Source organism: Streptomyces sp. NPDC048411 (genome assembly GCF_040704695.1).
Taxonomy (GTDB): Bacteria; Actinomycetota; Actinomycetes; order Streptomycetales; family Streptomycetaceae; genus Streptomyces.
On record NZ_JBEZKL010000004.1, the window covers coordinates 115,344 to 164,932 of the forward strand.

At 70.5% G+C, this 49,589-nt stretch carries 48 protein-coding genes and 1 pseudogene (1 of these 49 only partly in view); 31 read left to right on the forward strand and 18 right to left on the reverse strand.

Going from position 1 to position 49,589, the window contains the following annotated elements; translation table 11 throughout:
* The 3 genes from AB0915_RS02925 to AB0915_RS02935 all read left to right on the forward strand — a co-directional run.
* Window positions 1-165 carry the final stretch of an ABC transporter permease gene (locus tag AB0915_RS02925; RefSeq protein WP_366689390.1) on the forward strand. It extends 510 nt beyond the left edge of the window, so only the last 165 of its 675 coding nucleotides appear in the window; its start codon lies beyond the left edge, outside the window; it ends in the stop codon at window positions 163-165.
* A gap of 59 nt (window positions 166-224) precedes the next feature.
* Window positions 225-1,202: an ABC transporter substrate-binding protein gene (locus AB0915_RS02930; protein ID WP_366133539.1), complete on the forward strand. Its 978-nt coding sequence runs from the start codon at window positions 225-227 to the stop codon at window positions 1,200-1,202.
* Between the two features lie 106 nt (window positions 1,203-1,308).
* Window positions 1,309-2,313, forward strand: coding sequence for a hypothetical protein (locus AB0915_RS02935; protein ID WP_366689391.1), 1,005 nt, complete (start codon window positions 1,309-1,311; stop codon window positions 2,311-2,313).
* A gap of 30 nt (window positions 2,314-2,343) precedes the next feature.
* Here the strand turns inward: AB0915_RS02935 and AB0915_RS02940 are convergent, their stop codons facing one another.
* Both AB0915_RS02940 and AB0915_RS02945 read right to left on the reverse strand, forming a co-directional pair.
* Entirely contained in the window at window positions 2,344-3,486 is a 1,143-nt protein-coding gene (locus AB0915_RS02940; protein WP_366133541.1) for an NADH-quinone oxidoreductase subunit D, read from the reverse strand.
* Between the two features lie 115 nt (window positions 3,487-3,601).
* On the reverse strand, window positions 3,602-4,612 hold the full coding sequence (locus AB0915_RS02945; protein WP_366689392.1) for an SAM-dependent methyltransferase: 1,011 nt from the start codon (window positions 4,610-4,612) through the stop codon (window positions 3,602-3,604).
* 96 nt (window positions 4,613-4,708) lie between these two features.
* Between AB0915_RS02945 and AB0915_RS02950 the strand changes: the two genes are divergently transcribed.
* Window positions 4,709-5,908, forward strand: coding sequence for a sensor histidine kinase (locus AB0915_RS02950; RefSeq protein WP_366689393.1), 1,200 nt, complete (start codon window positions 4,709-4,711; stop codon window positions 5,906-5,908).
* Window positions 5,909-5,951: 43 nt separating this feature from the next.
* Window positions 5,952-6,629 (forward strand): response regulator transcription factor, encoded by a 678-nt coding sequence (locus tag AB0915_RS02955; protein ID WP_366689394.1) that lies wholly within the window; start codon window positions 5,952-5,954, stop codon window positions 6,627-6,629.
* A gap of 134 nt (window positions 6,630-6,763) precedes the next feature.
* On the opposite strand, the gene AB0915_RS02960 is transcribed toward AB0915_RS02955, so the two are convergent.
* Entirely contained in the window at window positions 6,764-7,876 is a 1,113-nt protein-coding gene (locus AB0915_RS02960) for a DUF5937 family protein (RefSeq protein WP_366689395.1), read from the reverse strand.
* A gap of 104 nt (window positions 7,877-7,980) precedes the next feature.
* Between AB0915_RS02960 and AB0915_RS02965 the strand changes: the two genes are divergently transcribed.
* Window positions 7,981-8,247, forward strand: coding sequence for a hypothetical protein (locus tag AB0915_RS02965; RefSeq protein ID WP_366689396.1), 267 nt, complete (start codon window positions 7,981-7,983; stop codon window positions 8,245-8,247).
* 99 nt (window positions 8,248-8,346) lie between these two features.
* Here the strand turns inward: AB0915_RS02965 and AB0915_RS02970 are convergent, their stop codons facing one another.
* Window positions 8,347-9,546, reverse strand: coding sequence for a beta-eliminating lyase-related protein (locus tag AB0915_RS02970; protein WP_366689397.1), 1,200 nt, complete (start codon window positions 9,544-9,546; stop codon window positions 8,347-8,349).
* Between the two features lie 181 nt (window positions 9,547-9,727).
* Here AB0915_RS02970 and AB0915_RS02975 point away from each other — a divergent pair, with 181 nt between their 5' ends.
* The 10 genes from AB0915_RS02975 to AB0915_RS03020 all read left to right on the forward strand — a co-directional run bounded on the left by AB0915_RS02975 (window position 9,728) and on the right by AB0915_RS03020 (window position 17,835).
* Entirely contained in the window at window positions 9,728-10,687 is a 960-nt protein-coding gene (locus tag AB0915_RS02975; RefSeq protein ID WP_366689398.1) for a DUF2520 domain-containing protein, read from the forward strand.
* Complete coding sequence (gene panC, locus AB0915_RS02980) at window positions 10,684-11,697, forward strand: pantoate--beta-alanine ligase (protein ID WP_366689399.1); 1,014 nt, start codon at window positions 10,684-10,686, stop codon at window positions 11,695-11,697. Before AB0915_RS02975 ends, panC begins: the two co-directional genes overlap by 4 nt.
* Complete coding sequence (locus tag AB0915_RS02985; protein ID WP_366689400.1) at window positions 11,694-13,445, forward strand: L-aspartate oxidase; 1,752 nt, start codon at window positions 11,694-11,696, stop codon at window positions 13,443-13,445. Before panC ends, AB0915_RS02985 begins: the two co-directional genes overlap by 4 nt.
* A 2-nt stretch (window positions 13,446-13,447) precedes the next feature.
* Window positions 13,448-14,491 carry a carboxylating nicotinate-nucleotide diphosphorylase gene (gene nadC, locus AB0915_RS02990; RefSeq protein WP_366689401.1) on the forward strand — a complete coding sequence of 348 codons (1,044 nt, stop codon included), beginning with the start codon at window positions 13,448-13,450 and terminating at the stop codon, window positions 14,489-14,491.
* On the forward strand, window positions 14,491-15,288 hold the full coding sequence (locus AB0915_RS02995) for a type III pantothenate kinase (RefSeq protein WP_366689402.1): 798 nt from the start codon (window positions 14,491-14,493) through the stop codon (window positions 15,286-15,288). The genes nadC and AB0915_RS02995 overlap by 1 nt, the downstream gene beginning before the upstream one ends.
* 138 nt (window positions 15,289-15,426) lie before the next feature.
* Window positions 15,427-16,008: a hypothetical protein gene (locus tag AB0915_RS03000; protein WP_366689436.1), complete on the forward strand. Its 582-nt coding sequence runs from the start codon at window positions 15,427-15,429 to the stop codon at window positions 16,006-16,008.
* Between the two features lie 61 nt (window positions 16,009-16,069).
* Complete coding sequence (locus tag AB0915_RS03005) at window positions 16,070-16,249, forward strand: hypothetical protein (RefSeq protein WP_366689403.1); 180 nt, start codon at window positions 16,070-16,072, stop codon at window positions 16,247-16,249.
* Between the two features lie 122 nt (window positions 16,250-16,371).
* Window positions 16,372-16,788: a BlaI/MecI/CopY family transcriptional regulator gene (locus AB0915_RS03010; protein ID WP_366689404.1), complete on the forward strand. Its 417-nt coding sequence runs from the start codon at window positions 16,372-16,374 to the stop codon at window positions 16,786-16,788.
* 57 nt (window positions 16,789-16,845) lie between these two features.
* Window positions 16,846-17,355, forward strand: coding sequence for an amino-acid N-acetyltransferase (locus AB0915_RS03015; RefSeq protein ID WP_366689437.1), 510 nt, complete (start codon window positions 16,846-16,848; stop codon window positions 17,353-17,355).
* A 144-nt stretch (window positions 17,356-17,499) separates the two neighbouring features.
* Complete coding sequence (locus AB0915_RS03020; RefSeq protein ID WP_366689405.1) at window positions 17,500-17,835, forward strand: Lsr2 family protein; 336 nt, start codon at window positions 17,500-17,502, stop codon at window positions 17,833-17,835.
* Here AB0915_RS03020 and AB0915_RS03025 read toward each other — a convergent pair.
* Window positions 17,814-18,452: an SCO3374 family protein gene (locus tag AB0915_RS03025; RefSeq protein WP_366689406.1), complete on the reverse strand. Its 639-nt coding sequence runs from the start codon at window positions 18,450-18,452 to the stop codon at window positions 17,814-17,816. The two genes, AB0915_RS03020 and AB0915_RS03025, sit on opposite strands and share 22 nt — an antisense overlap.
* Window positions 18,453-18,882: 430 nt before the next feature.
* Between AB0915_RS03025 and AB0915_RS03030 the strand changes: the two genes are divergently transcribed.
* Together AB0915_RS03030 and AB0915_RS03035 are read left to right on the forward strand one after the other, a co-directional pair.
* Window positions 18,883-21,411, forward strand: a complete 2,529-nt coding sequence (locus tag AB0915_RS03030; RefSeq protein ID WP_358858754.1) for an ATP-dependent Clp protease ATP-binding subunit — start codon at window positions 18,883-18,885, stop codon at window positions 21,409-21,411.
* Window positions 21,412-22,137: 726 nt separating this feature from the next.
* Window positions 22,138-22,839 carry a M23 family metallopeptidase gene (locus AB0915_RS03035; protein ID WP_366689407.1) on the forward strand — a complete coding sequence of 234 codons (702 nt, stop codon included), beginning with the start codon at window positions 22,138-22,140 and terminating at the stop codon, window positions 22,837-22,839.
* Between the two features lie 122 nt (window positions 22,840-22,961).
* Here AB0915_RS03035 and AB0915_RS03040 read toward each other — a convergent pair whose 3' ends face one another.
* A complete protein-coding gene (locus tag AB0915_RS03040; RefSeq protein WP_366689408.1) occupies window positions 22,962-23,546 on the reverse strand; it encodes a TetR/AcrR family transcriptional regulator in 585 nt (194 codons plus the stop codon).
* Between the two features lie 124 nt (window positions 23,547-23,670).
* Here AB0915_RS03040 and AB0915_RS03045 point away from each other — a divergent pair, with 124 nt between their 5' ends.
* A complete protein-coding gene (locus tag AB0915_RS03045; protein ID WP_366689409.1) occupies window positions 23,671-25,317 on the forward strand; it encodes an MDR family MFS transporter in 1,647 nt (548 codons plus the stop codon).
* A 73-nt stretch (window positions 25,318-25,390) separates the two neighbouring features.
* Here AB0915_RS03045 and cseC read toward each other — a convergent pair whose 3' ends face one another.
* From cseC to AB0915_RS03080, 7 genes are all read right to left on the reverse strand, one after another.
* Entirely contained in the window at window positions 25,391-26,770 is a 1,380-nt protein-coding gene (gene cseC / locus AB0915_RS03050; RefSeq protein WP_366689410.1) for a two-component system sensor histidine kinase CseC, read from the reverse strand.
* Window positions 26,767-27,471, reverse strand: coding sequence for a two-component system response regulator CseB (gene cseB, locus AB0915_RS03055; protein WP_366689411.1), 705 nt, complete (start codon window positions 27,469-27,471; stop codon window positions 26,767-26,769). The genes cseC and cseB overlap by 4 nt, the downstream gene beginning before the upstream one ends.
* Before the next feature lie 9 nt (window positions 27,472-27,480).
* Entirely contained in the window at window positions 27,481-28,101 is a 621-nt protein-coding gene (locus tag AB0915_RS03060) for a hypothetical protein (protein WP_366689438.1), read from the reverse strand.
* A gap of 116 nt (window positions 28,102-28,217) precedes the next feature.
* Window positions 28,218-28,868 carry a SigE family RNA polymerase sigma factor gene (locus AB0915_RS03065; RefSeq protein ID WP_366689412.1) on the reverse strand — a complete coding sequence of 217 codons (651 nt, stop codon included), beginning with the start codon at window positions 28,866-28,868 and terminating at the stop codon, window positions 28,218-28,220.
* Window positions 28,869-29,211: 343 nt separating this feature from the next.
* A complete protein-coding gene (locus AB0915_RS03070; RefSeq protein ID WP_366689413.1) occupies window positions 29,212-30,114 on the reverse strand; it encodes an A/G-specific adenine glycosylase in 903 nt (300 codons plus the stop codon).
* A gap of 169 nt (window positions 30,115-30,283) precedes the next feature.
* Window positions 30,284-30,667, reverse strand: coding sequence for a phosphatase PAP2 family protein (locus AB0915_RS03075; RefSeq protein WP_366689439.1), 384 nt, complete (start codon window positions 30,665-30,667; stop codon window positions 30,284-30,286).
* Window positions 30,577-30,927: a hypothetical protein gene (locus AB0915_RS03080; protein ID WP_366689414.1), complete on the reverse strand. Its 351-nt coding sequence runs from the start codon at window positions 30,925-30,927 to the stop codon at window positions 30,577-30,579. The genes AB0915_RS03075 and AB0915_RS03080 overlap by 91 nt, the downstream gene beginning before the upstream one ends.
* A gap of 176 nt (window positions 30,928-31,103) precedes the next feature.
* Here AB0915_RS03080 and AB0915_RS03085 point away from each other — a divergent pair, with 176 nt between their 5' ends.
* Window positions 31,104-31,922 (forward strand): hypothetical protein, encoded by an 819-nt coding sequence (locus AB0915_RS03085; protein WP_366689415.1) that lies wholly within the window; start codon window positions 31,104-31,106, stop codon window positions 31,920-31,922.
* A gap of 232 nt (window positions 31,923-32,154) precedes the next feature.
* On the opposite strand, the gene disA is transcribed toward AB0915_RS03085, so the two are convergent.
* Entirely contained in the window at window positions 32,155-33,279 is a 1,125-nt protein-coding gene (disA, locus tag AB0915_RS03090; RefSeq protein WP_266984410.1) for a DNA integrity scanning diadenylate cyclase DisA, read from the reverse strand.
* A gap of 80 nt (window positions 33,280-33,359) precedes the next feature.
* Complete coding sequence (gene radA / locus AB0915_RS03095) at window positions 33,360-34,772, reverse strand: DNA repair protein RadA (protein ID WP_366689416.1); 1,413 nt, start codon at window positions 34,770-34,772, stop codon at window positions 33,360-33,362.
* A 195-nt stretch (window positions 34,773-34,967) separates the two neighbouring features.
* Between radA and AB0915_RS03100 the strand changes: the two genes are divergently transcribed.
* Window positions 34,968-36,767, forward strand: a complete 1,800-nt coding sequence (locus tag AB0915_RS03100) for a hypothetical protein (RefSeq protein ID WP_366689417.1) — start codon at window positions 34,968-34,970, stop codon at window positions 36,765-36,767.
* 24 nt (window positions 36,768-36,791) lie between these two features.
* Here AB0915_RS03100 and AB0915_RS03105 read toward each other — a convergent pair whose 3' ends face one another.
* A complete protein-coding gene (locus AB0915_RS03105; RefSeq protein WP_366689418.1) occupies window positions 36,792-37,673 on the reverse strand; it encodes a hypothetical protein in 882 nt (293 codons plus the stop codon).
* A gap of 40 nt (window positions 37,674-37,713) precedes the next feature.
* Here AB0915_RS03105 and AB0915_RS03110 point away from each other — a divergent pair, with 40 nt between their 5' ends.
* The 4 genes from AB0915_RS03110 (at window position 37,714) to ilvD (ending at window position 42,364) form a co-directional block, all read left to right on the forward strand.
* Window positions 37,714-38,664 (forward strand): Ppx/GppA phosphatase family protein, encoded by a 951-nt coding sequence (locus AB0915_RS03110; protein WP_366689419.1) that lies wholly within the window; start codon window positions 37,714-37,716, stop codon window positions 38,662-38,664.
* A gap of 125 nt (window positions 38,665-38,789) precedes the next feature.
* A complete protein-coding gene (locus tag AB0915_RS03115; protein ID WP_366689420.1) occupies window positions 38,790-39,617 on the forward strand; it encodes a sugar phosphate isomerase/epimerase in 828 nt (275 codons plus the stop codon).
* Window positions 39,614-40,276 (forward strand): TetR family transcriptional regulator, encoded by a 663-nt coding sequence (locus AB0915_RS03120; RefSeq protein ID WP_366689421.1) that lies wholly within the window; start codon window positions 39,614-39,616, stop codon window positions 40,274-40,276. The genes AB0915_RS03115 and AB0915_RS03120 overlap by 4 nt, the downstream gene beginning before the upstream one ends.
* A gap of 237 nt (window positions 40,277-40,513) precedes the next feature.
* A complete protein-coding gene (gene ilvD, locus AB0915_RS03125; protein WP_366689422.1) occupies window positions 40,514-42,364 on the forward strand; it encodes a dihydroxy-acid dehydratase in 1,851 nt (616 codons plus the stop codon).
* A gap of 48 nt (window positions 42,365-42,412) precedes the next feature.
* Here the strand turns inward: ilvD and AB0915_RS03130 are convergent, their stop codons facing one another.
* Window positions 42,413-44,608, reverse strand: a complete 2,196-nt coding sequence (locus AB0915_RS03130; RefSeq protein WP_366689423.1) for a serine/threonine-protein kinase — start codon at window positions 44,606-44,608, stop codon at window positions 42,413-42,415.
* 129 nt (window positions 44,609-44,737) lie between these two features.
* Here AB0915_RS03130 and AB0915_RS03135 point away from each other — a divergent pair, with 129 nt between their 5' ends.
* The 6 genes from AB0915_RS03135 to proC all read left to right on the forward strand — a co-directional run bounded on the left by AB0915_RS03135 (window position 44,738) and on the right by proC (window position 48,656).
* Window positions 44,738-45,064, forward strand: coding sequence for an SH3 domain-containing protein (locus AB0915_RS03135; RefSeq protein WP_366689424.1), 327 nt, complete (start codon window positions 44,738-44,740; stop codon window positions 45,062-45,064).
* 45 nt (window positions 45,065-45,109) lie between these two features.
* Window positions 45,110-45,634: a hypothetical protein gene (locus tag AB0915_RS03140; protein WP_366689425.1), complete on the forward strand. Its 525-nt coding sequence runs from the start codon at window positions 45,110-45,112 to the stop codon at window positions 45,632-45,634.
* Between the two features lie 88 nt (window positions 45,635-45,722).
* Window positions 45,723-46,151, forward strand: a complete 429-nt coding sequence (locus AB0915_RS03145; RefSeq protein WP_366689426.1) for a hypothetical protein — start codon at window positions 45,723-45,725, stop codon at window positions 46,149-46,151.
* Between the two features lie 33 nt (window positions 46,152-46,184).
* Window positions 46,185-46,952 (forward strand): ABC transporter ATP-binding protein, encoded by a 768-nt coding sequence (locus AB0915_RS03150; protein WP_366689427.1) that lies wholly within the window; start codon window positions 46,185-46,187, stop codon window positions 46,950-46,952.
* Window positions 46,949-47,770 carry an ABC transporter permease gene (locus AB0915_RS03155; protein WP_366689428.1) on the forward strand — a complete coding sequence of 274 codons (822 nt, stop codon included), beginning with the start codon at window positions 46,949-46,951 and terminating at the stop codon, window positions 47,768-47,770. Before AB0915_RS03150 ends, AB0915_RS03155 begins: the two co-directional genes overlap by 4 nt.
* Before the next feature lie 76 nt (window positions 47,771-47,846).
* Window positions 47,847-48,656, forward strand: coding sequence for a pyrroline-5-carboxylate reductase (gene proC / locus AB0915_RS03160; protein ID WP_366689429.1), 810 nt, complete (start codon window positions 47,847-47,849; stop codon window positions 48,654-48,656).
* 3 nt (window positions 48,657-48,659) lie between these two features.
* On the opposite strand, the pseudogene AB0915_RS03165 reads toward proC, so the two are convergent.
* Window positions 48,660-48,830: pseudogene (locus AB0915_RS03165) on the reverse strand (cysteine hydrolase); the annotation flags it as partial.
* Window positions 48,831-49,589: the final 759 nt, after the last annotated feature.

Sequence of the window (49,589 nt, forward strand, 5' to 3'; positions counted from 1 at the left end):
CAGGGCGGGCTCGGCCGCATCATCACCGCCGGCTTCAACACGTACAACACACCGCAGGTGGTTGCCGGAGCGCTGCTCGTCGCCGTGCTCGCCCTGGCGGTGGAGGCCGTGCTGGTGGGGCTGGACCGGGCCCTGTCGCCGCTCCGCCGCCGCCGGACCGCCTGACCCATCCGATTGCCCGACACGACTTGTAATCAGCCCTGTTGCTGTGGACGGAGAACATCATGAGCAAGACCTCGCGCATAGCGGGCGCGGTCATCGGCATGGTCGCGCTGGCCGGCTCGCTCGCCGCCTGCGGCGGCGACAGCCTGGAGAAGGACAAGGGTGGCTCCGCCGCGTCCGGTGACTCGGGGAAGAAGGGCTCGCTCGTCGTCGGCGCCGCGGCCTTCACCGAGTCCAAGGTGCTCGCCGAGCTGTACGCGCAGATCCTCGGCGACACCGGATACAGCACCTCGGTCACCACGGTGAAGAACCGGGAACTGTACGAGCCGTCCCTGGAGAAGGGCGAGATCGACGTCGTACCCGAATACGCGGCGACGATCGCCGAATTCCTCAACGCCAAGGCGAACGGCGCGAAGACGGCCGAGAAGAATCCGGTCGCCTCCGGTGACGCGGCGGCCACCACCGCCGCGCTGGAGAAGCTCGCCGCCCCGCGCGGACTGAAGGTGCTCCCGTACGGCGAAGCGGTCGACCAGAACGCGTTCGCGGTGACCAAGGAATTCGCCGACAAGAACAAGCTCAAGTCCCTTTCGGATCTGGGTGCGTCCAAGCTGAAGGTGAAGATCGCGGCGGGTGACGAGTGCGAGGTGCGGCCCTTCTGCGCACCGGGTCTGAAGAAGACGTACGGCATTGATGTCACCGGTATCGACCCGAAGGGAGTCGGCACCCCGCAGTCCAAGCAGGCCGTCAAGGACGGCAAGGACCAGCTGGTCCTCACGACCACCACGGACGCGGTGCTGGACAGCTTCAACCTGGTGTTCCTGGAGGACGACAAGAAGCTCCAGAATGCGGACAACGTCATTCCGGTTCTCAACGCCAAGGACGCCGGAGCGCAGGACATTGCCGATGCGCTCGGCAAGCTCACCAAGACGCTCACCACCGAGGACCTCGCGGAACTGAACCGCAAGGTCGACGCCGAGCGTGCCAAGCCGGCCGATGTGGCCAAGGACTATCTGCAGTCGAAAGGTCTGATCAAGAAGTAGGAAGGGACCGCTTCGGGGGCCGTCGGGCAACCCGTCAGGTAACCGCCGTGGAACAGATCGCCGGGCGGCCTCCCAAGCGACCCGTACACACGGTAAATTTCAGGCCATGCCACGTGGACGTCATCGCCATTCGCCACCTCTGCACAGAATCCTTCCGCCTTCGGTCGTCGCCGGAGCGTCGGTCGTCTGTGCTGCAGGCGCCTGGCTCCTCGCCGAGCCCCTGGTCCTGCGCGGACTGGTCGCCGTCGCTGCGGCCGCCGCCGTCACCGGTGCGTATCTGATGCGCTCCTGGGACCAGGAGGCCGGCCGTCGCGTCGCGGAACTGATGCGTGCCCGCGCAAACGACGAATGGAAGACCGAGGAGCGCGTCGCGGAGCTCGAGGCCGACCTGGAGGAGTCGCGGGCCCTGCGTGTCCGGCTGGAGACGAAGCTGCGCCGCAAGCGTGTGGAGCTCGCCGGTCTGCGCGGCGAGCACGCCGCACTGCTGCGCCGTTACGCCAACGCCGAGACCGAGCGGGCCAGCGCGCTGGAGGGACGCAGGCAACTCGCGCTCGAAGCGGCCGCCTCGCCCCAGGAACTGCCCACCGGCCGCTCCACGCCGACACCGGCCGCGTATGCGCGCGCCGCCCAGGCCCTGCAGGACCTCACCCGCAATGCCGCGCTTCAGGAGGCCCGCCGCACCGCCGAGCGGGCCAGGAAGCGCGATCTCGCGGAGCGCGCCCTAGAGGCGGAGGAGCGCAAGGGGAAGCACGTGGCGGCCGCTGTCGAGCAGCACCGCCGCCCGTCGGCCGCCCTGCCTCAGGCCCGCCCGTCCACCGCGCTCCCCGCGCCGCGCGCCGTCCCGGCAGCCAGTGCGGTCGTTCCGTACGCCGCGTCCCGCCGCCATCCGGTGCCGCAGGGCAGCTTCGACTTCTTCGGTACGCAGAAGGCGCGCGCCGCGATCGAGTCCGTGCAGAACGAGGACCTCGCGGATGTGGTCGGCGAGGAGGCGCTGGCAGCGCACCGCACGGGGACGGCGCAGAACCGCGCCGTCGGCAAGGTCATCGACCTGACCGCGCACGACGAGACGGAGCAACTGGACGTCGTGGAGCTGCGCAGCGCGATCTCGTAGGCCCTGTCCTGCCGCCGGTCGTCGGCGCAGCTACTTGTCGATGTCGCCGACGACGAAGAACAGCGAGCCCAGGATCGCGACCATGTCGGCGACCAGTGTGCCCGGCAGCAGTTCGGTGAGCGCCTGGATGTTGTTGTACGAGGCGGAGCGGAGCTTCAGCCGGTACGGGGTCTTCTCGCCCTTGGACACCAGGTAGTACCCGTTGATCCCGAGCGGGTTCTCGGTCCAGGCGTAGGTGTGGCCCTCAGGGGCCTTCAGCACCTTGGGCAGCCGCTGGTTGATCGGACCGGGCGCCAGCCCGGCCATCCGGTCCAGGCAGGCGTCCGCCAGGTCCAGCGAGTTGTGGGTCTGTTCCAGCAGGCACTCGAACCGGGCCAGACAGTCGCCCTCGGTGCGGGTGACGACCTTGAGGGTGTCCTGCAGCTCCCCGTACGCCAGATACGGCTCGTCGCGCCGCAGATCGAAGTCGACCCCGGAGGCGCGGGCGATCGGCCCGGACACCCCGTACGCGTGCACGGTCTCGGCGGACAGCACACCGACACCGCGGGTACGGCCCCGGAAGATCTCGTTGCCGAGCACCAGCCGGTCGTACACGTCCATCCGTGAGCGGACCGAAGCGACGGCGTCCCGGGCGCGGCCGAGCCAGCCCGCCGGAAGGTCCTCCTTGAGACCGCCGACCCGGTTGAACATGTAGTGCATCCGGCCGCCGGAGACCTCCTCCATCACGGCCTGGAGCTCCTCGCGTTCCCGGAAGGCGTAGAACACCGGGGTGATGCCGCCCAGTTCGAGCGGGTACGAGCCGAGGAACATCAGGTGGTTCAGCACCCGGTTCAGCTCGGCGAGCAGCGTCCGCGTCCAGACCGCGCGCTCCGGGACCTCCATGCCGAGCATCCGCTCGACAGCCATCACGACACCCAGCTCGTTGGAGAAGGCCGACAGCCAGTCGTGACGGTTGGCGAGCATCACGATCTGCCGGTAGTCGCGCGCCTCGAAGAGCTTCTCCGCACCGCGGTGCATATAGCCGATGACCGGCTCGGCGTGCTGGATCCGCTCGCCGTTGAGAACGATCCGCAGACGGAGCACGCCATGTGTCGAGGGGTGCTGCGGCCCGATGTTGAGCACCATGTCGGTGCTCTCCGCCGCGCCACCGATGCCGACCGTCGTCTCCGTCATACGGCCAGTATTCCCTGCGCGCCGCCCCGCGCGCTTTGGGCCCCGGGCTTTCCGGCCCGTCCGCCCGGGACCCCGGGCCGCGTTGCCTCCGGGGCGCCGCCGCGGAGCCCGCTCGTCAAACACCGGAGGGGCTCGACAGGCTGGTGGCCCCGACCCGTTGCATCAGCCACTCGAAATCGCCCAGCCCGCCCCGTGCGGTCAGCTCGGCCGCCTCGCCCGCCGACGCCAGCGCCCGCACATACGCCGCCGGGTCGGTCGAGGCGAGTGCGAGCGGCGGCCGCTCCCCGCTGACCCCCAGCCCCCGCAACGCCTCCCGCTGATCCACCACCTCCGGCTCCGTGCCGCCCCTCGCACCCGCCGCCGCGCACGCGTCCAGCGCCACATGCGAGGTCAGGTCGCAGCTGCCGTCCGGCACCGGCCGCACCTCGCGCCCGGCCCGGAAACCGGTCAGCGTGCCGAACGGCGGCCGGGCCTCCCGTACGTGGGCGTAGTCGACCGCCACCGCGAGCCCTTCGGACAGGGTGGCGACCGCCCGCGCCCACGCCTCGTCGCGCGGCCGCCCGATCTCCGCGCGGCTGCCGGGACCGGCCGACGGCCACCAGCGGCGCAGCCACTCGGCGTCCGCTCCGGTCACCGGTGCGCCCAGCCGTTCCGTGCCGTCCACCGTCCGGACAAGCACATACCGGTCGACGCCGTCCGCGTCGGTCTCCGTGACCGGCGTCGGCACGTTGTCCAGCCACTCGTTGGCGAACAGCAGCCCCCGCACCCCCTGCGGCGGCTCGGCGCACCACTCGATCCGGGGGTCAAGCCCCGGCGGCCGGGCGGCGATCTCCACCGCGTACGCCCGTACCGCGAGCCCCGCCGGAGCGATGCCCGGCAGCGCCGCCAGCACCCCCGTCAGCAGCTCGCCCCGCCCGGCCCCGAGGTCGACCAGATCGACCCGGTCCGTGCCCAGCTCCCGCGCCGTCCCGGCCAGCAGTCTGGCCACGGCGGCGGCGAACAGCGGTGAGGCATGTACGGAGGTACGGAAATGCCCGGCAGGCCCCTCGGGGCTGCGGTAGAACCCCCCGTCCCCGTACAAAGCGGCCTGTGCCGCCTCCTGCCACCCACGCCACTCATCCGTCACGGAGCCAAGTCTCCACCCTGGGGAGTATGGTCCCGGGAACCGGATCGGCCCTTCGGCTGACCCAGTCACCCGTCGGCCTTCCCTACGCTGGGTCACGTGCAGCGCCTCTACGACTTCATCCGCAGACACCCGACGGGCGTCGACATCTTCTGGGCTGTCGTCCTCCTCGGTCTCTCCGGCCTGTCCGTGGTGGCCGACTCGGGCCGCGGATCGGAGCGGCTCCCCGCCGTGCCGGTCATCATCGGCCTCTGCCTGGTCGTCGCGCTGCGCCGCAGGGCACCGGAGAAGATGCTGCTGCTCGCCGTCGCGATGGGCGTCGCGCAGCTGGCGTTCGGTGTCAGACCGAGCGTCGCGAACTTCGCCATGCTGGTGATCATCTTCACCGTGGCCACGATCGGTGAACGCTGGGCGTCCCGGCTCGCGCTGGTGTGCAGTCTCTCCGCGGCCGCTCTCTCACAGCTGCGCTGGCCGAACGAGATGCGGGGCGGCTGGGCGCAGGAGGTCTTCGTCGCCGTCGTCATGACGGTGCCGTTCGTGCTCGCCTGGGTGCTCGGCGACTCGATGCGGACCCGGCGGGCGTACTTCGACCAGCTGGAGGAGCGCGCTGCCCGGCTGGAGCGGGAGCGCGAGGCGCAGTCGAAGGTCGCGGTGGCCGCCGAGCGGGCCCGTATCGCCCGCGAACTGCACGATGTCGTCGCACACAACGTCTCCGTCATGGTGGTGCAGGCCGACGGTGCGGCGTACGTGATGGACGCGGCGCCCGACCAGGCCCGGCAGGCCCTGGAGACGATCTCCAGCACCGGCAGGCAGGCCCTTGCCGAGATGCGCCGGCTGCTCGGCGTGCTGCGGACCGGCGACGCCCGGGAGAGCGGGGAGTACGTTCCGCAGCCCGACGTCGAGCAGATCGAGGAACTGATCGAGCAGGTCAGGCAGACCGGCCTGGCAGTGGACTTCAAGATCGAGGGCACCCCGCGCCCGCTCCCCAGCGGGGTCGAGCTGACCGCGTACCGCATCGTGCAGGAGGCTCTGACCAACACCCGTAAGCATGGGGGCCCGGACGCCGGTGCGAGTGTGCGGCTGGTCTACTTCGACGACGGGCTCGGGCTGCTGGTCGAGGACGACGGCCGGGGCGCCGCGCACGAACTGTACGAGGACGGCGGCGCCGACGGCGCGGGCCACGGGATGATCGGCATGCGGGAGCGGGTCGGCATGGTCGGCGGCACGCTCGACGCCGGGCCGCGCCCCGGCGGCGGTTTCCGGATCAGCGCGCTGCTGCCGCTCAAGCCCGCCCACTAGCCGGCTGACCCTTGCCGGACAGGAACAGGAGACAAGGACCCTCATGGCGATCCGCGTGATGCTCGTTGACGACCAGGTGCTGCTGCGCACCGGTTTCCGGATGGTGCTCGCAGCCCAGCCGGACATGGAGGTCGTCGCCGAGGCCGGCGACGGCGCGGAGGCGATCGAGAACCTTCGTTCCACCGCCGTGGATGTGGTGCTGATGGACGTCCGCATGCCGAGGCTGGACGGTGTCGAGGCGACCCGGCGCATCTGTGGCATGCCCGATGCGCCCAAGGTGCTCATCCTGACCACCTTCGACCTCGACGAGTACGCCTTCTCCGGACTGAAGGCGGGGGCCAGCGGCTTCATGCTCAAGGACGTGCCGCCGGGTGAGCTGCTCGCCGCGATCCGGTCGGTGCACAGCGGAGACGCGGTCGTCGCCCCGTCCACCACGCGGCGACTGCTCGACCGCTTCTCGCCCCTGCTGCCGAGCAGCGGCAGCGAACCGCAGCACAAGGACGTCGGCAAGCTCACCGAACGCGAACGCGAGGTGATGCTGCTGGTGGCGCAGGGCCTGTCGAACGGCGAGATCGCGGCACGCCTGGTGCTGTCCGAGGCGACGGTGAAGACGCACGTCGGCCGCATCCTCACCAAGCTGAACCTGCGCGACCGGGTGCAGGTCGTCGTCCTCGCGTACGAGACGGGGCTGGTGCGGGCCGGCGGGGGCGGGGCGGGCTGACCGGCATCGCGGCCTCTCCGCGGGACCGTCCGGGCTCACAGCCTGTCGGGCGACCTCTGACCAGGCGGACGAAGGTCACCCGACAGGCTCTCAGGCGCAGGCGGCTGGACCGGGCCCACGGCGCCCGGTGCCGCTCACCGCAGCACACCCTCCAGGAAGTCGCTGCCGAGCCGGGCCACCACGGTCAGGTCCAGCTGGTGCAGTACGTAGCGGCCGCGGCGGCGCGTGGTGACCAGGCCGGCCTTCTTCAGTACCGAAAGATGCCGGGAGACCTCGGGCGCCGTGATGTTGTGCGAGTCGGCGAGTTCACCGGTGGTGTACGGGGAACGGGCGAGGTTGCGGCACAGGCGCATCCGCAGGGGGTGGGCCAGCGCCTCCATCCGCAGCTGCAGGAGCTCGACCGAGGCGGGGGACGGCAGCTCCGGGCGGTGCACCGGGTAGTGGATCACCGGGCGCCAGCCGGGTGCGTGCAGCACCATCAGATGCGGCCAGCCGAAGCTGGACGGGATGAGGGTCAGCCCGGCGCCGATGGACGGGTCGGTCGCGGTGGTCGAACCCTCGGTCATCTTGTCGACGCTGATCCGGCTGCCGCTCTCGTCGAGCGAGAGCGCTGCGGACACCGCGCCCAGCGCCTCGCCGACGCCCTTGCGTCGCAGCAGATCCGTCTTGTGCCGGGCGTCGGCGACCAGCTGGACCTGGACTCGGCGCCAGGTGTCCGCGAAGAACGCCTCGTCGCAGTCCTCGAAGAGGCGCCGGACCCAGCGGCGTACGGGGGCGGGGTTGGCCAGCAACTGCTGGGTGAACTCCACCTGCCGCGGACCGCGCGCCGCCGCCATGTCCAGGGCGCGGGCGCGCATGCCCGGGTCGCTGAGCGGGGAGGGGGCGCCGATCCCGTACAGGCTGGCGCAGGTGAACTCCAGGGCGGAGGCGACGAACCGCTCATCGTCCAGCCGGTCGAGGATGTCGAGGTCCTCGGCGAGCGTCGCCCCGGTCCTGCCGTCACCGCCGCGGACCCCGGCGAACGCCATGAAGACGTCCGAGAACGTGTTCCGCCACAGGAACTCGGCCTCGTGCAGACGGTCGGCCAGGTCCGGCTCCAGCGCACTGCCGGTCGCCGTCGCCCAGCCGTGCAGGCCGGGGTGGTGCCCCGGCTCGGAGAGCGCATGCAGCGCGAGCCCCAACTCGGCGAGGGGCGAGGTCTCGAAGACGATGCGTTCGGACGGCAGTCCCGCGATGTCGATGTTCACGCTCACCCCTCCATAGTGCGGGGTGCGGCGAGAGCGTCACGCGCCATTTGACGGTGGTCGTCAATCGACGGGCCGGACCTGCCGGAGCGGCTCAGGCTGAGGTCATGGACGCGATGCAGCAACACATGATCGACAGCTACCGCGCAGCTCAGCACGGGGAAGAGCCGCCGCCACTGCCTGGCCGGCACGACTGGGAGGTCGTGCGGCAGGCCCGCGACGCCCGCCGCTTCGAAGCGGTGATCGAAGGCCGCCCGGCGTACCGCCGCTGGAGAACGGCCCTCCGAGAACGCCTCACCCGCCGCCCGCCGGGCACCGTCGGCCGGTCCGGCAGCCCCGCCCGGCCCGTCGGTCCCGGCCCGTCCGGCGTGTGAGGACGGAACGGGTCCTCGGACGACCGGGGCGCCCGCTGACCGGGCCGGTGGCCCTGGCGCCACCGGCCGCCCCGTCCGGCGGTCGAGGACGGACAGGCCCTAGGCCAGTCGCCGCACGAACTCCCCCACCGCCTCCCGCACATCCCGTTTCGTCCACTCCAGCCCCGCCTCCGCCACCGTGACCTCCGTGTACGAGATCCCGGGCGGCCCCGCGGTGGCCGGGTGCCACCTGCGGAAGAGCGCCACGCCCGTCTCCTCCGCCTGCCGCACTGCCGCCTCCGTCAGGGCATCCGCCGGATACGGCAGCCACACCTGGAACTGCTGCGTGTGAGGCGGTTCCGGATGCACCCGGAACCACGGCACCGCGGACTCCGCGAACCCGTCGGTCAGCGCCCCGGCCACCACCTTCGCCTGCGCCACGTACGAAGCCAGTTTCGGCAGCTCCCGTTCCAGGCCGATCAGCGCGGCCAGTGCCGCCGGGAACTGCTGGAAGAGCTGCCCGCCGTACCGGTGGCGCCAGGTGCGCGCCTCCTCGATCAGGGACTCGGGACCGGCGAGCGCCGCGCCCGACAGCCCGCCGAGGCTTTTGTAGAACGACACGTACACGCTGTCCGCCAGCGCCGCGATCTCCGGCAGGTCGCGCCCGAACCGGGGGGCGCACTCCCACAGCCTCGCGCCGTCTATGTGCACCACCGCATCACGTTCGCGCGCGGCCGCCACCACGGCCTCCAGCTCCTCCCACTCCGGCAGGACGAAACCGGCGTCGCGCAGCGGCAGCTCCAGCATCAGCGTGCCGAACGGTTCGGCGAAGTCGCGGATCTCCTCCGCGGTGGGCAGCCGCGGCGCGGACGTCGGGTGGACGGTACGCAGCCCGCTCACCGCCCCCAGCGCGCCGCGCTCGTGCACCTCGGGGTGGGCGAGCGGGTGCAGCGCCACGGTCGGATTGCCGGTGCGCCCCGCCCAGCAGCGCAGGGCTACCTGCTGTGCCATCGTCCCGGTCGGGAAGAACGCCGCCGCCTCCATGCCCAGCAGCCCGGCGATCCGCGTCTCCAGCTGGGCGACGACGCCGTCGCCGTAGATGTCCACGGGCTGGTCCGGGTCGGAGACGGACGCGGCGTGCGCGGCGAGGTCGGCCAGTTGTTCTCCGAGGGTGCGGTCGACCTGCGGCCGCGCCAGGGCCCGCTCGGCCCGCCGCCAGGCGCCGATCCGGCGAAGGCGCTCCGCCTGTTCGTCGTCCGGGGAGCCATCCCGTACCTCGTCGCGTACCTGCACCTGCACCTGCTCATCCGTGTCTGCCATGGGACGATCATCACGCAGAGCGCCGCCCCCGCCCATACCATTTCGCGGCCCCTGCCCCGCCGGCGATCCATGTGCTCGTCCACAGCCTGTGGACGGCCGGGAGTCCGGACGAAACGCTGGCGTAGCATGCAAAGAAATCGTCCGGTACCCCCCGCGGACTGGAACGGAAGGCCATCGCCGCGTGAACGCAACAACACCCAGGGAGCCCCTCGACGCGAGGGACCGCCCCGCCCGCCTCACCGTCGGCGTCGTGGGCGCGGGCCGTGTCGGCCCCGCCCTCGCCGCATCCCTGCAGCTCGCCGGACACCGTCCGGTCGCCGTCTCGGGTGTCTCCGACGCGTCCGTGCGCCGCGCCGCCACGCTTCTGCCCCATGTGCCCCTCGTGCAGCCCGCAGAGGTGCTCGCCCGCGCCGAGCTGGTGCTGCTGACCGTCCCCGACGACGCCCTGCCCGGCCTGGTCGAGGGCCTCGCCGAGACGGGCGCGGTCCGCCCGGGACAGCTGATCGTCCACACGTCGGGGCGCTACGGGACCCGGGTCCTGGACCCCGCGCTGCGGGCCGGCGCCCTGCCGCTCGCCCTGCACCCGGCGATGACGTTCACCGGCACCGCTGTCGACGTACAGCGGCTGGCCGGCTGCTCCTTCGGAGTCACCGCCCCCGAGGAGCTGCGGCTCGCCGCCGAGGCCTTGGTCATCGAGATGGGCGGCGAACCGGAATGGATCGCGGAGGAGTCCCGGCCGCTCTATCACGCGGCGCTCGCCCTCGGCGCGAACCACCTGGTCACTCTGGTCGCCCAGTCGATGGAGCTGCTGCGCACGGCAGGGGTCGCGGCCCCCGACCGGATGCTCGGCCCGCTCCTCGGCGCCGCACTCGACAACGCGCTGCGCTCCGGTGACAACGCGCTGACCGGCCCGGTGGCCCGCGGGGACGCAGGCACGGTCGCCGCGCACATCGGCGAGCTGCGCAGGCACGCCCCGCAGACCGTGGCCGGTTACCTCGCCATGGCCCGTGCCACCGCCGACCGGGCGCTCGCGCACGGCCTGCTCAAGCCGGAACTGGCGGAGGACCTGCTCGGCGTCCTGTCCGACGGCGGGACCGGTGCGGGCGGCGCGGGCAGCACAGGACCGGGAGGGATCCGATGAATACGACCGGAGCGACCACGCTGCTGCGTACGGCGGCCGAGCTCGACGCGTTCGGCGCACGCACGGGGCCGCGGGCCCTCGTCATGACGATGGGCGCCCTGCACGAGGGCCACGCCACCCTGATCCGTGCCGCACGCACCGCCGCGGGCCCGGACGGCCAGGTCGTCGTCACCGTCTTCGTCAACCCGCTGCAGTTCGGTGAGGCGGCGGACCTCGACCGCTACCCCCGTACCCTCGATGCCGATCTCGCCGTCGCGGGCGCGGCCGGCGCCGACGGCGTCTTCGCCCCGTCCGTCGAGGAGGTCTACCCCGGCGGCGAACCGCAGGTCAGGATCGACGCGGGCGCGATGGGCGAGCGTCTGGAAGGTGCGTCCCGCCCCGGACACTTCGACGGGATGCTGACCGTCGTCGCCAAGATGCTGCACCTCACCCGCCCCGATGCGGCGTTCTTCGGACAGAAGGACGCCCAGCAGCTGGCGCTGATCCGCCGCATGGTGCGCGATCTGAACTTCCCGGTGGAGATCGTCGGCGTGGAGACGGTCCGCGAGCCCGACGGCCTCGCGCTCTCCAGCCGCAACCGTTTCCTCGACGCCGAGGAGCGCCGCACGGCCCTCGCTCTCTCCCGGGCCCTGTTCGCCGCCCGGGACCGGCTGGCCGCCCAGCAGGCGCTGCAGGCCCGCGCCCAGACCACTACGGCGACGACGGGCCGGGCCGCGGCGCTCACCCGCCTCGGCGAGGTCCGCGCGGCCGCCGACACCCAGGCGGTGGCCTGGGCCCGGCCCGGCGACGGACCCGCGGCGGTGCGCGCAGCCGCACGCACGATCCTCGACGACGCGGCCGCCGCGCAGCCCCCGCTCGCACTGGACTATCTGGCGCTGGTGGACCCCGCTGACTTCACCGAGATCCCCGATGACCGGACCACCGGTGACGCGATCCTCGCCGTTGCCGCACGGGTGGGTGCCACCCGACTCATCGACAACATCCCGCTGACCTTCGGAGCCGACACGTGACCGGAATACGGCTGACCGCCCCCGCCCCCGGCTGGGCCATCGACGCGGATGTCGTGGTGGTCGGCTCCGGCGTCGCCGGCCTCACCACCGCGCTGCGCTGCGCGGCCGCTGGCCTCGCCACCGTCGTCGTCACCAAGGCCCGCCTCGACGACGGCTCCACCCGCTGGGCGCAGGGCGGCATCGCTGCGGCGCTCGGCGAGGGCGACACCCCCGAACAGCACCTGGCCGACACCCTGGTCGCGGGCGCGGGCCTGTGCGACGAGTCCGCGGTGCGGACCCTGGTCACCGAGGGCCCCGACGCCGTACGCCGCCTGATCGAGACCGGCGCGCACTTCGACACCACCGACACCGGCGACATCGCGCTCACCCGCGAGGGCGGCCACCACCGCCGCCGTATCGCCCACGCGGGCGGGGACGCGACGGGTGCAGAGATCTCCCGCACCCTGGTCGAGGCGGTCCGCTCCGCCGCCCTCCACACCGTGGAGAACGCCCTGGTGCTGGACCTGCTGACGGACGCCGAAGGGCGTACCGCGGGCGTCACCCTGCACGTTATGGGCGAGGGCCAGCACGACGGCGTCGGCGCGGTCCACGCCCCCGCGGTGGTCCTTGCCACCGGCGGCATGGGCCAGGTCTTCTCCGCCACCACCAACCCGCCGGTCTCCACCGGCGACGGTGTCGCGCTCGCCCTGCGGGCCGGCGCGGAGGTCTCCGACCTCGAGTTCGTCCAGTTCCACCCGACGGTCCTCTTCCTCGGCGCGGACTCCGAGGGCCAGCAGCCCCTCGTATCGGAAGCGGTACGGGGCGAGGGCGCCCATCTCGTCGACGCGTCCGGTACGCGGTTCATGGTCGGACAGCACGAACTGGCGGAGCTGGCCCCCCGCGACATCGTCGCCAAGGCCATCACCCGCCAGATGCAGCTGCACGGCACGGACCACATGTATCTCGACGCCCGCCACTTCGGCGCCGAGATGTGGGAGCACCGGTTCCCCACGATCCTGGCGGCCTGCCGCGCCAACGGCATCGACCCGATCACCGAACCCGTCCCGGTGGCGCCCGCCGCGCACTACGCCTCCGGCGGCATCCGCACCGACCTGCGCGGCCGGACGACGGTCCCGGGCCTGTACGCGTGCGGAGAGGTCGCCTGCACGGGCGTGCACGGCGCGAACCGGCTGGCGTCCAACTCGCTCCTGGAGGGGCTGGTCTTCGCCGAGCGCATCGCTGCGGACATCGTCGCGAACGGTCCGCGCACCGCGCAGGCACCGGCCTCCGTGATGCCGGCCGCCGGACTCCCCGCCCCCTCCCCGCTCCTTGCCTCCGAGGTGCGGCCGCAGATCCAGCGGATCATGACCCAGGGCGCCGGAGTCCTCCGTTCCGCAGCCAGCCTCGCCACCGCCGCCGACGAACTGGAGGCCCTGCACCGCAGCGCCGCCGTCGACGCCGAGGCGGCCGAGCCCAAGGTCGCGGTGCCCGGCGTCGAGGCATGGGAGGCCACCAACCTCCTCCTCGTCTCACGCGTCCTGGTCGCTGCCGCCCGGGAGCGCGAGGAGACCCGCGGCTGCCACTGGCGCGAGGACCGGCCCGAGCGCGACGACGAGATCTGGCGCCGCCACCTCGTCGTCCGGCTCACCCCCGACCGGCAGCTGGTCCTGGCCCGTACGGAGTCCGAGGCATTCCCGCCCGTACGCGCGACGGGCGCGCCAGACTGCGCAACAGCACCCACGAACCACCCCACTCCCAAGGAGCCGTAACCGTGAGCACGCCCGAAGAGAATCCGCGCCCCACACCCGTGGACGTACCGCTGATCCAGATCGGCGCGCCCGCACCGGCCGCGGGCGGCTGCGGGGACGCCTGCGGTTGTGGCGGGGAGGATGGCTATGAGCTGGACCCTCTGGAGTGCGGTCTCGACCCCGACCTCGCCCAGCTGCTCGCCGACGCGGGCCTCGACCCGGTCCAGGTCGAGGACGTCGCGCACGTCGCCATCGAGGAGGACCTCGACGGCGGTGTGGACGTCACAACCGTCGCCACGGTCTCCGAGGAGGCCATGGCCACCGGTGACTTCACCGCCCGCGAGGCCGGTGTCGTCTCAGGTCTGCGCGTCGCCGAGGCCGTCCTCTCCATCGTCTGCACGGCCGAGTTCGAGGTCGAGCGCCATGTCGAGGACGGCGACCGTGTCGCCCCCGGCCAGAAGCTGCTGACCGTCACCACACGCACCCGTGACCTGCTCACCGGCGAGCGCAGCGCGCTCAACCTGCTCTGCAGGCTGTCGGGCATCGCGACCGCGACCCGCGCCTGGGCCGATGTGCTCGAAGGCACGAAGACGAAGGTCCGCGACACCCGCAAGACCACCCCGGGGCTGCGCGCCCTGGAGAAGTACGCGGTGCGCTGCGGCGGCGGCGTCAACCACCGGATGTCGCTCTCCGACGCCGCGCTGGTCAAGGACAACCACGTCATCGCGGCGGGTGGCGTCGCCGAGGCGTTCAAGCGGGTGCGGGACGAGTTCCCGGACGTACCGATCGAGGTCGAGGTCGACACCCTGGACCAGGTCCGCGAGGTCCTGGAGGCGGGAGCCGACCTGATCCTGCTGGACAACTTCACCCCGTCCCAGACCGAGGAGGCCGTCGCGCTCGTCGGCGGCCGCGCGGTCCTGGAGTCCTCCGGCCGGCTCACCCTCGACACCGCCGGTGCCTACGCCGCCACAGGCGTCGACTACCTGGCCGTGGGCGCGCTCACCCACTCCTCGCCGATCCTCGACATCGGCCTGGACTTCCGCGACACCGACGGGGCCGGCGTCTGATGCTGCTCACCATCGACGTCGGCAACACCCACACCGTCCTGGGCCTGTTCGACGGTGAGGAGATCGTCGAGCACTGGCGGATCTCCACCGACGCCCGCCGCACCGCGGACGAGCTCGCGGTGCTGCTCAACGGCCTGATGGGTATGCACCCGTTGCTCGGCGAGGAGCTGGGCGACGGCATCGAGGGCATCGCGATCTGCTCCACGGTCCCGGCCGTCCTGCACGAGCTGCGCGAGGTCACCCGCCGCTACTACGGCGACGTGCCCGCCGTGCTCGTCGAGCCGGGCATCAAGACGGGCGTCCCGATCCTGATGGACAACCCGAAGGAGGTCGGCGCGGACCGCATCATCAACGCGGTCGCGGCCGTCGACCTCTACGGCGGCCCGGCGATCGTCGTCGACTTCGGCACGGCGACCACCTTCGACGCGGTCTCCGCCCGGGGCGAGTACGCGGGCGGGGTCATCGCCCCCGGCATCGAGATCTCGGTCGAGGCGCTCGGCGTGAAGGGCGCCCAGCTCCGCAAGATCGAGCTGGCCCGGCCGCGCAGCGTGATCGGCAAGAACACGGTCGAGGCCATGCAGGCGGGGATCGTGTACGGCTTCGCGGGCCAGGTCGACGGCGTCGTCGAGCGCATGAAGAACGAGCTGGCGGCCGACCCGGACGACGTCACCGTCATCGCGACCGGCGGCCTTGCTCCGATGGTGTTGGGGGAGTCCTCCGTCATCGACGAGCACGAGCCCTGGCTCACGCTCATCGGGCTGCGACTGGTGTACGAGCGCAACATCGCCCGGATGTAGGTCACGCGCCGGGTACCTGCGGGAACGGCGCGGCGGCGCGGAGGCCGCCGCCGCGCCGCCGTCGCCCAGCTAAACGGATTTTGTCCATTTAGCACGTATTGTCGCGTTATGCCCACGCCTTACGGATCACGCGGCGGTATGGCGTTCAGCGCGGACGAGCTGCGTGTGCTCCGACGCGCCCTCGCCAACGCCCTCCGCCCCGCGCCCCTGCCCGACGAGGACGTCCAGGACTGCCTGCGGCTCGCGAGTTCCCTGGACGAGGCGGTCGGGGAGGCGGGACGGCTGCGTGCGTTCCTCCTCGCCGACCTCGTCCGCTACCGCGACGCCCTCCCAGGCTCGGTCACCAGCTATCTGGAGCTGCTCCAGGATGCCCTGGCCGTCGGATACGACCCCCGCCCGGAGGATCTGGCCGCCCTGCGCACCCAACGGGGCAGACCGGTTGCCGCGGCGCTCCTGGAGCGCTGCCACGTGCTCGCCGAGCGGTCGGTGCGGGCCCGTCTCGCCGGACGCGCCGTCCCCGCGACAGCACCCGCCCCGCGTGGCCGCCTGCTCGCCCTCCCCGGCGGCCGGGCCGCGACCACGGAACCCGAAAAGCCGAAGACCCCGGCGGCCCCGGCCCGTCCCGTGCCGCCGTCCGAACGCCCCGCCCCGAAGCCTTCGGAAGTCTTCCCGCCCCGCCGCCGGCCCGTCCCGCCCCCGCAACAACGCGCCGCGGGGTAGCCACGCCGGACGGCGGAGGGGTCGCGCGGAAGTCCGTACCGGGATCGCTACTCTGGATCCCATGGACTATGTATCCGCGCTCGTGCCCCCCGTGGTGATGGCCGCCTTCTTCATCGGCCTCGTCGTGACGATCGTCAAGAGCCAGGGCGGTCCGAACAAGGCCAAGGAGGACGCGGCCGTGGACTCGGCGCTCAGCCGCGCCGAGGCGGCGCAGCAGGCACCGCGGACCGAAGGCGTCTGACCGGTACGGCGCGTTCCGCACCTCACGTACCGCATGAAGGGCGTGCGGCTCATCAGGAGCCGCACGCCCTTTTATTGTGCAAATAACCGGTCATTCCAGACATTTAGCACTAAGGTGACGCTGTGCCTCGCCAATTGGGAGAGCTGGAAGACGCCGTGATGACACGGGTCTGGCAATGGAACCGTCCGGTCACCGTGCGGGAAGTCCTTGAGGACCTTCAGAAGGAACGGTCCATCGCGTACACGACCGTCATGACGGTAATGGACAATCTCCATCAGAAGGGCTGGGTGCGCAGGGAAGTCGAAGGCCGCGCATATCGATATACGGCGGTCTCCACCCGCGCCGCCTACTCGGCCGCACTGATGAACGAAGCCTGGTCCCACAGCGACAACCCCGCCGCCGCTCTTGTCGCGTTCTTCGGCATGATGTCAGCCGAGCAGCGGGAAGCACTCAGTGACGCGATGCGGATCGTATCGCCGGAGCTGACGGAGACCGGCGATCGCCCGGCCGACGACGCGGACACGGAGTCCGGGCGATAGCGTCGGGGCATGTCCTCAGAGCTTCCGCATACCGATTTCCGTACCGAACCGTCGGTTATGAACGCGGCCATCACCGTCCGGCGTGCCCGGACGGCCGATGTGCCCTCGGTCCGCCGACTCCTCGACGGGTACGTGCGCGAAGGCATCCTGCTCGACAAAGCGACGGTGACGCTTTACGAGGACATCCAGGAGTTCTGGATCGCGGAACGCGACGGGGACGCCCGCGTCATCGGCTGCGGCGCACTCCATGTGATGTGGGAAGACCTTGCGGAAGTCCGTACTCTCGCGGTCGATCACAGCGTCAAGGGCGCCGGAGTGGGGCATCAAGTGCTGGACAAGCTGTTGCAGACCGCCCGCTGGCTGGGTGTGCGCCGGGTTTTCTGTCTCACCTTCGAAGTCGACTTCTTCGCCAAGCACGGCTTCGTGGAGATCGGAGAGACGCCGGTCGACACAGATGTCTACAGCGAGCTGCTGCGTTCCTATGACGAGGGCGTAGCAGAGTTCCTCGGTCTCGAACGGGTGAAGCCGAACACCTTGGGTAACAGCCGGATGCTTCTGCACCTGTGACCGTCGGAAGGTGCCGGAACCCTATGTCCGAATCGCGCACGTTTCCCGTGTTCTTGCGCTCCTGAACCTCTCCCAGGGGTTTGTGTTTTCCGGGGAAAAGCGGTTTCCTTTCCGCGTACTGCATTTTCGATGAAAGGAAATCCGGTGGCGCAGAAGGTTCAGGTCCTTCTTGTCGATGACCTCGACGGTGGCGAGGCGGACGAGACAGTGACGTTCGCTCTGGATGGCAAGACGTACGAGATTGACCTCACCACGATCAACGCGGACAAGCTCCGTGGTCTTCTTGAGCCGTACACCAAGGGTGGTCGGCGTACCGGCGGCCGTGCCGCGGCGGGTCGTGGCAAGGGTCGCGCCGTTACCGGTGGCAACAAGGACACCGCCGAGATCCGTAAGTGGGCGCGCGAGAACGGTCACAATGTGAATGACCGTGGTCGTGTTCCGGCAGAGATCCGCGAGGCTTACGAGAAGGCCAACGGCTGAACTGCCGACCGGTCCGTCGACAGTTCCTTTGCTGACAGCTCCGCTGCCGGTTGCGCCGTTGTCGTCCGCCCTGTCCGGGCATGCATCAACCGGGCCCGGTGGCATTCCGTTGCCACCGCGTCCACGAGCCGTACGAGATCGGGAGCACCCCCACCCCTGCTCCCGAGGCCGGCGAGGGCCGGGAGCTCCGGCTTCCCCTCGTGCCGCAGCTCGGGGGGCCGCAGCCATGCGGCGGCCCCCGGCGAGCGAGGCGCCCAGCCGGGCGGCGTCGGTGCGATGATCCGCCCGCCCGTACCGACGGCGGTCAGCGCGAGGGAGACCCCGCCCCACTCCAGCCAGTCGAGCAGCCCCGGCAGCTCGTCGGCGCTCCCCGCGGCCACCAGCAGCCCCATGGTCCGCCCCGTCAGCGCCACGGGTCCTGTGTGCCCCAAGCGCCGCAGCGCCGCGTACCCCGCGGCCGCAGGCAGTTCCAGGACGTCGAACCGCAGCCCGGTCGGCAACCACACCGGAGCGGTCCCTTCCGTCGGCCAGCCGAGTTCGTGCTCGTACCACCACGCAGAGTCAGCGGTGCGCTCGTCGGCGAGCGCTGCGCGTGGGGGCGGGACGGTGAAGGCCATGCCCGAAGAACTGCCGGGCGGCCCCAAGAGTTACGCAGAGTCGGCAAATGTGTGCACAGCGTGTCCATGATGGGGGCGTACGAGCGTATTTCCGGGCGCAAGAATGTTCGCCCGTAGCGGAGGGAACCGGCGCGCGCCGCATGGACTGTCTGTAATTGCGGGTAAGAACATCCCTAGTGGGGAGGGGCGACACGCGGCTCGGCACGCCTCACGTTCGCCATCGGCGTACTGGCGATAGGGGTATCTGCCTGGCCTGCGGGAACATCGTCTCGCACCATCGGGTTGGAGCAGTTGTCGGCGTTCGGGGCAGGAGGCCAAGGACGGGTGTCGGCAGTTGGAATGAGCGGTCCCCGCTTGCGGGACTAAGCTGCGGAAGGACAGGGAGGGGACCGACCCCTTACTGCCTGACCGCTCTGAGGAGCGATTAACGATGTTCGAGAGGTTCACCGACCGCGCGCGGCGGGTTGTCGTCCTGGCTCAGGAAGAAGCCCGGATGCTCAACCACAACTACATCGGCACCGAGCACATTCTCCTGGGCCTTATCCACGAGGGTGAGGGTGTCGCCGCTAAGGCCCTGGAGAGCCTCGGGATTTCGCTCGAGGCGGTCCGCCAGCAGGTGGAGGAGATCATCGGTCAGGGCCAGCAGGCCCCGTCCGGGCACATCCCCTTCACTCCCCGAGCCAAGAAGGTCCTGGAGCTGTCGCTCCGCGAGGCTCTTCAGCTTGGCCACAATTACATCGGCACGGAGCACATCCTGCTCGGCCTGATCCGCGAGGGCGAGGGCGTCGCCGCCCAGGTCCTCGTGAAGCTGGGCGCCGACCTGAACCGGGTACGGCAGCAGGTCATCCAGCTGCTCTCCGGGTACTCGGGAGGCAAGGAGGCGGCCACCGCAGGCGGCCCCGCGGAGGGCACGCCCTCCACGTCCCTGGTGCTCGACCAGTTCGGCCGGAATCTCACCCAGGCCGCTCGCGAATCCAAGCTCGACCCGGTCATCGGGCGCGAGAAGGAGATCGAGCGGGTCATGCAGGTGCTCTCCCGCCGTACCAAGAACAACCCGGTCCTCATCGGGGAGCCCGGCGTCGGCAAGACGGCGGTCGTCGAGGGCCTGGCGCAGGCCATCGTCAAGGGCGAGGTGCCCGAGACCCTCAAGGACAAGCACCTCTACACCCTCGACCTGGGCGCGCTGGTCGCCGGTTCCCGCTACCGCGGTGACTTCGAGGAGCGCCTGAAGAAGGTCCTCAAGGAGATCCGCACCCGCGGCGACATCATCCTGTTCATCGACGAGCTCCACACCCTCGTGGGTGCGGGCGCCGCCGAGGGCGCGATCGACGCCGCCAGCATCCTCAAGCCCATGCTGGCGCGAGGTGAGCTCCAGACGATCGGTGCGACGACGCTCGACGAGTACCGCAAGCACCTGGAGAAGGACGCCGCTCTCGAGCGCCGCTTCCAGCCGATCCAGGTCGCGGAGCCGTCGCTGCCGCACACCATCGAGATCCTCAAGGGCCTGCGCGACCGCTACGAGGCCCACCACCGCGTCTCCATCACGGACGAGGCGCTGGTCCAGGCCGCGACGCTGGCCGACCGCTACATCTCGGACCGCTTCCTGCCGGACAAGGCGATCGACCTGATCGACGAGGCCGGTTCCCGGATGCGTATCCGCCGGATGACCGCGCCGCCGGACCTCCGCGAGTTCGACGAGAAGATCGCGGGTGTCCGCCGCGACAAGGAGTCGGCCATCGACTCCCAGGACTTCGAGAAGGCAGCGTCCCTCCGCGACAAGGAGAAGCAGCTGCTGGCGGCGAAGGCCAAGCGGGAGAAGGAGTGGAAGGCCGGCGACATGGACGTCGTCGCCGAGGTCGACGGAGAGCTCATCGCCGAAGTCCTGGCCACCGCCACCGGCATCCCGGTCTTCAAGCTGACGGAGGAGGAGTCCTCCCGACTGCTGCGCATGGAGGACGAGCTCCACAAGCGCGTCATCGGCCAGAAGGACGCCATCAAGGCCCTCTCGCAGGCGATCCGCCGTACGCGAGCCGGTCTGAAGGACCCGAAGCGCCCCGGTGGCTCGTTCATCTTCGCCGGCCCGTCCGGTGTCGGTAAGACCGAGCTCTCCAAGACGCTCGCCGAATTCCTCTTCGGCGACGAGGACGCGCTGATCTCCCTCGACATGTCGGAGTTCAGCGAGAAGCACACGGTTTCCCGCCTCTTCGGTTCTCCCCCCGGTTACGTGGGTTACGAAGAGGGCGGCCAGCTCACCGAGAAGGTGCGCCGCAAGCCGTTCTCCGTCGTCCTCTTCGACGAGGTCGAGAAGGCCCACCCCGATATCTTCAATTCCCTGCTCCAGATTCTGGAAGACGGTCGCCTGACCGACTCCCAGGGCCGGGTCGTGGACTTCAAGAACACGGTCATCATCATGACGACCAACCTCGGGACCCGGGACATCTCCAAGGGCTTCAACCTGGGCTTCGCCGCCCAGGGCGACGTCAAGACCGGCTACGAGCGGATGAAGAACAAGGTCAACGAAGAGCTCAAGCAGCACTTCCGTCCGGAGTTCCTCAACCGTGTCGACGACACGGTCGTCTTCCACCAGCTCACCGAGGAAGACATCATCCAGATCGTCGACCTCATGATCGCCAAGGTGGACGAGCGCCTGAAGGACCGCGACATGGGCATCGAGCTCAGCTCGGAAGCCAAGTCGCTCCTGGCGAAGAAGGGCTACGACCCCGTGATGGGCGCCCGGCCGCTGCGCCGGACGATCCAGCGCGAGATCGAGGACGTCCTCTCCGAGAAGATCCTCTTCGGTGAGCTGCGCCCCGGTCACATCGTGGTCGTCGGCACCGAGGGCGAGGGCGAGGAGAAGAAGTTCACCTTCCGTGGCGAGGAGAAGTCGGCGCTGCCCGACGTCCCGCCGATCGAGCAGGCGGCAGGCGGCGCCGGCCCGAACCTGACGAAGGACGTGTAAGGGCGCGCTGAGCGTCCGAGCAGCCCAAGGGGCTGCCCCGGGACCGTTTCGTACGGTTCCGGGGCAGCCCCTTCGCCGTGCCGCCAGGTGCGCACGATGAGCCCGGGTTCCACAGCCAGCAGTCCGTTGACCAGAGCGGGGTGTTCACGGCGGCCGCAGTGGCCGGCCGTCAGGGTGCGGGAGGCCTTGCGGGCGCGGCCCGTCGCACGGGACGCGTCGACGCTCACCTCCACCACCCAGGCCGGGTCAGTGCGGTCGCTGGTCACCGCTCTCCCTGCCCCGGGAGCTGAGCGTCTGCCGTGACAGCACAGTCAGGTTGCATGCCGAATGTCCCGAATCGGAAGGTCTTGGGCCCCGTCGGTAGTGACAAGGCGCACACCCCCTTGGCCCCCTCCTATCAGGCATAGGAGACGGGACCGTGATCGCGGAAGGGGCCTTCGCCCCGCGGTGGAACGGGGCCTTCGGTGCGACGGAAGGGGAGGCCCGAAACACTGCAACATGTCCGTTTCGGGCCGTTTGGAGCTGGAGTTAAACCTGTTCGGTCGGGGAGATTCGGCCGAGTTGCGTGTCGAGGATCCGGGGCCCGCGGTAACGAGTTCCCTGGGTCGCGAATACGACTTTTCTTCGTAGATGGGGTATTTGGGTGCAAGTGGGGTGGCGGGTTACCAAGGGATGGCCAGCCCGGCGGACAAGCCGGGCCTACTCGCATCCGGAGGATCCCCGCTTATGTCGAAGCGCGTTACGTTCCAGCACTCCCGCCGCCCGTCCATGTCCCGTGTCCGTGGCGCCGTGGTGGCAGCCGGCCTGGGGACGTCGATGGTTCTCGGCGCGGGCGCTGCGTTCGCGGCCGCCCCGGCGAGCGCCCCCGGCATCGCGAGTCTGATCGGCAACACAGCGGCCGACTCGGTCGCCGCGCAGGCGGCCGCGCAGGCCAAGGCGGCGGTCAAGAAGGCCACTGCGGCGGAGCAGGCCGCACGCAGCTCCGCCAAGGAAGCCGCCGGCAAGGCGGCCTCCTGGATGACGCCGGTCCGCCACTACACGCTGAGCGCCTCCTTCGGCACCGACGGCAGCCGCTGGGCTCACAAGCACTCCGGCCAGGACTTCGCCGTACCGACCGGGACCGCGGTCGCGGCCGCGCACTCCGGCACCGTCGTGAAGGCCGGCCCGAACGGCGGCGGCGACGGTCCCGCGTACGGCAACGCCATCGTGATCAAGCACGGTAACGGCACGTACTCGCAGTACGCGCACCTGTCGCGGATCGACGTGCGCATAGGCCAGACCGTGAGCACGGGCGAGAAGATCGCCCTCTCGGGCAACACCGGTAACTCCAGCGGCCCGCACCTGCACTTCGAGATCCGTCACACCGCCAACTACGGTTCGGCGATCAACCCGGTCTCGTTCCTGCACCGGCAGGGCGTCACGGTCTGACCCGACCTGACGACCACACCGCGGAGGGTCGCCCCGGTACTGGGCGTATCGGGGCGAGCCCGACAATGCGGCGAGCGTGCGGGACAGGCGCCGCCTGGCAGGCGGGACGTTCGAAACACGCCCTAGCTCGCGGGAGCCGGGCTGTGGGCTTGGGTGATGAGATCGAAGGCGACTTCGAGGACGGCTTTGCGCTTGTCCTCGGGGTCGCCGTCGAAGTCCTTGAGGGCGAACATGCCCGCGTGCAGCGTGAAGAGTGCGGTGAAGCAGCGCACCTGGTCGGTCAGTGTCGCGTCGGGTTCCTTGATCAAATCGACGAGGGTCACGACGCGGCCCTTGATGGTCTCTCCGATGCTGAGATCCCGTATGGTCGCCTGGTTCTCCTGCATGAACCGGAAGAGCGGCGCCGCCGCGGCCAGTGCGTCGCTGTAGCGGACCAGGATCTCCTTCTTCGTCTCCAGGGTGCGCGGCTGTTCCTTGCCCCAGGCGATCAGCTCCTCGATGGGCCGGTTGAGGTCCTCGAAGATGCTGATGAGGATGTCTTCCTTGGTCTTGAAGTGGTAGTACAGCGCCGCCTTGGTGACGTCCAGCTTCTCGGAGATCTCGCGCAGCGAGGTCTTCTCGTACCCCTGCTCGGCGAAGAGCTCCAGGGCGACGTCCTGGATACGCTGGCGCGTATCGCCCCGGCGTGGCTGCGGCGTGCTGCCCATGGTGCGCTCCCCAAAGAACTTACTTGACGCCCGGCTAGTTGCGGGTCTACTTTCCCTAGTGTAGTCAACTAGCCGGGCGGCAAGTAAGGGCCCGGCTAACAGGGGATCAGGGGAGTTGGGGACCATGTCGGACCTGAAGAAGGCGGCGGGCGGGAAGCCGGGCGGCCGAGCAGCCGAGAAGACTGCCGACGAGCCGCCCGCCGCACCCGAACCGCAGCAGCGCAGCGTCCGGGTGGTGATGCTCGCCCTGATGATCACCATGCTGCTGGCCATGCTCGACAACCTGATCGTCGGCACCGCCATGCCGACCATCGTCGGTGATCTCGGCGGCCTGGAGCATCTGTCCTGGGTCGTCACCGCGTACACCCTGGCCACCGCGGCCTCGACCCCGATCTGGGGCAAGCTCGGCGACATGTACGGACGCAAGGGCATCTTCCTCACGTCCATCGTGCTCTTCCTGATCGGCTCCGTACTGAGCGGCATGGCCCAGGACATGGGCCAGCTGATCGGCTTCCGCGCGGTCCAGGGGCTCGGCGCGGGCGGCCTGATGGTCGGTGTCATGGCCATCATCGGCGACCTGGTGCCGCCCCGCGAGCGCGGCAAGTACCAGGGGATGATGGCCGGTGTGATGGCGATCGCCATGATCGGCGGGCCGCTCGTCGGCGGCACGATCACCGACCACCTCGGCTGGCGCTGGAGCTTCTACATCAACCTGCCGTTGGGTGCCGTCGCCCTCGCCATGGTCACCGCCGTACTGCACCTGCCGCACAGGAAGCGCACCCGGGCGAAGGTCGACTACCTCGGCGCCGGGCTGCTGACCCTCGGCATCACCGCGATCGTGCTGGTCACCACCTGGGGCGGTTCGGAGTACGCCTGGGGCTCCGCCGTGATCATGGAGCTCGTCGCCATCGGTGTCGTCTCGCTCGTCGGCTTCCTCTTCGTCGAGACGAAGGCCGCAGAACCGATCATTCCGCTGCACATCTTCCGCAACCGCAACTTCACACTGATGTCGGTCGTCGGTTTCATGTCCGGCTTCGTGATGTTCGGAGCGGTGCTCTTCCTGCCGTTGTTCCAGCAGTCCGTCCAAGGTGCGTCCGCGACCAACTCCGGTCTGCTGCTCCTGCCGATGCTGCTGTCGATGATGGTTGTCTCGCTGATCGCCGGACGGGTCACCACCAGCAGCGGCAAGTACAAGATCTTCCCCATCGTCGGCTCCATCCTGATGGTGTCCGGCCTGTTCCTGCTCTCGCAGATGGACACCGGCACCACCCGCTTCACCTCCGGCGTCTACATGGCGGTCCTCGGCGCGGGCATGGGCTTCCTGATGCAGATCACGATGCTCGTCGCGCAGAACAGCGTCGAGCTGAAGGACATGGGCGTCGCCTCCTCCGCGACCACCCTCTTCCGTACGCTCGGCAGCTCCTTCGGCGTCGCGATCATGGGTGCGCTGTTCACCGGACGAGTGCAGGACGAGATGGTGGCCCGCGGTGGCGGAGCAGCCACCTCGAAGTCCGCGCAGCTGGACGCGGCGAGCCTGGCGAAGCTGCCGGACGCGGTGCGTGAGGCGTACCAGTTCGCGGTGTCGTCCGGAACCCACATCGCCTTCCTGGTCGGCGCATCGGTCGGTGTGATCGCGCTGGTGGCGGCGGTGTTCGTCAAGGAGGTACCGCTGCGGGGGGCGGGCCCGGAGGCAAAGCCCGAGCCCACCGTCGAGAGCGGCGTGGAGGCACCGGAGCCGGTGGCCGACGCCAAGCAGAGCGAGAGCGTCTGACCCGACAGTGACCAGGGGCCCCGGGGCGCGCGGACCGCGTGCCCCGGGGCCCCTTCGTCGCTGCCCGGCCCGATCAGCTGCCGAACGGTGTGCCGTCCGACGGCGCGACCGCCCGCGAGTTCTCGGGCCTGCGCTGTTCGGCGAGGTGCACGATCGGGAAGCTGCCGGTGTTCGTCGGCGCGTGCTCCGGCAGCCACAGCACGGCGATCGCCCCGCCGGTCCCCTCCGCCGCGCCCTGCGGCGCCGCGTTGCGGAACGTCAGCCGGGCGCCGAGCACCCGGGCCTGACCGGCCGCGATCGTCAGCCCCAGGCCGTGCCCGCGCCCGGAGCGGTCGCTGCTTCCGGTACGGAACCGGCTCGGCCCCTCGCGCAGCAGCGCCTCCGGGAAACCGGGCCCGTGATCGCGGATGCGCACCACCCGTCCCTCGACCGTGACCTCCACCGGAGTGGAGCCGTGCTTCGCGGCGTTCCCCAGCAGATTGCCGAGGATGCGCTCCAGCCGGCGCGGATCGGTGTTGACCCACGACTCGTGCACCACCTGGACCCGCACATCGGGGTCGAGCAGCGCGATCCGGCGGCTGACGAACTCGCCGAATGCGATCTCCTGCAGTTCGGCACGCTCCGAGGCACTGTCCAGCCTGGCCACCTCCAGCACGTCCTCGACGAGCGTGCGCATCGCCTGCGCCCTGTCCCGTACGAGCTCGGTGGGGCGGCCCGGCGGCAGCAGCTCGGCGGCGGTCAGCAGCCCGGTCACGGGGGTGCGCAGCTCGTGCGCGATGTCCGCGGTGACCCGGCGCTCCGCCTCGATCCGTTCGTTCAGCGCGTCCGTCAGGGCATCCACCGCGCGGGCCAGCTCGTCGGTCTCGTCCCGGATGACCCCGCCGATGGCCTCCCGGACCCGTACCTCCGTTTGGCCCTGCGCGACCTTGCCGGCCGCGGCCGCCGCCTTGCGCAGCCTGCGTGACAGCTGCCCGCCGATCAGCACGCCCAACGCGCAGCCACCGAAGACCACCGAGACGGAGCCGATGATCAACGCCCGGTCGAGATCGCCCATGATCGTGGCGGAACGGTTCGCGAAGCGGGTGTGCAGGGACAGCACGTCGCCATTGGCCAGCGGCACGGCGGCCCACACATCGGGCACCCCGTTCCCGTACTCGTCGACATGCGTGGCACGCCGGTTCTTACGGATCTCCGCCCGCAGGCTTTGCGGCATCGTCGGGTCGTTGAGCTTGGCGCCGAACTTGGGATCGGCCTTCTTCGTCTTCGTCGCCTCATACAGCAGCTGCGCGTATGTCAGCCGCTCCAGCTGGACCTCACGGGCGTTCTCCAGCATCGAGACGCGGGCGGCGTTGTGGACGACGAGGCTCAGCGCCACGGCGATGAGCGCGCCCACTGCAGCGATCGCGATACTGATCTTCCAGCGGACCCCCGTCCGCAGTGCCAGCCGCTTCATGGCTTGAGTTTGTAGCCGAAACCGCGGACCGTGTCGATCCGGTCCTGCCCGATCTTGCTACGCAGCCGCTGCACATGGACATCCACGACCCGGGTGTCTCCTCCCCAGCCGTAGTCCCAGACCCGTTCGAGCAGTTTGTCGCGCGAGAGCACCGTGCCGGGCGCGGAGGAGAACTCCAGCAGCAGCCGCATCTCGGTCGGGGTCAGCGCCACGGGCACGCCGCCCTTGCGTACCTCCATGCCCTCGGTGTCGACCTCCAGGTCGCCGAAGACCAGCACCCCGCCGACGGGCTTCGAATCCGCCTCCGCGCCGCCCTGCTGTCCGCCCGACGCATGGCCGAAGCGGCGCAGCACGGCTCGGATCCTGGCGACCAGAACAGCGCCGTCGAACGGCTTGGTGACGTAGTCGTCGGCACCGGCCTCCAGGCCGAGCACCACGTCGATCGAATCGGCGCGGGCGGACAGCATGATCACGGGCACGGTCGACTCGTCGCGAATACGACGGCACAGACTGACCCCGTCCAGGCCCGGCACCATCACGTCGAGCAGGGCGATGTCCGGCCGGTCGGCCCGGAACGCCTCCAGACCGGAGAGGCCGTCGGGCATCGCGGTGACCGCGAAACCATCACGCTCCAGCGCCAGCTGGGTGGCCTCGCGGATGACATCGTCGTCCTCGACGAACAGGACGTGGGTCTCGGCCATCGACTGCTCTCAGTTCTTCGTCGGTTCCGCGGGCTCCGGAAAATCCCCTTCTCCGTTGCCGACGGCTCTGTTGAAGTCGTTGTGCACCCGGTCGTGCTCGGCGAACCGGTTGTCGGCCCAGCGGTACGTGACCACTTCCTCGCCCGACGGGTACGCGACCGCGTCCTTCTTCTCGTACACCTGCGTCGTCACGACCAGCTCGCCCCGGTCGATGGTGCCGTAGACCGCGGGCTGTTCGGTGGTGAAGATGTTCTTGTACGTGCCGTTGCTCTGCCGGCGGTACACGTAGGTGCCGACACCCACCGCGTCGCCGCAGGTCATCACGTTCACCACGACGTCCGGCGCGGAGCCGCCCGTCAGCCTGCCGTACGAGGAGTCGACCGGGTACTCGTGGCCCGTGCAGGGCTTCAGGTCCGTCCTGACCCGCTCGCTCACCCGGGAGTCCCGCTTGACCAGCTGGACGGGATCGACCCGCGGGGCGGGCTTCGCCGTGGACGGCGCGGTGGTCGAAGTCGTTACCTGGGCGGCCGGCTGGGAGCCTGCCGGGCCCTCGTCACGGGTTCCCGTACCACCGGTGGAGCAACTGACGGTGAGCAGCGCGAGAACGGCGAGCCCGACCAGTGCCGTAATGCTCGCAGCCCACCGGGTCCGCCGGCGACCACTGCTGAGGGTCGACCCGCTTCCGCCGGTCACCGTGTCCCCGCCGGTGGTACCGCTTCTGCCGTCCCCGCCTTCACCGCTGCCTGTCAGGCCGCGCACCGCTCCCGCCCCCGTTCGTCATGACGCCGGTCCGCCTGTCCGCGGAGCTGCGCCCCTGCCCGCGCACGCTGCGCGGCGCCGGTGGCAGGAGCCCGGTCGCCCGCCGCGTGGCCCTGGGCCTCACGGATCCTGGCTTCCCTGCTCATGGCCTCGCGGCTCTCCAGTTCCTGGCGCAGCCGAGCCAGCGCACGGTGCAGCGTGCTCTTCACCGTACCGGCCGACATACCGAGCGCCGCGGCCGTCTCCTCCGTGCTCATCTGCTCCCAGTGTCGCAGCACGACGACGCTGCGCTGCTTGGGAGCCAGCACACCCAGGACGTCCATCAGAAGGGCACGGTCGGCGCGCTGCTCGGCGCCGTCCTCGATGCTGGCGTCGGGCAGCTGCTCGGTGGGCACCTCCTCCAGCTTGCGGGCCCGCCACCACTCCGTACGGGTGTTGATCATGACGCGGCGCAGGTAGGCATCGGCCAGGGACTTGTCGGCGATGCCGTCCCAGCGGCCGAAGGTACGGGCCAGGGCGGTCTGCAGCAGGTCCTGAGCGTCCACCGGGTCGGGGACCAGGCGGCGCGCACTGCGCAGCAGTGCGTCCTGCCGGGTGCGTACGTACTCTTCGAATTCGAGCACCTCGCCCTGCGCCATTCCAACCGCCTCCGTCCCCGTCGATCCCCGTTTGTCCTCTGCCGGCCACTGGTGCGTGGCTGACCGTCGGAGACGTTACGGAGCGGTTGTCACGGCGTTGTGCGGAGCAGCCATACGCCGACGCACGGCTGTCCATCGGTTGTGTAACAGCGGAGCGGGAGGACCCTCCTGCTCTGTTCCCAGGGGGTGTCCGGCGGATCAGGGCCGTGGCAGGCGTCGCGGCCGCACGCACCAGACGCCGCCTGGCCCGCCCTACGGGCGGACGACGCTACTTTTCGAAACACGCCCTCGGAGGGTGCTGAAGATCTTGGCCGGGAGCCCGGCCAAGATCTTCAGTGCCCTCCTAGCTCTGCGGAAGTCGGTACTGGCCGCCCGTGAGCGGCTCGACCAGGCCGTCGGCGACCAGGCCGTCCAGCGCCCGTGCCCGTTGCACCGGCTCGTCCCACACGGTGTCCAGTGCCGCCTGCGACACCGGAGTCACCGCCTCACGCAGAACGGCGAGCAACCGTCCGCGTACCTGCCGGTCCGTACCGGCGTAGGTCTGACCGCGGCGCGGAGGCCCCTCGTGCGCGGGTTTCCCGGCCAGCCGCCAGGCGCACTGCGTCGCGATCGGGCATTGCGTGCAGTCCTCGTTCTTGGCGGTGCAGACGAGCGCGCCGAGTTCCATCGTGGCTGCCGCCCAGCGGGCCGCGCGTTCGTCCTCGTCGGGGAGGAGCGCGCGGGCGAGTTTCCGCTCGGCGGCGGTGGTCGCGTTCGGCGGGTACTGAATGCCGGTCGCGGCCCGGGCGAACACTCGGCGGACGTTCGTATCGAGCACGGGATGCCGCTGCCCGTACGCGAACGAGGCCACCGCCGCCGCTGTGTACTCACCGATCCCGGGCAGTGCGAGCAGCTGGCTGTGCTCGCTCGGTACGTCGCCGCCGTGCCGTTCCGTTATTGCCTGCGCGGCGCCGTGCAACCGCAGCGCACGCCGCGGGTAACCGAGCCGGCCCCACGCGCGGACCGCTTCACCGGGTGGCTCGGCGGCCAGGTCGGCGGGGCGCGGCCAGCGGGCCAGCCACTGTTCGTACACCGGGATGACCCGGTTGACGGGGGTCTGCTGCAGCATGAACTCGCTCACCATCACACCCCAGGCACCCGCCTCGGGGCGGCGCCAGGGCAGATCGCGGGCGTGCTGGTCGAACCACCCGATCACGGGAGCGTGGAGGGATGTGGGGGGCGTCTGTGTCGCAGTCATGGCAGTCATCGCACGTCGATCCTGACACGGAAGGGCAGACGATGGTCATGGTCACGGTGGTGTCGCCCCGCTTGAGGGCCCTTGGGGTGATAGAGCCACCCGTCTGCCCCCACGATGAGATCCGGTCAGCGCCTTCGCCCGGACTGCCACCCGGGCTTCCGCCCAGGCCCCGGTCCGATCAGCGGCCTGTGCTGTATGGCCCCGGGCCGGGCCGCCCGTCCCCGGGCCGGATATCCAGACCGCGAGGGACCCGGCTGTCCCGCACCGTCCGGGCGAGCGAGCGCGTCGGACGGGACAGCAGGGCCGTCACCAGCGCCTCCACGGATCCGCCCACCAGCAGTCCCGCCGCGACATCGTGCGGACAGTGCACCCCGGCAAAGACCCGGGAGAGCGCCATCAGCAGCGCCATCGGCACGGTGAACCAGGCCGGGCTCGGCCGGGCGCACGCCAGTGCGACAGTTGCGGCGCCGGCTATGGCCGCGTGATGGCCCGGGAACGACCAGTCGCCCGTCGGCGAGCAGCGGGCGCCAACGAGGCTGCCGCGCCGACGACCGCAGGACAGGGGCGCTCCTCGTCCACGAGCGTCCTGAGCACCTCACTGACGACATGGCCGACCGCCGTCGCGAGGGACGCGAGCGCCGAGCGGGCCAGGGCTTCGGCAGGCTCTCCGCGCGCCCGCCACCAGCCCGCGACGAACAGGAGGCCGAAGACCGGCAGCCCGCGTTCCGTCCATATTTCGGCGAGATGCCGCACCCATGGTGACGCGCCGTGGGCGACGTCGGTGATGTCCCTGTACGCGGCCTCAGCGGTCGAACTCTTCATGTGACTGACCGTAGGCAAAGGCGCGCGGTCGTCACATTGCGCGATCGCCAGGGGCCGCACCTGGCGAGAGTTGGGGTCGAAATCCAGCCATCCCATGATGATGATCCGCAAAACTTGGGGGCTGGAGCGGCGGGTGGGGGCGGGAGTTGGCGCGGATCTCTCGTACAGTTTGCGCCGTGGGATCTCTGCGCAATCCGATCGGTCCGCTTCCCTCCACCATCTACTGGCGACGGAGGGCTGTAGCGGCGACGCTGATTGCGCTGCTCGTGCTGCTGATCGTATGGGCTGTCACCTCCAGTGGGAGCAAGGGGAACAAGGACGATTCCCGGCCCAACGGGTCCGGTCCCGCACACTCCATCGGTCCTGGACCTGCCAGTTCCGGGCCGGCCCTCAGCCAACAGCCGCGCGGGCGCGACGAGTCGGGCACCACCGACGACGGCCGCGACGGCAGCGGCGGTACCGACGCGGGCTCCGAGGACACCACGGGCGGGACGGGCGACGGCAGCAACGGCGACCCCGGCACCGGATCGGAATCCGGCAGCGCGTCCGGCGGCGGAACCGAGGGCCGGCAGGTCCCGGCCGACTCCTCCATCCCCGACTGCACCGCTTCCGCGCTGCAGTTGACCCTGCGCACCGGACTCAGGTACGGCCCCGGAGAGAAGCCGAAGTTCCAGTTGATCGCCAAGAACACCTCGTCCACCGCCTGCAAGGCCGACTTCGGACCGAAGAGCGCGGTGCTCACCATCACCGAGGCCGGTGGCGACGACGCCGAGGTGTGGTCCTCCAAGGACTGCCCGCGCAACGCGGGCAGTGTGCTGCTGGAGGTCCCGGCGGGCGCGACCATCGTTCACACCGTGGAGTGGGACCGGCGGAAGAGCGCTCCGCAGTGTGCGACGCCATCCGCGGGATCCGTGGGTCCGGGTACGTACCTCGTCGAGGCGAAGGCCTCCGGCGAGGCCCTGCAGCGCGCATCGTTCGTCCTCGAGAAGGACTGACGTGCAAGGCCCACGTGCGAAGTGCCGGTGTACGAAGGGCCGGTTCGAGAAGGGCGAGTCCGTGAGGAGCCGACGCGAACGGCCGACGGGAAAAGCCGGCTCGCGCAGTACCGGCCCGCCCATGACCGGCCCGCGAAGTGCTGACGTGCTGAGCAGGACGTGAACACGGTCCCACACGCACGTCGGGGCCCGACCGGCCGGCCGGGCCCCGGGCCGACGTGAGACCCGCCCCCTACACGTACCGCTCAAGAATCGACGACTCGGCCAGCCGCGAGAGCCCCTCGCGCACGCTCCGCGCCCGCGCCTCGCCGACGCCGTCCACCGTCTGGAGATCGTCCACGCTCGCAGCGAGCAGCTTCTGCAGTCCTCCGAAGTGCTCCACGAGCCGGTCGATGATTGCCCCGGGCAGTCGCGGCACCTTCGCCAGCAGCCGGAAGCCGCGCGGCGAGACCGCCGAGTCCAGGGTCTCGGGCGAGCCGCTGTACCCCAGGGCCCGTGCCACGACGGGCAGTTCGAGCAGCTCGGTGTGAGAGAGCGCGTCCAGCTCGGTCAGCGCCTCCGCGACCGTACGGGACCGCTTCGCGGTCGGCTCCGGCACATAGTCGCGCACGACCAGCTCGCGCTCCGGCTCGACGCCCGCGATCAACTCGTCGAGCTGGAGCGAGAGAAGCCGGCCGTCGGTGCCCAGCTCCACCACGTACTCGGCGATCTCGGTCGCGATCCGGCGCACCATCTCCAGCCGCTGTGCGACGGCCGTCACATCGCGGACCGTCACCAGGTCCTCGATCTCCAGCGCGGAGAGCGTGCCCGCCACCTCGTCGAGCCGGAGCTTGTACCGCTCCAGGGTGGCGAGGGCCTGATTGGCGCGCGACAGGATCGCGGCGGACTCCTCCAGGACCCGGCGCTCCCCGTCCACGTACAGCGCGATCAGACGCATCGACTGAGAGACCGAGACAACAGGGAAGTTGCACTGCTTGGAGACCCGGTCCGCCGTGCGGTGGCGGGTGCCGGTCTCCTCGGTGGGGATGGAGGCGTCCGGGACCAGCTGCACGCCGGCCCGGAGGATCTTGCTCATGTCCTTGTCGAGGATCAGCGCCCCGTCGAGCTTGGCCAGCTCGCGCAGTCGCGTCGCGGTGAACTCGACATCCAGCACGAAGCCGCCGGTGCACATGGACTCGACGGTCTTGTCCATGCCCAGCACGATCAGCCCGCCGGTGTTGCCACGGAGAATGCGCTCCAGGCCGTCCCGCAAGGCCGTTCCGGGTGCGACGGCGCTCAGTGAGGCGCGCATCAGCGCCTCGTTACCGGTGCCTTGGCCGGACTTTCCGGGCGATGCTGCCCGGTCGTTGGCTGCCACTGCACTCCTCCGGTTACAGGTTTGCGGTGCCCTTACGTCCCTCATACCGTTCGTACGGACGGGCGAGACCAGGGCAAAGTCTACCGGCGCGCGTTGTCCTCCCGTGGGGCCTCCGTACGAGCCCGGCGCGGGAGTACTCTCAGCGCGTCGCCCATGTTGGCGACTTCCGTGACCTTCATACCGGCCGGGACCTTCCCCGGGTCGGTCGGAACCAGTGCGTGGGTGAAGCCCAGCCGGTGTGCCTCGGCCAGTCTGCGCTGCACCCCGGTCACGCGTCTGACCTCGCCCGCGAGGCCCACTTCGCCGATCGCCACCAGGTTCTTGGGCAGTGGTGTGTCGCTTGCCGCACTGGCCAGCGCCAGTGCGACCGCGAGGTCGGCGGCGGGCTCGGAGAGCTTCACACCGCCGACCGTCGCGCTGTAGATGTCCCGCTTTCCGAGCGCGCTGATCCGGCCGCGCTGCTCCAGAACGGCCAGCATCATCGAGACCCGGGACGTCTCGAGCCCGGAGGTGGTGCGCCGGGGCGACGGGATCTGCGAATCGACCGTCAGCGCCTGCACTTCGGCGACGAGCGGACGACGTCCCTCCAGGGTGACTGTGAGACAGGTGCCGGGTACGGGTTCGTCGCGCCGGGTGAGGAAGAGCCCGGACGGGTCGGCGAGGCCGGTGATGCCCTCGTCGTGCAGCTCGAAGCAGCCGACCTCGTCCGTCGCGCCGTACCGGTTCTTCACGCCGCGGACCAGCCGGAGGCGCGCATGACGGTCGCCCTCGAAGGACAGCACCACATCGACGAGATGCTCCAGCAGCCGCGGTCCGGCGATCGCGCCGTCCTTGGTGACGTGGCCGACCAGCAGCGTGGACATGCCGCGATCCTTGGAGGCGCGGATGAGCGCTCCGGCGACCTCCCGGACCTGCGCCATACCGCCGGGCGCACCGTCGATCTCGGGCGAGGCGACGGTCTGTACGGAGTCGAGGATGAGCAGGGACGGCTTGACCGCGTCCAGATGGCCGAGGACCGCGGAGAGGTCGGTCTCGGCCGCGAGGTAGAGGTGGTCGTTGATCGCGCGGATTCGGTCGGCACGCAGCCGCACCTGGCTCGCGGACTCCTCCGCGGTGACATAGAGGGTGCGGTGCTCGTCACTGGCTGCCTTGGCTGCCACGTCCAGCAGGAGCGTCGACTTGCCCACACCCGGCTCGCCCGCGACCAGCACCACAGCGCCGGGGACCAGCCCACCGCCGAGCACCCGGTCCAGCTCGTCGACACCGGTCGACCGGGCGGTGGCCTGCCGGCTGTCGACCTGGCCGATGGGGAGAGCGGCCGTGCTCACGCGGCCGGCCGCCGTCGTCCGTACGGCAGGGACACCGCCGAATTCCTCGACCGTCCCCCATGCCTGGCATTCGGGGCAGCGGCCGAGCCACTTGGCGGTGGTCCAGCCGCATTCGGTGCAGCGATAGGACGGCCGGTCCTTCGCGGATTTCGTACGGGCAGCCATGGCGCCACCGTATAGGTGAGGACTGACAACACCGCCCGGTGCGGGTGCACGGGCGGTCGCGGTGGCAGGAAACGGAGAGGAGGCTCCGGCGGAATCAGGGGCTCCTGTCCCATTTTGAGCGATACGTTCACCCGTACGGGTTAATAGTGGGCAAGAGACGCCAAGAGCGTGCCTTGCCCTGCCTACGGTCGCCGGGTGACGAGCAGCAGGCGGGAGACCTCTACATCCACCACCGGCACACACCGGACGCAGCGCCGTGCGCCCCACTCGTCGCCGCGGAGACCGCCCGCCCGCTACGAGCCGCATCTCGACGGCCTGTTCACCTACTGCCTCTCCGTGCTCTGCGACCACGACGGCGCCGTCGAGGCGCTCGGGACGGTGCTCGCCCTCGCGGAACGGCAGGACGGGCGGTGCCCCGCGGGTGAGGAGGAACGTAAAACCTGGCTGTACGCGCTGGCCAGGTGGACGTGCTTGCGCAGGCTCGCCGAGCAGAAACGGGGTCGTCAGGCGCATCGCCAGCAGCCGGGGAAGCAGTCGGGCGGGAAGTCCCCCAGGGGGGCGCGTCCGGAAAACCGTACGCTCCCGGCCGTCAGCCCACCCCCGGCCACCAGCGGGGCGGGCCTTACGACCGCCGTCGCTCCGACCCCGGATTCCACCCCGGCCGCCGAAGCGCACCGCCGAGAACTCGCGCAGCTCGCCTGGCCCGAAGCGGCCGGTACCACCCCCGAACAACGCGAAGCGCTCGAACTGGCCGTACGCCACCGCCTCGCCCCGAGCGCCGTGGCCGCCGTCCTCGGCCTCGAACCCGCGACCGCCCATGAGATCCTCGCCGCCGCGGCCTGCGAGGTGGAACGCACCCGCGCCGCCCTCGCCGTCGTCGAGACCGGCAACTGTCCCACCGTCGCCCGCCTCACCGGCGACCATCGGGTCCTGCTTTCCGCCGCCCTGCGCCGCGAACTCGTCCGTCACGTCGACGACTGCCCCCGCTGCCGTCGCGCCGCCGAACGGGCGGGCGCCGAGGGCCCCTGGCCGGGCGGTGCCTTGACCCCTGCGGCCGCGCTGCCGATCGTGGAGGCGCCCCGGCCGTCCGCATGCGTCGCGATGATCCATGCCCAGAGGAATCGGTCCGGCAGTCCGCGCTTCGACCGGGCGGGCTTTCCCATGGACCCCAAGGACCACGCCGCGCGCCGGGACCGGCTCCGGGCGAGGGCCGTGACGACGACGGTGGTGGCGACGGTTGTCGCCGCCCCTCTGATCGCCCTGTGGTCGGCCTATCGGGGAGCGCCGCTGACCGGCGAGGGGCACGACGGAGCGCCGGTCACCGCAGCCGGGACGGACGACCGGCGCGGTCTCGACGGCGACCCGCACGACCGCTACGAGAATGCGGGCAACGCCAGCCCCGAGCCCGGCGCCAGCTTCAAGGACGGCCGCCGTACACCGGATGTCTCCGCCGAGGTCCTCAGCTCGGCGACGGGACAGCGCGGCCTCGGCAGGATCCGGGTCACGGCCCGTTCCTCCGGTGGCACGACGCTGATCACGCTGACCGCCTCGGGCCGCGCGCCCGTGGCCTGGTCGGCGCGGGCGGATGCGCCCTGGCTGCGCCTCAGCCGGTCCTCCGGCACCCTTGCCGCAGGTGAGAGCGTCACGATCCGCGTCCTCGTCGACCATACGAGGGAACCCGCGGGTGCCTGGGCTGCCCGTATCGGCCTCGCCCCATCGGGCTCCGCGGTGGCGATCAGCGGGTACGGAGCGACGTCGTCCGGCGGCCCGTCCGCCCCGCCGCCGCCCTCACCCGGTCCCACGGCTCCGTCGCCTGCCCCGACGGAGCCCACGCCCTCGCCGACGGACCCGTCACCGACCGGCCCGTCGCCTGCCCCGACGGAGCCCACGCCCTCGCCCACGGACCCGACTCAGCCCCCGTCACCGGACCCGTCGAACTCGTCCAGTCCGTCCGACCCCGGGACAAGCCCGTCCGACCCGGCGCCGACGGGCTGAGAGCAGACCTCGGCCCGTCGGCCCTCAGCTCAGCGGGCCACCGGGCCTCTGGGTCTCGGCGGGTCCTACCGGATCCGCCGGATGCGGCGCCATCGGCAGCAGCGAGGACAACCGCTCCTCGCAGAGCTCGACCAGCCGCTCGTACGCCTCCTTGCCCATCAGCTCGGTGAGCTCGGGCCGGTACGAGACGTAGACCGGCTCCCCGGCCCCGTGCGCCGAGGTCGCCGACGTGCACCACCAGTGCAGGTCGTGACCGCCCGGACCCCAGCCCCGGCGGTCGTACTCGCCGATCGAGACCTGGAGCACGCGCGTGTCGTCGGGGCGGTCGATCCATTCGTACGTCCGCCGGATCGGCAGCTGCCAGCACACGTCCGGCTTGGTCTCCAGGGGCTCCTTGCCCTCGCGCAGCGCCAGGATGTGCAGCGAGCACCCGGCTCCGGCCGCGAATCCGGGCCGGTTCTGGAAGATGCAGGACCCCTTCCAGCGGCGCGTCTGGCGTTCGCCGTCGTCGTCGACCTCGACCCAGCCCGTCTCCGTACCGACGTCGTGGAACTGCCACAGCTCCGGAGTCAGCCGGGAGACGTGGTCCGCCACCCGCTTCTCGTCGTCCTCGTCGGAGAAGTGCGCACCCAGCGTGCAGCATCCGTCGTCCGCACGGCCCGCCTGGATGCCCTGGCAGCCACTGCCGAAGATGCAGGTCCACCTGGAGGTCAGCCAGGTCAGGTCGCAGCGGAAGATCTGTTCGTCGTCCGCGGGGTCGGGGAACTCGACCCAGGCGCGTGCGAAGTCGATCCCCTTCTCGTCTTCGGACCGGTCAGGCCCGGTCTTTTCCGGCTGCTGCATCTCCTGCTTCGTTCTCTGATTCTTCGTGACTTTGCCCGGCTTCGCCTTTTTCGTCTTTGCCACGGGCCAAGGGTAAGTCCGCAGGAGCAGTAGCGTTCCGCGTATGAGACTCGGAGTCCTCGACGTGGGGTCGAACACGGTTCATCTGCTGGTGGTGGACGCGCATCCAGGCGCCCGCCCACTGCCCGCGCACTCGCACAAGGCGGAGCTGCGCCTGGCCGAGCTTCTCGATGCGGACGGAGCGATCGGCCCCCAGGGCGTGGACCGGCTCGTGTCGACGATCGCCGGTGCGCTGCAGGCTGCCGAGGACAAGGGCTGCGAGGACGTGCTGCCGTTCGCCACGTCCGCGGTGCGGGAAGCGAGCAACGCCGACCGTGTGCTGACCCGGGTACGGGAGGAGACGGGCGTCGATCTCGCCGTCCTCAGCGGCGAGGAGGAGGCCCGGCTCACCTTCCTCGCGGCCCGCCGCTGGTTCGGCTGGTCGGCGGGGAAGCTGCTGGTCCTCGACATCGGCGGCGGCTCGCTGGAGATCGCGTACGGCATCGACGAGGAGCCCGACGCCGCCGTGTCGCTGCCGCTCGGGGCCGGGCGCCTCACCGCCGGCTGGCTGCTGCACGACCCGCCGGACCCGACGGAGGTGAAGGTGCTGCGCCGCCACGTGCGGGCCAGCATCGCCCGTACGGTCGGCGAGTTCAGCCGCTTCGGTCGCCCCGACCACGTCGTGGCGACCTCCAAGACGTTCAGGCAGCTCGCCAGGATCGCAGGCGCCGCGCGCTCCGCCGAGGGTCTCTACGTGCAGCGCGCCCTCACCCGGAAGGCCCTGGAGGAATGGGTGCCCAAGCTGGCAGCCATGACAGCCGACCAGCGCGGCCGGCTGTCCGGTGTCTCCGAGGGGCGGGCCGCGCAGCTGCTCGCCGGCGCGATGGTCGCCGAAGGGGCGATGGATCTCTTCGGTGTGGAGGAGCTGGAGATCTGCCCGTGGGCGCTGCGCGAGGGAGTGATCCTGCGCCGCCTGGACCACCTCCCGACGGCGGGGTCCACCGCCCTGAACTGACCGCGCGTTCCGCCGGAGCACCGGCGCGACGGGGGAGCGCGGAACGCCGGGAGCGGACTCATGGCCCTTCTCACTTTCCGCCCGACGCCTCGGTGGCGCGCACACCTGCCCCGTACGCTGTCTGCGTGGCAGAACCAGTGGTGCGCATCCCGGATGCGAAGGTCGCCCTGTCGACGGCTTCCGTCTATCCGGAGTCGACGGCGACGGCCTTCGAGATTGCCGCACGTCTGGGCTACGACGGTGTCGAGCTCATGGTCTGGACCGATCCCGTCAGCCAGGACATCGAGGCGCTGCGACGCCTCTCGGACTACCACCAAGTGCCGATCCTCGCCGTTCACGCGCCCTGTCTGCTGATCACCCAGCGGGTCTGGTCCACCGATCCATGGGTGAAGCTTCAGCGGGCCCGCGCGGCAGCGGAGAAGCTCGGAGCGACGACCGTCGTCGTCCATCCGCCGTTCCGCTGGCAGCGCCAGTACGCGCGCGACTTCATCACCGGCATCTGGCGGATGGCGGACGAGACGGATGTGCGCTTCGCCGTCGAGAACATGTACCCGTGGCGGTACCGGGACCGCGAGATGCTCGCGTACGCCCCCGACTGGGACGTCACCAACAACGACTACCGCCACTTCACCGTGGACCTCTCGCACACCGCGACCGCCCGCATCGACGGCATGGCCATGGTCGACCGGATGGGCGACCGGCTCGCCCACATCCATCTCGCCGACGGCAAGGGCTCCAACAAGGACGAGCACCTGGTGCCCGGCCGCGGTGACCAGCCCTGCGCGGAACTGCTGGAGCGCCTGGCGCGTACGGGCTTCGACGGCCATGTCGTCATCGAGGTCAACACCCGCCGCGCCATGTCCGCAGTCGAGCGTGAAGCCGACCTGGCGGAAGCGCTCGCCTTCACCCGGCTCCACCTGGCGTCCTCGTCGGCGCAGGTCCCGCGCTCATGACCCCCGGCAGCACGGGCGGGAACACCGGCGGGGAGGGCACGGCGCACACACCCCCCGAGCGCCCGAAGCGCCGAGGCCGCCCTGCCCGTACGACGGCAGACACCGGCCCCGGCGCCCGCGAACGCATCCTGGAAGCGGCCCGTACCGAATTCGCCGAACGCGGCTACGACAAGACGTCGATCCGGGGTATCGCCAGGGCGGCAGGCGTCGACGCGGCACTCGTCCACCACTACTTCGGTACGAAGGACGAGGTCTTCGCGGCGGCGATCGAGGTCTCCTTCGAACCCGCCCTGGTGATCCCGTCCGTCCTGGGAATGGGCACGGACGGCCTGGGGGAGCGGCTGGCACGCTACTTCATCGGCGTGTGGGAGAACCCGGCGTCCAGAGCACCCCTGCTGGCGATCATGCGCTCCGCCCTGACGCACGAAGGGGCGGCGAAGGTCCTGCGCGGCTTCGTCCTGCGACGGCTGCTGGAGCGGATCGCGGAGGCGCTGGACGTACCGGACGCGACGTTCCGTGCGGAACTGGCCGCGTCGCACATGCTCGGGATCGTGATGCTGCGATACGTGATCCAGGCGGAGCCGCTGGCTTCGGCGGACCCCGAGAAGATCATCGCCATGGTCGCACCGACGCTCCAGCGTTACTTGACGGAGACCTGACCGCCCCGGGTGACCTTTCGGCCCGTCCGGCGTTCGAGAACCGGGGTCCCGGGTGGAGCTCCGGTTCCAGGACGGGGCCGGCAGGGGGAACGGATCCCGCACGGCGACCCCCACCCATCGAGCCACACCTCGCCCACCCACTGAGCGCCCTGTCCCGCATTCCGGACACGGTGTCCAGATCTTGGAGTCGAGGCGTAGGCTCGAAGGCAGTCTTTTCTGTCGAAGGAGCGAGAGACGATGCCCCAGCTGAGGTCCCGCACTGTCACCCACGGCCGCAACATGGCGGGCGCTCGCGCCCTTATGCGGGCCTCGGGCGTAGCCGGCGAGGACATCGGCAAGCCGATCATCGCGGTCGCCAACTCGTTCACCGAGTTCGTCCCCGGCCATACCCACCTCGCCCCCGTGGGCAGGATCGTCTCCGACGCCGTCAGGGCCGCAGGCGCCGTCCCCCGTGAGTTCAACACGATCGCCGTCGATGACGGCATCGCGATGGGCCACGCCGGGATGCTCTACAGCCTCCCGTCCCGCGACCTGATCGCCGACTCCGTCGAGTACATGGTCGAGGCACACTGCGCGGACGCGCTGATCTGCATCTCCAACTGCGACAAGATCACCCCCGGCATGCTGATGGCCGCGATGCGCCTCAACATTCCGACGGTCTTCGTCTCCGGCGGCCCGATGGAGGCCGGCCAGGCCACCCTCGTCGACGGCACGGTCCGCAAGCTCGACCTGATCAACGCGATCAGTGACGCCGTCAACGAGAACGTCTCGGACGAGGACATCCTCCGTATCGAGGAGAACGCCTGCCCCACCTGCGGCAGCTGTTCCGGCATGTTCACCGCCAACTCGATGAACTGTCTGACCGAGGTCCTCGGCCTCTCCCTCCCCGGCAACGGCTCCGTCCTCGCCACGCACACCGCCCGCAAGGCGCTGTACGAGGAGGCCGGCCGCACGGTCGTCGAGATCACCAAGCGCTACTACGAGCAGGGCGACGCGACGGTCCTGCCGCGCTCCATCGGCACCCGCGCCGCGTTCGACAACGCGATGGCGCTGGACATCGCCATGGGCGGCTCCACCAACACGATCCTGCACCTGCTCGCCGCCGCGCAGGAGGCCGAGCTGGACTACGACCTCGAGGACATCAACGAGGTCTCGCGCCGCGTCCCCTGCCTGTCGAAGGTCGCCCCCAACGTGGCCCCCGGTGGCACGTACTACATGGAGGACGTCCACCGGGCCGGCGGCGTCCCCGCCATCCTCGGTGAGCTGCACCGCGGCGGCCTGCTCAACGAGGACGTGCACTCGGTGCACTCCGCCACCCTCGGCGAGTGGCTGAAGAACTGGGACGTCCGCGGCGGCTCCCCGTCCCCCGAGGCCGTCGAGCTGTGGCACGCGGCGCCCGGATGCGTGCGTTCCGCGACGGCCTTCTCGCAGTCCGAGCGCTGGGACACCCTCGACCTGGACGCGGCGGGCGGCTGCATCCGCGACCTGGAGCACGCGTACTCCAAGGACGGCGGCCTCGCGGTCCTGAAGGGAAACCTCGCTGAGGACGGCTGCGTCGTGAAGACGGCGGGCGTCGACGAGTCGATCTGGACCTTCGAGGGCCCGGCGGTCGTCTGTGAGTCGCAGGACGAGGCCGTCGACAAGATCCTCCGCAAGGAGATCAAGGAGGGCGACGTCGTCGTCATCCGTTACGAGGGTCCGCGCGGCGGCCCCGGCATGCAGGAGATGCTCTACCCCACCTCCTTCCTGAAGGGCCGTGGCCTCGGCAAGAGCTGTGCGCTCGTCACCGACGGCCGCTTCTCCGGCGGCACGTCGGGCCTGTCGATCGGCCACGCATCGCCGGAGGCGGCGTCGGGCGGCACGATCGCGCTGGTCGAGGACGGCGACCGGATCCGGATCGACATCCCGAACCGCTCGATCGAGCTCCTCGTCCCCGAAGCCGAACTGACCGCCCGCCGTGAGGCGCTGAATGGCGTGTACGCGCCGAAGAACCGCGAGCGCAAGGTCTCGGCGGCGCTGCGGGCGTACGCGGCGATGGCGACGAGCGCGGACCGCGGAGCGGTGCGGGACGTGTCCAAGCTCGGCTGAACCAAGGCTGACCGAGGCAGCCGCGAACGCTGCCGCCGGACCCCGCTCTCACCAGTGAGCGGGGTCCTGTCCGTCGACGGCGAACACGGACCCGTCGGGCGCGGTACCGAAGACGGTCCGGCCGGCAGCCACAGGGGCGGGCAGCGCCGATGCGTACGTGAGCTTCCCGTCCCGGAGCCGGGGGCTCGTCTGGCCCAGCAGCGTTCCGCGCTCGGTGTCCACGGCGAGCAGCCGCCCGTCCGCCGCCGAGAAGTACAGCCGGTTCCCGGTGGCGAGAACGGGCGCCGACGTCCGCCCGGCAGCGGTCTCCAGCTGCCAGCGGACAGCCCCGCCGCCCACCGGGCGTGTGTCGACGGCGACCAGGGTCCCGCCGTGCGCCAGCAGATACGCGGTGTCCCCGCCCACCACGACCTCCGGTTCGTTCATCCGGAACGGGAGCGCCACTCGGGCGACGCGCCCCCGTTCCGGGTCGTAGCGGACGAGCCCGACGGTCTGGGCGTCCCCGTTCATGGACGTCAGGACGAGCGCACCGTCCGAGGTCCCCACCGGGGTGAGCATTCCGTCCAGCCGCCGCTGCCACGCCGCGTGCCCCGTTGCCGCATCGACGGCCGTGACCAGCGTGGTGGACCCGTAGGCCGAGTGCTCGAATGCGTAGGCCAGCCTCGATCCTTCGTCGTACAGCGCGTAGTCCGGCCGCTGGTGCCCGGTGAGCGGATGCCGCCAGAGGGACATGCCGGTGGCGGAGTCGAGCGCTTCGGTCGTGCCGTCCTCACTGACCAGCAGCAGCGTGTCACCCGCGGTGAAGGGGGCGCCGAGGTACGGGGAGAGATCCGCGTCCCAGACCTGTTCGCCCTTGGCGGGGTCGTACGCCCGGAGCTTCCCGCCCGGCACCGCCGTATGCACCAGGCCGCCGGAGACCGACACCACGCCGACCGACGGGGTGTCCCCGGCGGGGCCGTGACGGGACCACAGCAGCCGGCCGTCCGCGGGATCCAACCGGGCGGCGCCGATACCGCCCGCCGTGCAGTACAGCGCGGCGGACGGGCCGGACGCCTCCTCGCCGGCACCGCCCGCCGAGAAACAGACCGGCGTGGAGCTGCCCGAGGTCGGCAGCGGCGTCCGCCACGGCGCGAACGCCGCTGCCGAGCCCTTCGTGCCGCCCGACTCACCCGCGCCACCTGGGTCGCCCACCACCCCGGCAGCCCACACCCCACCGGCACCCATGAGGAGCAGCGCCGCAACAGCTGCCGGCCACCGCCGCTTGCCGCCACCGTTCGTGGCCGCCGTCCTGCCCCGCGCCGCGCCCGCGCCTACATGCGTGTCCGCGTCCGTCCCGGTCGCGGTCTCCGGCCCCGACACCGCCGGGGCTTCGACAGCCTTCGGCCGCCGTTGCGACGGCATGAACGCGGCGGCGTCGTACGAAGGAGGGCGCAGCGCCGCCATGATGTCGTCCGGAGTGGGTCGCTCCGCAGGGTCCTTCGCCAGGCACTGGCCGATCAGCGGCGCCAGATCGGTCGGCACCCCCGCCAGATCGGCCTCGTCGTGCACCACCTGGTAGGCCACGATGTACGGGCTGTCGGAGTCGAAGGGCCCCCGGCCGGTCGCCGCATGGACGAGCACGGCCCCCAGGGCGAACACGTCCGCGGCGGGCCCGACTTCACGCGGCCGCTGGAACTGCTCGGGTGCCATGTACGGCGGCGAGCCGATCAGCTTGCCCGTCTCGGTGCGCAGATCGCTGTCGTACGGCCGGGAGATCCCGAAGTCGATGACCTTGGGCCCGGAGTCGGAGAGGAGCACATTGCTCGGCTTGAGGTCGCGGTGGATCACTCCGGCCCGATGGATGTCGCGCAGCGCCTCGGCAAGTCCCGCCGTCAGTCTGCGCAGTTCGGCGGGGGCCATCGGCCCGTTCCGCTTCACCTGGTCGGAGAGTGTGGGGCCGGGCACGTACAGAGTGGCCATCCACGGCCGCGCGGCGTCCGGATCGGCATCGACGACCGGTGCCGTGAAGGCCCCGCTGACCCGCCTCGCCGCCCCGACCTCCTGCCGGAAACGTGCCCTGAACTCAGGGTCTGCCGAGTAGTGCCGGTGCACCACCTTGACGGCGAGCTGTAGCCCCGACGTGGAGCGCGCCAGGTGCACGACGCCCATGCCGCCCGCGCCGAGACATGCCTCAAGGCGGTAATGACCGGCATACTCCGGATGCTCCGCTTCCGGATTGGCTCCGGTACCTCGTAGCGGCGGCATCGCCCACCCCCGTGTGTTCGTCCACAAGCGCGACGCACGGAGCCTAGTCGATGGTGCGTGCGAAACCGGCGGGGCTTGTAGCCTGCCCGTTGTACACACCGTCTCTCAACGGGGGAGGGCCCCACGGCCATGGAAGAGCACACCGACATCACCACCGGCACCACCGACGCGGCCGAGGACGTGGCCGCGCTCGCCGGCACCGACGACGTCACCAGGTACCCCATCGCACCGGGCTACCGGGTCAACGTCCGCACGGGACCGGGCACCCAGTACGGCATCGTCAGGACGCTTCCGTACGGAATGAAGGTTCCGGTCTACTGCCAGAAGCCGGGGGAGCGGGTCACCGGCCCGTACGGCACCTCGAACCTCTGGGACAACATCGCCAACGGCCAGTTCGTGTCGGACACCTACGTCCACACGGGCAGTGACGGCTACATCGCCCCGCGCTGCGACTGACCAGGACGGCGACCGGGACCCGGACCGGCCGGGATAATCGCCCTCGTGAGCGAGAACAGCGAAGCCCCCGGCCCCGGTACCACGCCCGGCCCGCAGCCCGAGCCCCTGCTCTTCTTCGGTACGACCTGGGTCGACCACGACGGGGGCTACGAGCTGCGACGCGTCGGGGCGGCGGTGGGATCCCTCGCGGCCGCGGTCGCCGCCTGTTTCGTGCTCCGCTTCGCCTTCCAGGGACTGGAGATCGCCGACGTCGGCAACCTCGTCGGCATCCTGGTTGTCCTGATGTTCGCCATCTGCAGCGCCATCGCCTTCCGCAAGACCTGGGAAGGCTTCAGCCGCCGCCCCGCCGATCCGGCGCGCGAGGCCAATCTGCGCGGCCTCAAGACCATCGGCTTCGTCGGCTCACTGATTGCGTACTTCCTCCGTACGTTCAAGGAGGCGCCGGGCGAGCAACTGCGCCGCGCGGAGTACGAGACGGCCCTGGCCCGCTACGAGAAGCGCCGCTCGGCCCGCACCGGAAACCCGGGCGCCCGCAAGACCACCAAGGGAAAGCGACCCAAGCGCAAGTAGGGCGGCCCCACGGGAGCAGGGCCCCATGAGCGCGGGTCAAGTGCCGCGAGCACCGGCGCAAGACCCCCGCGCGGGGCACGATGGCCCCATGCTTCCTTCCGGCTCCGGCTGGATCGACGGGCAGGACGCCCGCCTCCGCCGCTTCTTCGATGCCGGCGAGGGCGCTCATGGCTCGCCCGTCCGCTCCCGCCATCTGCCGTCCGAGCTCGACTTCGTACACCGCAGGGTGCCCTGGACCCGACGGGTGTCCCTCGACACCCACCTCGTCAACCTCGGCAGTCACTCCGCCTTCCTCGTCCTCGGTGAACCCACGCACCGATTCCTCGACGAGGAGCGCGACCGGCTGGCGGAGCTCTTCCCGGACGGCACGGTCGACGTGAGTTTCGTGGTCGATCTGAACGTGGCGATCCGCCCGGCCCAGGTGTACTCGGCCCAGCCCTCCAGGACCACGGCACATGCGTGGTCGTTGTGGTGCAGCTCGCTGAGGTCCAGCACGACGGCGGGGCCGTGCTCTTGACGGGCAGACACCGCCAGGATCAAAATTCATCGCATGATGAATTCACCGGGTGCCGCCATCGAGGCCCGCGGCCTCACGGTCGTACGAGGCAACCGCACCGTCCTGCGCGGCCTCGACTTCACCGTCGAACCCGGCAGGATCACCGGCCTCCTCGGCCCCTCGGGCTGCGGCAAATCCACCCTGATGCGAGCCGTCGTCGGTACCCAGGCCAAGGTCACCGGCACCCTCGACGTCCTCGGCAACCCCGCAGGTCACCCCACCCTCCGCCCGCGCATCGGGTACGTCACCCAGGCGCCGTCGGTCTACACCGACCTCAGCGTCCGGCAGAACCTCGACTACTTCGCGGCGATCCTTCAGCCGGGCCGCAGACACCGGGACGCCCGCCGCGCCGCCGTCGCCCGCGCCCTCACCGATGTCGACCTGACCAGCCACGCGGACGCTCTCGCCGGCACCCTCTCCGGCGGCCAGCTGACCCGTGTCTCCCTCGCCGCCGCCCTGCTCGGCACCCCCGAGCTCCTCGTTCTCGACGAACCGACCGTCGGCCTCGACCCGGTGCTCCGCCGCGACCTGTGGAGCCTCTTCCACGCCCTCGCCGCAGATCACGGCACCACGCTCCTCGTCTCCTCCCACGTCATGGACGAGGCCGAGCGCTGCCACCGCCTGCTCCTCATGCGCGAGGGCGAGATCCTCGCCGACGGCACCCCCGAGGCACTGCGCACCCACGCCCGGACCGCCACCGTCGAAGAAGCCTTCCTCCACCTGGTCGACGAGGCCGCCACTTCTCAGGAGAACGCCCGATGAGCGCGACCAACACGCCGCGGCAGGCCCCCGCCACCCCGCAGGCCCCCACCGGCGGCCGTGCCCGGCTTGAACCCCAGGCCCTCAGCCCCGCCCGCACGCTCGCCACCGCCGCCCGCGTCCTGCGCCAGCTGACCCATGACCCCCGCACCGTCGCGCTGCTGCTCCTCATCCCGGTCGTGATGATCACGCTGCTCCGGTACGTCTTCGACGGCAGTCCGCAGACCTTCGATGCCATCGGCGCCTCGCTCCTCGGCATCTTCCCGCTGATCACGATGTTCCTGGTGACCTCGATCGCCACCCTCCGTGAACGCACGTCAGGCACTCTGGAACGCCTCCTCGCCATGCCGCTCGGCAAGGGTGACCTGATCGCCGGCTACGCCCTCGCCTTCGGCGCCGTCGCGATCCTCCAGTCCCTCCTGGCCACCGCGCTCTCGGTCTGGGTGCTCGGGCTCGACGTGGTCGGTTCTCCCTGGCTGCTGCTCCTCGTAGCCCTGCTCGACGCCCTGCTCGGCACGGCCCTCGGCCTCTTCGTCTCCGCCTTCGCCGCGTCCGAATTCCAGGCCGTCCAGTTCATGCCGGCCGTGATCTTTCCGCAGCTCCTGCTCTGCGGACTGTTCATCGCGCGCGACCGCATGGCACCCGCCCTCGAAGCGATCTCGAACGTCCTGCCCATGTCGTACGCGGTCGACGGCATGAACGAAGTCCTCCACCACACCGAGGCCACCGGCAACTTCGTCCGCGACGTCCTGATCGTCTCGGGCTGCGCCCTCCTCGTCCTCGCCCTCGGCGCAGCCACCCTCCGCCGCCGCACCCCCTGACGTGCCGGTGCGAGGATGGCGGCGACGACGCACCACCAGAACCGCGTACCACCGCACCGTCCGGAGGGTGAACCGCATGACCCAGACAGTCGCAGTCCTCGGCACCGGCAAGATCGGTGAGGCCCTGCTCAGCGGCATGATCCGGGCGGGCTGGCGCCCTGCCGACCTGCTGGTCACCACCCGCCGCTCCGAGCGTGCCGAGGAACTCCGTACCCGTTACGGCGTCGAGTCCGTCACCAACGCCGAAGCCGCCAAGCGCGCCGACATCCTCATCCTCGCGGTCAAGCCCCAGGACATGGGCCGTCTCCTCGACGAACTCACCTCCCACCTCACGGCCGACCGGCTGGTCATCAGCGCCGCCGCCGGTATCACGACCGCCTTCATCGAGGAGCGCCTCGCTGCGAAGACTCCGGTCGTACGGGTCATGCCGAACACCCCCGTCCTCGTCGACGAGGGCATGTCCGTCATTTCGGCGGGCGGCCACGCCACCGCCGAACATCTCGCAGCCGCCGAGGCGATCTTCGGCGGTGTGGGCAAGACCCTCCGCGTCCCCGAGTCCCAGCAGGACGCCGCGACCGCGCTGTCCGGATCGGGACCCGCGTACTTCTACTTCCTCGTCGAGGCGATGACCGACGCGGGCATCCTGCTCGGCCTGCCCCGCGCCCAGGCCCACGACCTGATCGTGCAGGCCGCCATCGGCGCGGCGGTGATGCTCCGGGACAGCGGCGAACACCCGGTCAAGCTCCGCGAAGCCGTTACCAGCCCGGCCGGCACCACCATCAGTGCCATCCGGGAGCTGGAGAACCACGGCGTACGCGCGGCCCTGATCGCCGCCCTCGAAGCAGCCCGCGACCGCAGCCGCGAGTTGGCCTCAGGCAACGGCTGACCCTCACTTCCCGGCGGCAGCCACCAGCTCCGTACTGGTCACGACCTTCGCGAACCCACCGCTGTGCAGCGACACCGTGGTGGCCCGCGCCGGCTCGTCCGCGCTCAGCGCCCACCCCCAGGGCCCGACCCCGTTGAACGTGTACGTGGCATCGAACGCGAAGAACACCTCGTGGACCGCACCGACCGCGGCGCCCCGCCCTTCGACCTCCCGGGACTACCGCCTGGCCTTCCGCCACACTCCGGGTCAGCCGGAGGTTGACACGGGCCGCCCGCAACCGTAATGTTCTCCGAGTTGCCCGACGTGAGCGCCGACCCCGGTCGGTCCCCGGACAGCGATTCCGCAGGAACCACATCAAGCAAGCGACATCTGTCGCCCAGCTTTCTGTGCGTATTTGCGAAATGAGGAATCCGCGTTCGAAGGAACGCGACCCCGATTAGCGTCGGGGCTCAGGATTCCGCTAAAGTCTCACTCGTCGGAACGGCCCAACGGCCGGGAAGACAAACCCTGCTGACTGGGAATCAGGACCGAAAGGATCTGATAGAGTCGGACTCGCCGGAAAGGGAAACGCGAAAGCGAAGAACTGGAAAGCGCAGTAATAAATCCTCTGCTTCGCAGAGGGCCCGTTTCGACCGGGAATCGGACACGAAAGAGTCTGATAGAGTCGGAAACGCAAGACCGAAGGGAAAGCCCGGAGGAAAGCCCGAGAGGGTGAGTACGAAGGAAGCGTCCGTTCCTTGAGAACTCAACAGCGTGCCAAAAGTCAACGCCAGATATGTTGATACCCCGGCCTGTTTCGGCAGGTTCGAGGTTCCTTTGAAAGTCCTGCCGGGCCTCATGGTTCCGGTAGGCAATTACACAGCGAGGACGCTGTGAACGATCGGTCCTATTCCGACCGGTCGTTCCGCTCTCGTGTGTGTCATCCCGATTACG

What these genes read in the sequence shown, in the direction of transcription:
- AB0915_RS02930 (WP_366133539.1), top strand. Translation starts at nt 225, where the DNA reads ATGAGCAAGACCTCGCGCATAGCGGGCGCGGTCATCGGCATGGTCGCG.
- AB0915_RS02935 (WP_366689391.1), top strand. Translation starts at nt 1,309, where the DNA reads ATGCCACGTGGACGTCATCGCCATTCGCCACCTCTGCACAGAATCCTT.
- AB0915_RS02940 (WP_366133541.1), bottom strand. Translation starts at nt 3,486, where the DNA reads ATGACGGAGACGACGGTCGGCATCGGTGGCGCGGCGGAGAGCACCGAC.
- AB0915_RS02955 (WP_366689394.1), top strand. Translation starts at nt 5,952, where the DNA reads ATGGCGATCCGCGTGATGCTCGTTGACGACCAGGTGCTGCTGCGCACC.
- AB0915_RS02965 (WP_366689396.1), top strand. Translation starts at nt 7,981, where the DNA reads ATGGACGCGATGCAGCAACACATGATCGACAGCTACCGCGCAGCTCAG.
- AB0915_RS02970 (WP_366689397.1), bottom strand. Translation starts at nt 9,546, where the DNA reads ATGGCAGACACGGATGAGCAGGTGCAGGTGCAGGTACGCGACGAGGTA.
- panC (WP_366689399.1), top strand. Translation starts at nt 10,684, where the DNA reads ATGAATACGACCGGAGCGACCACGCTGCTGCGTACGGCGGCCGAGCTC.
- AB0915_RS02995 (WP_366689402.1), top strand. Translation starts at nt 14,491, where the DNA reads ATGCTGCTCACCATCGACGTCGGCAACACCCACACCGTCCTGGGCCTG.
- AB0915_RS03000 (WP_366689436.1), top strand. Translation starts at nt 15,427, where the DNA reads ATGGCGTTCAGCGCGGACGAGCTGCGTGTGCTCCGACGCGCCCTCGCC.
- AB0915_RS03005 (WP_366689403.1), top strand. Translation starts at nt 16,070, where the DNA reads ATGGACTATGTATCCGCGCTCGTGCCCCCCGTGGTGATGGCCGCCTTC.
- AB0915_RS03015 (WP_366689437.1), top strand. Translation starts at nt 16,846, where the DNA reads ATGAACGCGGCCATCACCGTCCGGCGTGCCCGGACGGCCGATGTGCCC.
- AB0915_RS03025 (WP_366689406.1), bottom strand. Translation starts at nt 18,452, where the DNA reads ATGGCCTTCACCGTCCCGCCCCCACGCGCAGCGCTCGCCGACGAGCGC.
- AB0915_RS03030 (WP_358858754.1), top strand. Translation starts at nt 18,883, where the DNA reads ATGTTCGAGAGGTTCACCGACCGCGCGCGGCGGGTTGTCGTCCTGGCT.
- AB0915_RS03035 (WP_366689407.1), top strand. Translation starts at nt 22,138, where the DNA reads ATGTCGAAGCGCGTTACGTTCCAGCACTCCCGCCGCCCGTCCATGTCC.
- AB0915_RS03040 (WP_366689408.1), bottom strand. Translation starts at nt 23,546, where the DNA reads ATGGGCAGCACGCCGCAGCCACGCCGGGGCGATACGCGCCAGCGTATC.
- AB0915_RS03045 (WP_366689409.1), top strand. Translation starts at nt 23,671, where the DNA reads ATGTCGGACCTGAAGAAGGCGGCGGGCGGGAAGCCGGGCGGCCGAGCA.
- cseC (WP_366689410.1), bottom strand. Translation starts at nt 26,770, where the DNA reads ATGAAGCGGCTGGCACTGCGGACGGGGGTCCGCTGGAAGATCAGTATC.
- cseB (WP_366689411.1), bottom strand. Translation starts at nt 27,471, where the DNA reads ATGGCCGAGACCCACGTCCTGTTCGTCGAGGACGACGATGTCATCCGC.
- AB0915_RS03065 (WP_366689412.1), bottom strand. Translation starts at nt 28,868, where the DNA reads ATGGCGCAGGGCGAGGTGCTCGAATTCGAAGAGTACGTACGCACCCGG.
- AB0915_RS03070 (WP_366689413.1), bottom strand. Translation starts at nt 30,114, where the DNA reads ATGACTGCCATGACTGCGACACAGACGCCCCCCACATCCCTCCACGCT.
- AB0915_RS03080 (WP_366689414.1), bottom strand. Translation starts at nt 30,927, where the DNA reads ATGAAGAGTTCGACCGCTGAGGCCGCGTACAGGGACATCACCGACGTC.
- radA (WP_366689416.1), bottom strand. Translation starts at nt 34,772, where the DNA reads ATGGCTGCCCGTACGAAATCCGCGAAGGACCGGCCGTCCTATCGCTGC.
- AB0915_RS03110 (WP_366689419.1), top strand. Translation starts at nt 37,714, where the DNA reads ATGAGACTCGGAGTCCTCGACGTGGGGTCGAACACGGTTCATCTGCTG.
- AB0915_RS03120 (WP_366689421.1), top strand. Translation starts at nt 39,614, where the DNA reads ATGACCCCCGGCAGCACGGGCGGGAACACCGGCGGGGAGGGCACGGCG.
- ilvD (WP_366689422.1), top strand. Translation starts at nt 40,514, where the DNA reads ATGCCCCAGCTGAGGTCCCGCACTGTCACCCACGGCCGCAACATGGCG.
- AB0915_RS03130 (WP_366689423.1), bottom strand. Translation starts at nt 44,608, where the DNA reads ATGCCGCCGCTACGAGGTACCGGAGCCAATCCGGAAGCGGAGCATCCG.
- AB0915_RS03135 (WP_366689424.1), top strand. Translation starts at nt 44,738, where the DNA reads ATGGAAGAGCACACCGACATCACCACCGGCACCACCGACGCGGCCGAG.
- AB0915_RS03145 (WP_366689426.1), top strand. Translation starts at nt 45,723, where the DNA reads ATGCTTCCTTCCGGCTCCGGCTGGATCGACGGGCAGGACGCCCGCCTC.
- AB0915_RS03150 (WP_366689427.1), top strand. Translation starts at nt 46,185, where the DNA reads ATGATGAATTCACCGGGTGCCGCCATCGAGGCCCGCGGCCTCACGGTC.
- AB0915_RS03155 (WP_366689428.1), top strand. Translation starts at nt 46,949, where the DNA reads ATGAGCGCGACCAACACGCCGCGGCAGGCCCCCGCCACCCCGCAGGCC.
- proC (WP_366689429.1), top strand. Translation starts at nt 47,847, where the DNA reads ATGACCCAGACAGTCGCAGTCCTCGGCACCGGCAAGATCGGTGAGGCC.